The organism is Arthrobacter sp. E70, assembly GCF_058266945.1.
In genome coordinates, this window is sequence record NZ_JBYQFR010000021.1 from 1 (window position 1) to 49,755 (window position 49,755).

The 49,755-nt window shown below is 68.3% G+C and carries 45 protein-coding genes and 1 pseudogene; 29 read left to right on the top strand and 17 right to left on the bottom strand.

The window, feature by feature from the left end; translation table 11 throughout:
• Positions 1-402: pseudogene (locus AC3IMC_RS19245) on the bottom strand (hypothetical protein); the annotation flags it as partial.
• 187 nt (positions 403-589) lie between these two features.
• Between AC3IMC_RS19245 and AC3IMC_RS19250 the strand changes: the two are divergent.
• The gene (locus tag AC3IMC_RS19250; protein ID WP_490920407.1) at positions 590-1,411 is read left to right on the top strand and encodes a hypothetical protein; all 822 of its coding nucleotides are present in this window, start codon (positions 590-592) and stop codon (positions 1,409-1,411) included.
• Positions 1,412-1,485: 74 nt separating this feature from the next.
• Here the strand turns inward: AC3IMC_RS19250 and AC3IMC_RS19255 are convergent, their stop codons facing one another.
• Positions 1,486-2,526 (bottom strand): NAD-dependent epimerase/dehydratase family protein, encoded by a 1,041-nt coding sequence (locus tag AC3IMC_RS19255; RefSeq protein ID WP_490920409.1) that lies wholly within the window; start codon positions 2,524-2,526, stop codon positions 1,486-1,488.
• Between the two features lie 146 nt (positions 2,527-2,672).
• Between AC3IMC_RS19255 and AC3IMC_RS19260 the strand changes: the two genes are divergently transcribed.
• From AC3IMC_RS19260 to AC3IMC_RS19310, 11 genes are all read left to right on the top strand, one after another.
• On the top strand, positions 2,673-3,635 hold the full coding sequence (locus tag AC3IMC_RS19260; RefSeq protein WP_490920410.1) for a sigma-70 family RNA polymerase sigma factor: 963 nt from the start codon (positions 2,673-2,675) through the stop codon (positions 3,633-3,635).
• Positions 3,636-3,756: 121 nt separating this feature from the next.
• Positions 3,757-4,293 (top strand): D-glycero-alpha-D-manno-heptose-1,7-bisphosphate 7-phosphatase, encoded by a 537-nt coding sequence (locus AC3IMC_RS19265; RefSeq protein ID WP_490920412.1) that lies wholly within the window; start codon positions 3,757-3,759, stop codon positions 4,291-4,293.
• Positions 4,293-5,381 carry a glycosyltransferase family 9 protein gene (locus AC3IMC_RS19270; protein WP_490920414.1) on the top strand — a complete coding sequence of 363 codons (1,089 nt, stop codon included), beginning with the start codon at positions 4,293-4,295 and terminating at the stop codon, positions 5,379-5,381. Before AC3IMC_RS19265 ends, AC3IMC_RS19270 begins: the two co-directional genes overlap by 1 nt.
• The gene (locus AC3IMC_RS19275; RefSeq protein WP_490920415.1) at positions 5,378-6,412 is read left to right on the top strand and encodes a glycosyltransferase; all 1,035 of its coding nucleotides are present in this window, start codon (positions 5,378-5,380) and stop codon (positions 6,410-6,412) included. The genes AC3IMC_RS19270 and AC3IMC_RS19275 overlap by 4 nt, the downstream gene beginning before the upstream one ends.
• Positions 6,409-7,662, top strand: a complete 1,254-nt coding sequence (locus AC3IMC_RS19280) for a glycosyltransferase (protein WP_490920416.1) — start codon at positions 6,409-6,411, stop codon at positions 7,660-7,662. The genes AC3IMC_RS19275 and AC3IMC_RS19280 overlap by 4 nt, the downstream gene beginning before the upstream one ends.
• Entirely contained in the window at positions 7,659-8,384 is a 726-nt protein-coding gene (locus AC3IMC_RS19285) for a D-sedoheptulose-7-phosphate isomerase (protein ID WP_490920418.1), read from the top strand. The genes AC3IMC_RS19280 and AC3IMC_RS19285 overlap by 4 nt, the downstream gene beginning before the upstream one ends.
• Positions 8,381-9,811 (top strand): D-glycero-beta-D-manno-heptose 1-phosphate adenylyltransferase, encoded by a 1,431-nt coding sequence (gene rfaE2, locus AC3IMC_RS19290; RefSeq protein WP_490920471.1) that lies wholly within the window; start codon positions 8,381-8,383, stop codon positions 9,809-9,811. Before AC3IMC_RS19285 ends, rfaE2 (AC3IMC_RS19290) begins: the two co-directional genes overlap by 4 nt.
• A gap of 69 nt (positions 9,812-9,880) precedes the next feature.
• Complete coding sequence (locus AC3IMC_RS19295; RefSeq protein ID WP_490920420.1) at positions 9,881-10,597, top strand: SDR family oxidoreductase; 717 nt, start codon at positions 9,881-9,883, stop codon at positions 10,595-10,597.
• 67 nt (positions 10,598-10,664) lie between these two features.
• The gene (locus tag AC3IMC_RS19300) at positions 10,665-12,092 is read left to right on the top strand and encodes an aldehyde dehydrogenase family protein (protein WP_490920422.1); all 1,428 of its coding nucleotides are present in this window, start codon (positions 10,665-10,667) and stop codon (positions 12,090-12,092) included.
• Positions 12,089-13,624 (top strand): D-glycero-beta-D-manno-heptose 1-phosphate adenylyltransferase, encoded by a 1,536-nt coding sequence (gene rfaE2 / locus AC3IMC_RS19305; protein ID WP_490920423.1) that lies wholly within the window; start codon positions 12,089-12,091, stop codon positions 13,622-13,624. The genes AC3IMC_RS19300 and rfaE2 (AC3IMC_RS19305) overlap by 4 nt, the downstream gene beginning before the upstream one ends.
• Before the next feature lie 61 nt (positions 13,625-13,685).
• Positions 13,686-14,612 carry a spermidine synthase gene (locus AC3IMC_RS19310; protein ID WP_490920424.1) on the top strand — a complete coding sequence of 309 codons (927 nt, stop codon included), beginning with the start codon at positions 13,686-13,688 and terminating at the stop codon, positions 14,610-14,612.
• 28 nt (positions 14,613-14,640) lie between these two features.
• On the opposite strand, the gene AC3IMC_RS19315 is transcribed toward AC3IMC_RS19310, so the two are convergent.
• On the bottom strand, positions 14,641-15,558 hold the full coding sequence (locus AC3IMC_RS19315) for a LysR family transcriptional regulator (RefSeq protein ID WP_490920426.1): 918 nt from the start codon (positions 15,556-15,558) through the stop codon (positions 14,641-14,643).
• 127 nt (positions 15,559-15,685) lie between these two features.
• Between AC3IMC_RS19315 and AC3IMC_RS19320 the strand changes: the two genes are divergently transcribed.
• Together AC3IMC_RS19320 and AC3IMC_RS19325 are read left to right on the top strand one after the other, a co-directional pair.
• A complete protein-coding gene (locus tag AC3IMC_RS19320; protein ID WP_454483746.1) occupies positions 15,686-17,062 on the top strand; it encodes an MFS transporter in 1,377 nt (458 codons plus the stop codon).
• Between the two features lie 55 nt (positions 17,063-17,117).
• On the top strand, positions 17,118-17,867 hold the full coding sequence (locus AC3IMC_RS19325; protein ID WP_490920428.1) for a 3-hydroxybutyrate dehydrogenase: 750 nt from the start codon (positions 17,118-17,120) through the stop codon (positions 17,865-17,867).
• Between the two features lie 11 nt (positions 17,868-17,878).
• Here AC3IMC_RS19325 and AC3IMC_RS19330 read toward each other — a convergent pair whose 3' ends face one another.
• Positions 17,879-18,142 carry a hypothetical protein gene (locus tag AC3IMC_RS19330; RefSeq protein WP_490920429.1) on the bottom strand — a complete coding sequence of 88 codons (264 nt, stop codon included), beginning with the start codon at positions 18,140-18,142 and terminating at the stop codon, positions 17,879-17,881.
• Between the two features lie 169 nt (positions 18,143-18,311).
• The gene (locus tag AC3IMC_RS19335) at positions 18,312-18,704 is read right to left on the bottom strand and encodes a winged helix-turn-helix transcriptional regulator (protein WP_490920431.1); all 393 of its coding nucleotides are present in this window, start codon (positions 18,702-18,704) and stop codon (positions 18,312-18,314) included.
• Positions 18,705-18,826: 122 nt separating this feature from the next.
• On the opposite strand from AC3IMC_RS19335, the gene AC3IMC_RS19340 reads away from it, so the two are divergent.
• Complete coding sequence (locus tag AC3IMC_RS19340; RefSeq protein ID WP_490920433.1) at positions 18,827-19,690, top strand: SDR family oxidoreductase; 864 nt, start codon at positions 18,827-18,829, stop codon at positions 19,688-19,690.
• A gap of 75 nt (positions 19,691-19,765) precedes the next feature.
• Here the strand turns inward: AC3IMC_RS19340 and AC3IMC_RS19345 are convergent, their stop codons facing one another.
• The gene (locus tag AC3IMC_RS19345) at positions 19,766-21,247 is read right to left on the bottom strand and encodes an amino acid permease (protein ID WP_490920435.1); all 1,482 of its coding nucleotides are present in this window, start codon (positions 21,245-21,247) and stop codon (positions 19,766-19,768) included.
• 340 nt (positions 21,248-21,587) lie between these two features.
• Between AC3IMC_RS19345 and AC3IMC_RS19350 the strand changes: the two genes are divergently transcribed.
• The 4 genes from AC3IMC_RS19350 (at position 21,588) to AC3IMC_RS19365 (ending at position 26,275) form a co-directional block, all read left to right on the top strand.
• Positions 21,588-22,445, top strand: a complete 858-nt coding sequence (locus tag AC3IMC_RS19350; protein ID WP_490920437.1) for an IclR family transcriptional regulator — start codon at positions 21,588-21,590, stop codon at positions 22,443-22,445.
• Between the two features lie 128 nt (positions 22,446-22,573).
• Positions 22,574-24,271, top strand: a complete 1,698-nt coding sequence (gene hutU / locus AC3IMC_RS19355) for a urocanate hydratase (protein ID WP_490920439.1) — start codon at positions 22,574-22,576, stop codon at positions 24,269-24,271.
• Positions 24,272-24,274: 3 nt separating this feature from the next.
• Positions 24,275-25,867 (top strand): histidine ammonia-lyase, encoded by a 1,593-nt coding sequence (gene hutH, locus AC3IMC_RS19360; RefSeq protein ID WP_490920441.1) that lies wholly within the window; start codon positions 24,275-24,277, stop codon positions 25,865-25,867.
• Positions 25,868-26,029: 162 nt separating this feature from the next.
• Complete coding sequence (locus tag AC3IMC_RS19365; protein ID WP_490920443.1) at positions 26,030-26,275, top strand: hypothetical protein; 246 nt, start codon at positions 26,030-26,032, stop codon at positions 26,273-26,275.
• 114 nt (positions 26,276-26,389) lie between these two features.
• Here the strand turns inward: AC3IMC_RS19365 and AC3IMC_RS19370 are convergent, their stop codons facing one another.
• The gene (locus AC3IMC_RS19370; RefSeq protein WP_490920445.1) at positions 26,390-26,650 is read right to left on the bottom strand and encodes a hypothetical protein; all 261 of its coding nucleotides are present in this window, start codon (positions 26,648-26,650) and stop codon (positions 26,390-26,392) included.
• Positions 26,651-26,843: 193 nt separating this feature from the next.
• Here AC3IMC_RS19370 and AC3IMC_RS19375 point away from each other — a divergent pair, with 193 nt between their 5' ends.
• Positions 26,844-27,722, top strand: coding sequence for a fumarylacetoacetate hydrolase family protein (locus tag AC3IMC_RS19375; RefSeq protein ID WP_490920447.1), 879 nt, complete (start codon positions 26,844-26,846; stop codon positions 27,720-27,722).
• A 25-nt stretch (positions 27,723-27,747) separates the two neighbouring features.
• On the opposite strand, the gene AC3IMC_RS19380 is transcribed toward AC3IMC_RS19375, so the two are convergent.
• The 4 genes from AC3IMC_RS19380 to AC3IMC_RS19395 are packed head-to-tail and all read right to left on the bottom strand — an operon-like array spanning position 27,748 to position 31,281.
• Positions 27,748-28,140: a universal stress protein gene (locus AC3IMC_RS19380; protein ID WP_490920449.1), complete on the bottom strand. Its 393-nt coding sequence runs from the start codon at positions 28,138-28,140 to the stop codon at positions 27,748-27,750.
• Entirely contained in the window at positions 28,137-29,771 is a 1,635-nt protein-coding gene (locus AC3IMC_RS19385; RefSeq protein WP_490920451.1) for a tripartite tricarboxylate transporter permease, read from the bottom strand. Before AC3IMC_RS19385 ends, AC3IMC_RS19380 begins: the two co-directional genes overlap by 4 nt.
• Positions 29,771-30,274, bottom strand: coding sequence for a tripartite tricarboxylate transporter TctB family protein (locus AC3IMC_RS19390; protein WP_490920453.1), 504 nt, complete (start codon positions 30,272-30,274; stop codon positions 29,771-29,773). Before AC3IMC_RS19390 ends, AC3IMC_RS19385 begins: the two co-directional genes overlap by 1 nt.
• Positions 30,271-31,281: a Bug family tripartite tricarboxylate transporter substrate binding protein gene (locus AC3IMC_RS19395; protein WP_490920454.1), complete on the bottom strand. Its 1,011-nt coding sequence runs from the start codon at positions 31,279-31,281 to the stop codon at positions 30,271-30,273. The genes AC3IMC_RS19390 and AC3IMC_RS19395 overlap by 4 nt, the downstream gene beginning before the upstream one ends.
• A gap of 226 nt (positions 31,282-31,507) precedes the next feature.
• Here AC3IMC_RS19395 and AC3IMC_RS19400 point away from each other — a divergent pair, with 226 nt between their 5' ends.
• Together AC3IMC_RS19400 and AC3IMC_RS19405 are read left to right on the top strand one after the other, a co-directional pair.
• Positions 31,508-33,088 carry a sensor histidine kinase gene (locus tag AC3IMC_RS19400; protein ID WP_490920473.1) on the top strand — a complete coding sequence of 527 codons (1,581 nt, stop codon included), beginning with the start codon at positions 31,508-31,510 and terminating at the stop codon, positions 33,086-33,088.
• The gene (locus tag AC3IMC_RS19405) at positions 33,085-33,753 is read left to right on the top strand and encodes a response regulator (protein ID WP_490920456.1); all 669 of its coding nucleotides are present in this window, start codon (positions 33,085-33,087) and stop codon (positions 33,751-33,753) included. The genes AC3IMC_RS19400 and AC3IMC_RS19405 overlap by 4 nt, the downstream gene beginning before the upstream one ends.
• Before the next feature lie 40 nt (positions 33,754-33,793).
• On the opposite strand, the gene hutG is transcribed toward AC3IMC_RS19405, so the two are convergent.
• A complete protein-coding gene (gene hutG / locus AC3IMC_RS19410; RefSeq protein ID WP_490920457.1) occupies positions 33,794-34,747 on the bottom strand; it encodes a formimidoylglutamase in 954 nt (317 codons plus the stop codon).
• Positions 34,748-34,951: 204 nt separating this feature from the next.
• Here hutG and AC3IMC_RS19415 point away from each other — a divergent pair, with 204 nt between their 5' ends.
• On the top strand, positions 34,952-36,256 hold the full coding sequence (locus tag AC3IMC_RS19415; protein WP_490920458.1) for a cation:proton antiporter: 1,305 nt from the start codon (positions 34,952-34,954) through the stop codon (positions 36,254-36,256).
• Positions 36,257-36,322: 66 nt separating this feature from the next.
• Here the strand turns inward: AC3IMC_RS19415 and AC3IMC_RS19420 are convergent, their stop codons facing one another.
• The gene (locus tag AC3IMC_RS19420; protein WP_221385372.1) at positions 36,323-37,762 is read right to left on the bottom strand and encodes an NCS2 family permease; all 1,440 of its coding nucleotides are present in this window, start codon (positions 37,760-37,762) and stop codon (positions 36,323-36,325) included.
• 110 nt (positions 37,763-37,872) lie between these two features.
• Between AC3IMC_RS19420 and AC3IMC_RS19425 the strand changes: the two genes are divergently transcribed.
• On the top strand, positions 37,873-38,511 hold the full coding sequence (locus AC3IMC_RS19425; protein ID WP_490920459.1) for a copper resistance CopC family protein: 639 nt from the start codon (positions 37,873-37,875) through the stop codon (positions 38,509-38,511).
• A gap of 28 nt (positions 38,512-38,539) precedes the next feature.
• Here the strand turns inward: AC3IMC_RS19425 and AC3IMC_RS19430 are convergent, their stop codons facing one another.
• Positions 38,540-39,163: an FAD-dependent monooxygenase gene (locus AC3IMC_RS19430; protein ID WP_490920474.1), complete on the bottom strand. Its 624-nt coding sequence runs from the start codon at positions 39,161-39,163 to the stop codon at positions 38,540-38,542.
• Between the two features lie 426 nt (positions 39,164-39,589).
• Here AC3IMC_RS19430 and AC3IMC_RS19435 point away from each other — a divergent pair, with 426 nt between their 5' ends.
• Genes AC3IMC_RS19435 through AC3IMC_RS19455 form a run of 5 tightly spaced genes read left to right on the top strand, consistent with a single transcriptional unit; the run spans position 39,590 to position 46,681 of the window.
• Complete coding sequence (locus tag AC3IMC_RS19435) at positions 39,590-40,630, top strand: universal stress protein (RefSeq protein WP_490920460.1); 1,041 nt, start codon at positions 39,590-39,592, stop codon at positions 40,628-40,630.
• A 31-nt stretch (positions 40,631-40,661) separates the two neighbouring features.
• The gene (locus tag AC3IMC_RS19440; protein ID WP_490920461.1) at positions 40,662-43,451 is read left to right on the top strand and encodes a PEP/pyruvate-binding domain-containing protein; all 2,790 of its coding nucleotides are present in this window, start codon (positions 40,662-40,664) and stop codon (positions 43,449-43,451) included.
• A gap of 47 nt (positions 43,452-43,498) precedes the next feature.
• Complete coding sequence (locus AC3IMC_RS19445) at positions 43,499-44,692, top strand: LolA family protein (RefSeq protein WP_490920463.1); 1,194 nt, start codon at positions 43,499-43,501, stop codon at positions 44,690-44,692.
• 38 nt (positions 44,693-44,730) lie between these two features.
• Positions 44,731-45,801 carry an ABC transporter ATP-binding protein gene (locus AC3IMC_RS19450; protein WP_490920465.1) on the top strand — a complete coding sequence of 357 codons (1,071 nt, stop codon included), beginning with the start codon at positions 44,731-44,733 and terminating at the stop codon, positions 45,799-45,801.
• Positions 45,791-46,681 carry an ABC transporter permease gene (locus AC3IMC_RS19455; RefSeq protein WP_490920466.1) on the top strand — a complete coding sequence of 297 codons (891 nt, stop codon included), beginning with the start codon at positions 45,791-45,793 and terminating at the stop codon, positions 46,679-46,681. Before AC3IMC_RS19450 ends, AC3IMC_RS19455 begins: the two co-directional genes overlap by 11 nt.
• Before the next feature lie 40 nt (positions 46,682-46,721).
• Here AC3IMC_RS19455 and AC3IMC_RS19460 read toward each other — a convergent pair whose 3' ends face one another.
• From AC3IMC_RS19460 to AC3IMC_RS19470, 3 genes are all read right to left on the bottom strand, one after another.
• On the bottom strand, positions 46,722-48,206 hold the full coding sequence (locus AC3IMC_RS19460) for a C40 family peptidase (protein WP_490920468.1): 1,485 nt from the start codon (positions 48,204-48,206) through the stop codon (positions 46,722-46,724).
• Positions 48,207-48,386: 180 nt separating this feature from the next.
• Positions 48,387-49,307 carry a cation diffusion facilitator family transporter gene (locus AC3IMC_RS19465; RefSeq protein ID WP_490920470.1) on the bottom strand — a complete coding sequence of 307 codons (921 nt, stop codon included), beginning with the start codon at positions 49,305-49,307 and terminating at the stop codon, positions 48,387-48,389.
• 10 nt (positions 49,308-49,317) lie between these two features.
• Entirely contained in the window at positions 49,318-49,746 is a 429-nt protein-coding gene (locus AC3IMC_RS19470; RefSeq protein WP_490920476.1) for a metallopeptidase family protein, read from the bottom strand.
• Positions 49,747-49,755 lie beyond the last annotated feature (9 nt).

The window sequence follows — 49,755 nt, forward strand, 5'->3', positions numbered from 1 at the left end:
GTCCGGGGCGGTGGCCATGCTGTGCAGCTGGGTGGAGATGTTGCGGATGCCTTCCGCTGCCTTCTGCTGCTGGATGCCGGCCTGGCTGGTCAGCCCCGCGCGGGCCTGGTGCAGCAGGTCCTGCGCGCCGGCCTTTGCCTCGGAGGCGACGTTCGCGGCTTCCTCCTTCGCCGTCCGGGCAACGCCCTGGGCGGCGGACGCGGCCTCGCCGGCCACGTTGGAGGCTTCCTCCTTGGCGGCGTCCTTGCGGGAGAGCCCGGGGCCGTCCGTGCCGTAGCCGGCCTCACTGACCCCTGGAGTGGCGGCGGATGGGAAGGTGGCGGCGTTCCGCTCACCAGGAAGTCCTGTGCTGGCCGGGGGAGCCGTGAAAGTCGGGTCCTGGGGCCATTGGTTCTCTGTCATCTTCGCTCTCTCTTTCCAAGAAGGCCGGTTTTTGATCAAGAACCAGCAATACTGGCCGTAAAATAATAAGCATGATTACTAATAAAAGGTAAGTACCCTTGCTAACCGGAATGTAACGTTCCTGAATATGACAGCCGGAATGGCGCGGGCCTGCCCGGTCACAACGAAGTGGAAAGTGGTGGGAAAAATGGATACAGCTCCATGGGTCTGGGCGATTGTTGCCGTCGTCGTACTGGTGCTGATTGTCGTGCTGTTCCTCGCCAGCGGGAGGCGCCGGCGGGCAATGCAGGAAAAGCGCGACCGGGAACACCGGGAAAAGGCCGCTGAAATCCGGCGCGAAGCCGAAAACATGGAAATCGATGCCCGGGAACGGGAAGCCAAGGCCATTAGGGCACGTGCCGATGCTGAGCAGGCGCAGGTCAATGCAGCCCGGTTGCGCCAGGAGGCGGAACAGCAGGCCCGGGAGGCCCAGTCCCTGCGCAGCGATGTTGCCAGCCGTGCCCGCCGGGCCGACGAGCTCGATCCGGACGTCACCGCTGACGGTACCCGGAGCGACCGTACCCGGGGCAGCGCGGCGGAGGACGTCCATCGGAGGCCGGTGGACGCCGTTGCTGACGTACGCGGAACCGGCCATCAGGCCGCGGTCCCAGCCCGTGACGGCGGCCCTGTTGATGCGGAACGCGACCACAGCCGGCACGTCGCCCGCGGGCTGGAAAGCACAGGGGCCGACGGCGGCTATGCCGGCGGTGGTGACGCCGAGGGCGGTCGCCGCGAAGGTTTGGCCGGGGGTGCCTACCCCGAAGCCGGCAGGGATGACCTGCGCGGTGAAACATTGGCCGGCCACCCGCATACGGAGGAGGGGACCACCGGCGCCGCAGCAGAATTGCGGGACGACGAGAAGGCGCGGAGGGATGTGCGGCGTGGTGACGCCGGAGACGCTTCCGCAGCAGACGCCGCGCGCCGCGACGTCCGGGAGGCCAGGGACCGGGACCGGGGCGACGGAATTTAGCGCCGGAATCCGACGCACCGCCCGGCGGACGCCGGGCGGTGCGTCATGTTTAAGGTCGTTTTAAGGCTGGCGGCTCAAGGCCGGCGCGGCCTGAGGACGGGGGACGGATGCACTCCCTTCCCGGTCCCCATGCCGGCGAGCACTTCCTTTACCGCGTCGATTGAGGACACTTTCGGCTCCCAGCCCAGGATTCGCCGCGCCCGGTCCGTATCCATGATGGGCGCCCCTGCCGCCATCTCAACCCAGCCCGCGTCCGTTGGTTGGATCCGAGCCCGCCAGGTGAGGTCAACCAGCGCATGCAGCACTCGCATGGGGATGGGGAGGATCCGCTTGGCGCCAAGGATGCGTGCCAGTTCCTGGGGGTTGAGCACCGGCTCAGCAGCAATGTTGAAGGCACCGCTGGCGCGCTGGTCAACTACGCGCCAGTAAGCCTCCGCAACGTCATCGGCGTGCACCGCCTGAAATATGAGGTTGTCCGGCGCTGGAAGCAACGGGGTCCAGGGCTTCCCTGGAAGGAGCCGCGGAATGACGTGCCCCAGGAAATACCGCCCAATTTCGCTGCCGGCCTTTGCCTGGAAAATCAGCCCCGGCCGGAGCCGGGCCACGGAAATAGCCGGTTCCTTGGCCATGAACTGGTCCAGGAGTTTTTCCTGTTCGGCTTTGTGCCGGCTGTAGTGGGAACCGGGCATCCCCGTGGCCAGCCAGGACTCGTCCCGGCGCTGGTCTTTGCTTGAGCTGCTGTAGGCACCAACGGAGGAGGCGCAGACAACCTGCTTCACGCCCGCCGTCCTGGCTGCCTCCAGGACGTTCGCGGTTCCGGTCACGTTGGTACGGTGCAGCTGCTCAAGGTCGCGGTTCGGCTGGATTTGCCAGGCAAGGTGGACCACGGCGTCCGCTCCGGCGAGTGCCCGTTCCAGCAGCACCCGGTCCTGTTCTGCGCCTACGTCCAGGGTGTGCCACTCAACGCCGGCGTACGGTGGCGCCGAGGTGTCCGGAAGGCGCCGGCTGATGCCAACCAGCTGCAGACTGCCGGGCTTCCGGGAAAGCTGGCCCTGGAGGTTGCGCAGCAGTGCGGTCCCTGCATTTCCACTGGCTCCGGTGATGGCAATGCGCATGACGAGGGCTCCTTGGAGGTCGGGGCGTTTACCGCTTACATGCTGAGCCTACAGCTGGGAAGGATTGAATTATAAGCAACCTTATGATTTGCTGCTTCTAAGTCTTGCCGCAGGCTTTCGGAACCCAGACCGAGGGACAACGATCCATGCCCGAATCCTTTGCCGCACTTGCCGTGGATAGTACGCGAGTCCATGAACAGCATCCAGAACCACAACAAAATCCAGCCCCGTCCTCCTCGTCAGGCCGGCTGCGGGAAACCTTCGAGAATGAGCTGGTCCTGAGGTACCTGGACCTGGCCGAGGCCCTGGCTGCCCGCTTCGAGGCCCGTGGCCGGGAGCGGGCGGACCTGAACCAGGTTGCCTACCTGGGCCTGGTGAAGGCGGCCCGCGGCTTTGACCAGGCCAAGGGCGAGAGCTTCCCCGCCTATGCCGCGCCAACCATCACAGGTGAACTCAAAAGGTACCTGCGTGACAGGACGTGGGTGGTGCGCCCGCCCCGCCATATCCAGGACCTGCGGACCCGGCTCTTCCGGGCAGAGCCGGAGCTGACCCAGTCGCTCGGCAGGAGCCCCAGCGTGGAGGAACTGGCCGGCGAATTGGATACGGACCCCGCAGAGGTGCAGGAAGCCATTTCGGCCTCCAGCAGCATGCAACCGGATTCACTGGACGCCGTGAACCCGAACTCGGACGCACCCTCCATCGGCGAGATGCTGGCCTGCCCGGATGCGCCGCTGGAACGGCTCGAAGAACTGGCATGCCTGCGCGACGCCATGCAGGACCTGGATGACTCGGACCGGGAACTTCTTTACCGCCGCTACTTCTGTGAGGAAACGCAGGTCCAACTGGGCAAACGGCTGGGCATGTCGCAAATGCAGGTATCCCGCCGCCTGGCCAAGGTCCTGGTGGAGCTGCAGCGCCGGCTGGAGGCCAGCGCCCAGACCTGCGGCCGGGAAGCCGATGGCGGCATGGGAACCCAAAGCAGGGCTTCCGGCGCAGGCCAGTCCGCTGGCTCCGGCGCGCCGTTCCGGCACCTGCGGGCCGCCGGAAAGCCGTCCCCTGGGGGTGCCGTAACCCGCCGAAGGTTCGGCGGCGGGACCCGGGGCAACTAGCGCACCAGCACCACCAAATCCCTATCTTGCCTGTTCAGGGGCGGCCCCCGGCCATGGTCCGGAGGCCGAGAAAAGCCCTCGGCGCTGTTTAGGAGCAGGAGGAGGAGGGAACAGTGTGGTTATGGAAAGCTCCGAAACCTCCAACGTCAGGGCTGTCCTGTTCGACCGGGACGGGACCCTGGTGGTCGATGTGCCATACAACGGCGATCCGGACCTGGTCCAGCCAATGCCTGGAGCCAAGGAAGTGCTGGACGGCCTCCGGGCCGCAGGCATCGCCACGGGCGTCGTCAGCAACCAGTCGGGCATCGCCCGGGGGCTGATAACGCCCGGCGACGTGGCCAGGGTCAACGCCAAAGTGGAAGAACTGCTGGGGCCGTTCGATGTGTGGGAAATCTGCCCCCATTCCGACCAGGACGGCTGCGCGTGCCGCAAACCTGCGCCGGGGATGGTGCACAGCGCGTGCCATAAACTCGGGATCAACGCGGCACAGGCGGCCCTGATCGGCGATATCGGAGCCGACGTGGGAGCCGCGGAGGCGGCCGGTGCCATCGGCGTCCTTGTTCCCACTCCCGTCACCCGCGCTGAGGAAGTGAAAGGGGCGCGGCTGGTGGCCGCTGACCTCGCATCCGCCGTGGGCCTGCTCCAGGTGGCGCCCTGATGGGGCGCGTGCTGGTGGCCCGGCTGGACAGCATGGGCGACGTCCTGCTGGCCGGTCCCGCCGTCCGGGCGGTAGCCAACGGAAGGGGGTTTGGCGGCAGCGGGAACAACCACGTGGTGATGCTGTGCGGCCGCCAGGGGGAATCGGCCGCCGCCCTGCTGCCCGGTGTCGCCGAGGTCTACAGCTGGGACAGCCCCTGGATCATGAACCCGGCCCCGAAGATGACGGGCCCGCATGCAGACCGGCTCATCGATTACGTGCGCAACTCAAGGATTACCGAGGCCGTGATCCTGACGTCCTTCCACCAGTCACCGCTGCCGCTGGCACTGCTCTTGCGGCTCGCGGGCGTGGAACGCATCACCGGGGCCTCCACTGACTACGCCGGGTCCCTCCTGGACATCCGGCTCAAGCCCGGGGAAGACTTCCCCGAAGACCAGCCGGAGGCGGAGCGGGCGCTTGGTATTGCCGAGGCCGCCGGATTCCGCCTGCCCGCCGGGGACGACGGAAAGCTGCACGTGAAATCCGTCCCTGACGTCACCGGTCTGGTCGGGGCAGACCCCTACATCGTGGTCCACCCGGGAGCGGCGGTCCCTGCCAGGGCCTGGCCCCCGCTGCACCACGCCGCCGCCGTCGAACTCCTTCAAGGGGCGGGGCACCGTGTGGTGGTCACCGGCGGACCGGGTGAAACCTCGCTCACCGCCACCGTCGCCGGGCCCTCGGCACTGGACCTCGGCGGCCGTACCGACCTCGACACCATGGCCGGCGTCATGGCCGGAGCGGAGGCGGTGGTCACGGGCAACACAGGTCCCGCCCACCTTGCCGCCGCCGTGGGCACCCCGGTGGCCTGCCTGTTTTCCCCCGTGGTCCCCGCCATCCGCTGGGCACCGTACGGGGTTCCGCTGGAACTCCTGGGCGACCAGAACGCGGCCTGCCGGATGACCCGCGCCAGGGTGTGCCCCGTCCCGGGCCACCCCTGCCTGGACTCCGTCTCCCCGGAGGAAGTTGTGGCGGCGGTGGAACGCCTGATCAGCGGAGTGAGCTCCTTCAGCACCCACGTCAGCACCCGTAGAAAGGCCCGCAACAGATGAGAATCCTGCTCTGGCATGTCCACGGATCCTGGACGGACGCCTTCGTCCGCGGCCGTCATGAATACCTGCTGCCCGTCCTGCCCGAAGGCGGGGCCTGGGGCCTGGGGCGGGCGGGCCGGGATTGGCCCGAATCTGCACGGGAGGTGGACCTGGCGACGCTCGACGCAGACGCCGTGGACGCCGTCGTGCTGCAACGGCCCGAAGAGATCGACGAAGTGGCCCGTACGCTGGGCCGCACCCCCGGCGTCGACCTGCCCGCGGTTTTCGTGGAACACAACACGCCCAAGGGAAACTTCCCCAACATCCCCCACCCGCTGTCGGACCAGGACCTCATCCCGGTCGTCCACGTGACCCACTTCAACCGGCTTGCGTGGGACAACGGCTCCGCCCCCACTGCCGTCATCGAGCATGGAATCCCGGACCCCGGCCACCTCTACAGCGGTGAGTTGCCGGAACTCGGCGTCGTCGTTAATGAACCGGTGCGGCGTGGGCGGGTGACAGGAACGGACCTGCTGCCGGCGTTCGCCGGCGTGGCTCCGCTGCAGGTCTTCGGGATGAAGACCGACGGACTTGCCGCCGCCACCGGGATCGACACGTCCCGGCTGACGGCCCGCGGCGACCTGCAAACGAAGGACCTGCACCGGGAACTGGCGCGCTGCCGGGCCTATGTGCATCCCATGCGCTGGACGTCCCTGGGCCTGTCGCTCCTTGAGGCAATGCACCTGGGCATGCCGGTGGTGGTACTTGCCGCTACTGAGGCCCCGCGCGCGGTGCCGCAGGAGGCCGGGGTGGTGTCCGCCGACGTCGACGAGCTGCTCCGCTGCGCGGCGCGGCTGGTTGCCAATCCGGAGGAAGCCCGACGGCGGGGCCTCGCCGCCCGGGAGGCGGCGCTGGAGCGCTACGGCCTGGGCAAGTTCCAGGACCGCTGGGACGAGCTCCTGGCAGACCTGCGCCGCCGGCCCCGCCGATCCGTCAACGAGCGCCGGGACGAGCGGATCCTCGTGCCGGCCGGGGAGAGGAAGATGTCATGAAGATCGCCATGATTTCCGAGCACGCCAGCCCGCTGGCGGCACTGGGCGGAGTGGACGCCGGCGGCCAGAACGTGCACGTCGCCGCGTTGTCCGAGGCACTCGCCAGGCGGGGCCACCACGTCACCGTCTACACGCGCAGGGACGCAACGGAGCTTCCCGAAAGGGTCCGGGTGGGGCGCCGGTTCGAGGTGGTCCATGTCGACGCCGGACCTGCCCGGCACGTGCCCAAGGACGAGCTGCTGCCCTACATGGGTGAGCTGGCGGACGGGGTGGCCAGGGACTGGGGGCAGCGGCCGCCGGACGTGGTGCACGGCCACTTCTGGATGTCCGGGCTCGCCGCCTTGGACGCGGCGAGGCGGGCCGACGCCGGCTACCGCGTACCGGTGGTGCAGACCTTCCACGCCCTGGGCACCGTCAAGCGCAGGCACCAGGGCGCCGAGGACACCAGTCCGGAAGAGCGCCAATGGCTGGAACCCGGGGTGGGGCGGTCCGCGGACCGCATCATCGCCACCTGCTCCGACGAGGTCTTCGAGCTCAAGGCCATGGGCATCGCCACGGGCAAGATCTCCATCGCCCCCTGCGGCGTGGACCTGGACGTCTTCGGAGCCACCGGCCCCGCCGCCCCCAGGACCCGCCGCTACCGCATCCTGTCCGTGGGCCGCCTGGTGCCGCGCAAGGGTGTCGACCTGGTGATCCGTTCCCTGCCGTACTTGAGGGCGGCAGGATTCGACGACGTCGAACTCCTGATCGTCGGCGGCGGCGGGGACAGCAGCAGCCTGCACACCGACCCGGAGATCCGCCGCCTGCTGGGCCTTGCCGCCGAGCTGGGTGTCTCGGAACAGGTCACGCTGCAGGGACAGGTGTCGCGCAGCGAAATGCCGAGCATCTTCCGCAGCGCCGACGCCGTGGTCTGCGCCCCGTGGTACGAACCGTTCGGGATCGTGCCGCTGGAGGCCATGGCCTGCGGTGTGCCGGTGGTGGCCGCCGCCGTCGGCGGCCTGCGCGACACCGTGGTGGACCACGCCACGGGCCTGCACGTGCCGCCGCGCGATCCCGAGGCCATCGGCTCAGCCCTGGCCCTGCTGCTGGAGAACCCCACCCTGCGGGCCAGCCTTGGCCGGGCCGGGGAGCAGCGGGCCCGTACCCGCTACTCCTGGGACCGGGTTGCCGCCGAAACCGAAAAGGCTTACCAGCTTGCCGCCGCCGGAACCCCGGCCGGCGCTATTCCGATGGAAGGAGCGGCCCTGTGACTGCCGAGTGGTCCCTGCGTGAAGCCGACCTTCGCGCCCTGACAACGCCCCCCGCACTGCCGGCGGTCCTGCCCGGTGCCACCTTTGTGGACCCCGACAGTGCCGACGCCGTCCACGCGCACCTGGAGAGCGTGCTGCCCGCCCTGGACTCCCTGCGGAGCCAGTCCGGCCGGCTGGCTGCCTGGGGTGTGGAGCTTGCGCAGCGGCTGCTGCGCGGGCAGCGGCTCCTCGCCGCCGGGAACGGCGGTTCCGCCGCCGAAGCCCAGCACCTGACTGCCGAACTGGTGGGCCGGTTCGACGGCGAGCGGGTGCCGTTCTCCGCCATCTCCCTGCACGCGGAATCGTCCGCGGTGACGGCGATCGCCAACGATTACGGGTACGACGACGTCTTCGCCCGCCAGGTCCGCGCTCATGGCCGTTCCGGCGACGTGCTGATGCTGCTGTCCACCAGCGGCAAGAGTCCCAACCTGCTGCGCGCCGCCGAGGCGGCCGCGCGGCTGAACGTCACCACCTGGGCGCTCACCGGCGTGGGCCCGAACCCGCTGGCGGACGCCTGCGACGAGGCAGTGATGGTTGACGCGCCCAACGCCAACGCCCAGGAAGGGCACCTGATTGCCCTCCACGCCATCTGCCGCGCTTTCGACCTCGAAGTGGGCAGGCGCACTCCGGGTCCCGGGCCAGGGGCGGCCAACGGCGGATGGCTGAACGGCGGCAGGCCATGAGGGTCGTGGTGGTGGGCGATGTGATGCTGGACGTGGACCTCTCCGGCGAGGCCACCCGGCTCAGCCCCGACGCGCCCGTTCCCGTCGTCGACGTTTCCGCTGTCCGCCGCCGCGCCGGCGGTGCCGGCCTCGTGGCGCGGATGCTGGCCCAGGATGGCTGGCCCGTCACCCTGGTGACGGCATTGGGAGAGGACGACGCCGGCAGCCAGCTGCGCTCGCACCTCGCCGGAGTGCGGCTCGTCGCCGGAACGACCGGCTACCCGTCACCGGTGAAGACCCGGGTACGGGCCGGGTCCCATCCCGTGGTCCGCTTCGACCAGGGGTGCGCGAAAACCCCGGTTCCCGACGTCAGCCCTGCGATGCTCCGAGCGGTCGAAAAAGCCGGCGTGATCATTGTGGCGGACTACGGCCGGGGGCTGGCGGCAAACCCCCAGCTGCGGGAGCTCCTGGCCCGCCTGGCACCCGATGTCCCCATCGTCTGGGATCCCCACCCCTCTGGTCCGGATCCGGTACCCGGCGTGGCTGTGGTGACGCCCAACATCTCCGAGGCCACCAGGGCCGCGCAGTCGGTTGCCGCGGCGCAAACCTCCGGGTCCCGGGCCGCCGGGGCGGAACACTCCGCCGCGGACCAGGCCGCGGAGGTGGCTGCGATCCTGCTGAAGCACTGGCAGAGCCGCGCAGTGCTGGTCACCAAAGGCGAGGAAGGGGCCGTCCTGTTGCGCCAGGACGACCCGTCCGCCCGTGCTGTTCCGGCACCCAGGGTGGAAGCGGGCGACCCCTGCGGCGCCGGTGACCGCCTCGCCGCCAGCCTTGCCGTCCACCTCCTGGCCGGCCGCGACCTTCCGGAAGCCGCGGCCCTGGCAGTGCATGACGCAGCCGACTTCCTGGCCGCAGGGGGAGTATCGGCGCTGCCGGACGCCGGCACCGGCGACGCTGCTGCCGGAAAGCCGGGACGCCCCGCCGGCCGGCGCCCCACCGAACCGCTGCTCCTGGCCCGCTCGGTGCGGGAAAGCGGAGGAAAAGTGGTGGCCACCGGCGGCTGCTTCGACCTGCTCCATGCGGGGCACGTCAGGTCCCTCGCCGCGGCACGGGAACTGGGGGACTGCCTGATCGTATGCCTCAACTCCGACGACTCCGTGCGGCGGCTCAAAGGGCCGGAACGGCCCATCATCGGCCAGCACGACCGGGCCGAACTGCTCCTGGCCATGGAATGCGTGGACGCGGTGATGGTCTTCGACGAGGACACTCCCGAAGCCGCGCTGGACCGGCTCCGGCCGGACATCTGGGTCAAGGGCGGCGACTACAAGGGAGCCCGCCTGCCCGAAGCCGACCTGGTGGAGAGCTGGGGCGGCCAATGCCTCACGGTCCCCTTCCACCCGGCCCGTTCCACCACCGGCCTGGCCGACGCGCTCGCCAAGGTCAGCTGACCTGATTCCCGATATTTCGAACTGTCTTGTTTTCCCGCTGAACTTGTTTTCCCCGTTGAAAGGAACACCATGACCGCAGAGTCAACTGTCAACGCCACGCCCACGCCCGGCCGCGTCCTGGTCACCGGAGGAGCCTCCGGGCTGGGGGCCGCCGTCGTCGAAGCCGTCCTGCGCTCCGGCGGCACCCCGGTGGTCCTGGACCGCGACATCAGCACCGTCTCCGGCGTGAAGGCCTTCGAAGTGGACGTCGCCGACCGCACGGCCGTGGAGCACGCCGTCCGGGAAGCCGCCGAAACCCTGGGCGGACTGGACGCCGTGGTCACCGCTGCCGGGATCGACCGGTGCGGCAAGCTCGCCGACGTCGAAGCCACCGAATGGGAGAAGGTCATCGGGGTCAACCTGATGGGCACCGTCTCCGTAGTCCGCGCCGCCCTGCCGTACCTGAAGGAAACCCACGGCCGCGTGGTCACCGTGGCCTCCACCCTGGGCAAGCGCGCCGTAGCCGATGCCACCGCGTACTGCGCCTCCAAGTTCGGTGTAGTGGGATTCAGTCACGCCCTCGCCGCGGAGACCGGCGGGGAAATCGGCGTCACCACCATGATCCCCGGCGGCATGAAGACCAGGTTCTTCGACGACCGTACCGAGCAATACAAGCCGCAGGATGATTCCCGGCTCAACGATCCTGCCAACACCGCGCAGGCCATCCTGTTCGCGTTGAACCAGCCCACGGGTTGCGAGGTGCGCGAAATGCTGATCTGCCACGAGGAAGAGGGCTCCTGGCCCTAAACCGGCCTCAGCAGCACCCATCCATCCAGCACCGACCTATCCAGCATCGAAAGGCGGGAGGAACACCATGCCCACCACAGCCACCGAAACCACCCCGGGCAGTGCAACAGTCGAGGGCGCCGGCGTCACCATCCAGGACCCGCGCACCGGTGAAGAACTCTGGACCGTGCCCCAGGCTTCACCCGGGGAGATTGCCCATGCCGTGGAAGTGGCACGCAGCGCCGCGGCCGGCTGGGCGGCTACCGCCCCGGCCGAACGGGGCGCCGCGTTGCGCACCGCTGCCAAGGCACTCGACGCCGCCGCGCAGGAACTCGCCGGGCTCAACGCCAGCGAAACCGGCCGGCCGGTGGAGGAAGCGCTCGCCGGGATCGCAGCCGCCGTCTCCACCTTGGAACAATATGCCGAGCTTGGTCCGGTACACCGCGGGCACAGCCTGCGCGGCAACCGGCTCGCCTCCGACTACACCATCGCCGAGCCGCGCGGCGTTGCCGTCCTCCTCACCCCCTGGAACGACCCCGTTGCCGTGGCCTGCGGCCTGATCGGCGCCGCCCTGGCCACCGGCAACGCCGTGATCCACAAACCCAGTGAACGGTGTCCGCGGCTGGGCGAGGCGCTGGGTGAAGTCCTGGCACCGGCCTTCCCGGCCGGCGTCTTCCTGACGATCTCGGGCGGAGCGGAGGTGGGAGCCCAGCTCTCGCAGGCTGACGTCGACGTGATCGCCCACGTCGGCTCCAGCGCATCCGGTGCCCGGATCGCCAGGGCCGCGGCCTTGACCGGTGCACACGTCATCCGGGAAAACGGCGGCAACGATCCGCTGGTCGTGGACAGCGACGTGGACCCTGCATGGGCGGCTGAACAGGCGGCCATCGGCGCCTTCAGCAACAGCGGACAGATCTGCACCTCGGTGGAGCGGATCTACGTCCACCGGGAGATCGCGGACGGGTTCTGCAGGGCGCTGCAAGCCGAGGCCGCGCGCCGGAACAGCAACGGCACGGTGGCGCCGCTCGTTGACCGGCGGATGCGCGATGCAGTCCACGCCCACGTTGCCGCGGCCCTGGACCAGGGCGCCACGGCTGCTGAGGGCGGCGCCCTTCCCGACGGACCCGGCTCGTTCTACCCGGCCACCGTCCTGCTCGGCTGCACCGAGGGGATGCAGGTCATGGCAGAGGAGACCTTCGGTCCGGTTGCCCCGGTACAGGTGGTGGACTCGTTCGACGACGGCCTGCGCCTGGCGTGCAGCGGCAAGTACGGGCTGGCCGCCACCGTCCTGAGCGCCAACATTGCCCACATCCAGCAGGCAGTGGCGGCGCTGCCGGTGGGAACCGTGAAGATCAATGAGGTCTTTGGCGGCGCTCCCGGCGGTGCGGCCCAGCCGCGCGGGGAAAGCGGCGCCGGGTTCGGGTACGGGCCGGAACTGCTGGACGAATTCACCCAGGTCAAGGTGGTGCACATCGCTGCGCCGCCGGCCGCCAGCCAAGGGCAGGACCGGCCATGAGCGCATCCCCGGGGTCCATCGACCTCTCCACCCAGCGGGCCTTGTCCGAATGGCTGCCCGGCAGGCTCGCCGAGGAGCGGCCGTCCATCCTGGTGATCGGCGACGTCATGCTCGATGGCTGGTGGAGCGGCAGCATCGAACGGCTCTGCCGGGAAGCCCCGGCCCCCGTCGTGGACATCCAGTCCCGCGAATCGGTGCCCGGCGGGGCCGCCAACACAGCCATGAACCTGGCCGCCCTGGGCGCGAAAGTTTCCGTCGCGGGCATTATCGGCACCGACGACGCCGGTGAGGACCTGCGGCAGCAGCTGTCAGCGGCAGGCATTGACGTCCGGCACCTGCACGCGCACCCCGACATGGTGACCACCACCAAGATCCGGATCAGCAGCGGCGGCCAGGTGATGCTGCGCCTCGACGACTCGGCCAGGACTGTGCCGGCCGATGCCCTGGCCGCGCTCGCCACATCCGTGGGTGCCGCCGTCGAGCGCCAGGACGCCGTGCTGGTGTGCGACTACGGCACCGGGGTGGTGGACGACCCTGTCCGCGCGGCGCTCGCCGGCGTCCTGGCATCCGGCCCTGCCGGCGGGAACCGGCCGCTGGTGGTGGTGGACGCCCACGACCCGCGCCCCTGGGCCGCCCTGCAGCCCGACCTGGTGACCCCCAACGCGCAGGAAACCGCGCGCCTGCTGGACCGGAAGCTTCCGGAAGGGCAGGAACGCGTGGATGCCGTGGGGGCCGCATCGGAAGCTGTGCTGGAAGGCACCGGCGCGCGGGCGGTGGTGGTCACCCTCGACCGGGACGGCACCGTCCTGCTGACGCCCGACGGCGTGCGGCACCGGACCTGGGCACGGCCGGCCGCCGAGAAACAAGCGTCCGGGGCGGGGGACACCTTCGTGGCCGCGCTGACACTGGCCCGTGCCGCAGGCCTGCCACTGACCGCCAGCCTGGACCTGGCCCAGGCGGCGGCCGACGTCGTGGTCCACCAGCCGGGCACCTCCGTCTGCAGCACGGCGCAGCTGAGCCGCTACCTCAAGGCGTTTGCGGACACCGCCCTCGGCGAGGACGAACTGCAGCGCCAGGTGGAGCTCCACCGGGCGCAGGGCCAGCGGATTGTGCTCACCAACGGCTGCTTCGACGTGCTGCACAGCGGCCACACCCGCTACCTCAACCAGGCCAAGCAGTTGGGCGACATCCTGGTGGTGGCACTCAACAGCGATGACTCGGTCAGGCGGCTCAAAGGAGCCGGCAGGCCCATCAACGCCATGGCAGACCGGGCCGCCGTCGTGGCCGCCCTCAGCTGCGTGGACTACGTGACCGTTTTCGACACCCCCACCGCCACCCCGCTGATCCAGCGGCTCCGGCCCGAGGTGTATGCCAAGGGCGGGGACTACACCCCGGAGATGCTGGCCGAGACATCCGCCGTGGAAGAGTACGGCGGCCGCGTGGCGATCCTGGACTACGTCGCGGAGCGGTCCACCACGGCCGTGGTGAAGCGGATCCGCGACGGCGAGGGGGCGGCCAGCCCGGTCAACTGAGGACCGGTCAACTAGGACCGGTCAACTAGGGTTGAGGCATGACTGAAGCGGGGCACAGGTAATGGGCAAACGCGGAAAGTCAGGAGGCCGGGGCCGGCCAACAGCGGCCGCGGTGGACGCGCACACAGGGCCTGGATCCCGCGGTGCTGCGGCCACCGGGCCGGTGGAGGGCGTCTACGCCATCGACACCGGTGACTGCGAGCTGATCGCGGACCAGGACAACAGCACGGGCTGGCTGCTGAAGATCAACGGCGTGATGAGCTCCCACATCGACCTCGCCGACCCCCTGTTCCTGGATTTCGAGTACATGCGCTGGATGGCTGCCTTGGTCGAGTCCCGCTGGCCGCCCGCGGGCTCTTCCCCCCACAAGCTGCGCGGCCTGCACCTGGGCGGGGGCGCCTGCTCCATGGCCCGCTACTTCGCCGCCGCCTACCCGGATGCGCGGCAGGTGGTGGTGGAACTGGACGGGAAGCTCGCCGAGTACGTGCGCGGCTGGTTCGACCTGCCCAAGGCACCGCTGCTCCGGATCCGCGTGGGGGAGGCCCGCGCTGTCACCGAGACCTTGACCGCGCAGACCCGGGACTTCATCATCCGGGACGTCTTTGCCGGTGCCCATACCCCGCGGCCCCTGACCACCGTGGAATTCACGGACCAGGCGAAGCAGGTCCTCGCGCCCGGCGGCCTGTACGTGGTCAATTCCGGCGATGCCCCCGACCTGAAGAATGCCCGAGAGGATGCGGCCACGATTGCGGCTGCCTTCAAGCACACCGTGATCATCGCCGACCCCGCCATGCTGAAGGGCCGGCGCTACGGGAACATGGTGATGGCCGGCAGCGATGAGCCGTTCGGCGATGACCCGCAGCTGCGCCGCCGCCTCCTGGGCGGGGCCGTCCCGGCGCACCTCTGGGACGATGCGCAGGTCCGTGCATTCGCCGCCGGCACGCCAGTCCGCCACGACCCCGTCCCACCCCCATCGACTGCTGAGTAATTGCCGTTTTCAGCGCCCTTAACGGCAGCTACTCAGCAATGGATGATGTGTTGCCCTTGCCCAGGAGCACATCGCGGTGTTCGGCCATCCGTTCCTGCAGGGCTCTGACGACGGCGGCCACGGCTGGGCGGCGCAGCGAGTCCGGGCGGAGGACCAGCCAGTAGGGGAGGAGTTCGCCAATGTCGTCCGGCAGCACCCGGACCAGGTCGTCGTGGAGGTCGGCCATGAAGCACGGCAGGAACCCCACCCCGGCGCCGGCGCGGGTGGCCTCCACGTGGACGAACACATTGGTGGACGTCAGCCCCTCGCGCATGGCGGGAACCAGCCGCCGCGGCGCGTCGAGGTCGTCCACCTGCAGCATGGAATCCACGAAGTAGACCAGCGGATGGCTGCTAAGCTCGGCGACGGAGGCGGGGGTTCCGTACTCGGCCAGGTACTCCCTGGACGCGTACATTCCCAGCCGGTATTCGCCCAGCCGGATAGCCTCGGCCCGGTGCACCTGCGGCACGCCCACCACCACCTCGATGTCCAGGCCGGAGCGCTGCTGCAGGGCGCGCCTGGTCATGGTCACCACCTCCACGCTCAGGCCGGGGTGCTTCCGACGCAGCCGTGCCACCGCCGGTGCGGCGATGTAGGCGCTAAAGCCGTCCGTCGCCGTCATGCGCACGACGCCGGTGATCGGGTCCGGTGCCTGGCCCGACGGTCCCAGCGTGCCCAGCACCGCCTCCACCTGCTCTGCCGCGTGCACTGCCCGCTCGCCGAGTTCCGTCAGTTCCCAGCCGCCGGCCGCCCGGGCGAGGACCCGTCCGCCGAGCGACTTCTCGAGGGCGGCGATCCGGCGCGAGACCGTGGTGTGGTTCAAGCCCAGGGCCTGGGCCGCCGTCGTGAATTTGGCAGAGCGGGATACCGCGAGAAGGACCAGCAGGTCATCTGGGTTCGCTTTCATATCTGCAATTGTGCACACACCGACTGCCTCTTTGGTCATTGAAGAGCAGGGATTGTGCAGCAATACTCATCTGAGTCACGTGTGCTGGAGATCACAGCACGTGTCAATGTGGACACTGAGGAGAACCATGAGCGTTGAGCAACGCCAGGCCAACGAGGCCGGGCATGCACCCAAAGGATCAGGACTGAAGAAGATTGTTGCCGCCTCCATGGTGGGCACTGTGGTGGAGTGGTACGAGTTCTTCCTCTACGCCACCGCCGCCACCCTGGTCTTTGGCAAGTACTTCTTCCCGTCCACCGGCAATGAGCTGGACGGGATCATCCAGGCGTTCCTGACCTACGCCGTGGGCTTCATTGCCAGGCCCCTGGGCGGCATTGTCTTCGGCCAGATCGGCGACAAGCTGGGCCGCAAGCCCACCCTGCAGCTCACCATCATCATTATTGGTGTTTCCACGTTCCTGATGGGCTGCCTCCCCGGCTTCGCCGACATCGGATACCTTGCCCCCGCCCTGCTGGTGGTGCTGCGGTTCATCCAGGGCTTCGCCCTGGGCGGCGAATGGGGCGGCGCGGTCCTCCTGGTGGCCGAGCACAGCCCGAACAAGACGCGCGCCTTCTGGTCCAGCTGGCCGCAGGCCGCCGTCCCGGTGGGCAACCTGCTGGCCACCCTGGTGCTGTACATCATGTCCACCACCCTCAGCAGTGAGGCCTTCCTGGGCTGGGGCTGGCGCGTTGCCTTCTGGCTCTCCGCCGTGATCGTCTTCGTGGGCTACTACATCCGCACCAATGTCAGCGAGTCGCCCATCTTCCTCGAGGCCAAGGAGCTGGTGGAGAAGGAACAGGCCGTCAGCTACGGCGTGTTCGAGGTGCTCCGCAAGTACCCCAAGGGCATCTTCCAGGCCATGGGCCTGCGGTTCGCCGAAAACATCATGTACTACCTGGTGGTCAGCTTCGCGATTGTCTACCTCAAGAGCGTGCACAAGTACGACACCTCGTCGCTGCTGCTCGCGCTGCTGATTGCGCACGTCATCCACTTCGCGATCATTCCGCAGTACGGGCGGCTGGCCGACCGGATCGGCCGCAAGCCGGTGTACCTCGCCGGCGCAATTGCCGGCGCCACCTGGCCCTTCTTTGCCTTCCCGATGTTTGATACCCGCAACCCGGTGGTCATTGTCCTCGCGGTGACGATCGGCCTGTGCCTGCACGGGCTTATGTACGCCGGTCAGCCGGCCATCATGGCCGAAATGTTCCCCACCCGGATGCGGTACTCCGGCGCATCCCTCGGCTCGCAGGTGACGTCAATCTTCGCCGGTTCGCTGGCGCCCCTGCTTGCCACGCAGTGGCTCAAGGACACCGGTTCCTGGGTCCCCACCGCCATCTACCTGGTGGTTGCCTGCGCCATCACCGCCGCAGCGGTGCTGAGCCTGAAGGAAACCAAGGGCATCGCCCTGGAGGACGTGGACAAGGAAGACGCCGCCCGCGAAGGGCTGCTCACCGCCAGCCGCTGACGTTGCCACTGGACACCGGACGTTCTGGACAATTCGGCTACAAAGGAGATTTGCAATGGAAAACACGTTGAACGGACGCAAGGCGCTGGTCACAGGCGGGGCCAGCGGGATCGGCGCGGCCTGCGTCCGCGAGCTCGCCGCGCGGGGTGCAAAGGTGGTGGTGGCCGACGTCGACTCCGCCGCCGCTGCGGCCCTCGCCGACGAGGTGGGCGGCACCGCGTGGACCGTCGACCTGCTGGACGTGGACTCGCTGGCCACCCTGAGCCTGGACTGCGACATCCTGGTGAACAATGCCGGGATCCAGCGCATCAGCCCCATCGAGGAGTTCGACCCCGCGGACTTCCGCCGCCTCATCACTCTGATGCTGGAGGCGCCGTTCCTGCTGGTCCGCGCGGCGCTGCCGCACATGTACGCCAACAAGTTCGGCCGGATCATCAACCTGTCGTCGGTGCACGGCATCCGGGCCTCCCCGTTCAAGAGCGCCTACGTCTCGGCCAAGCACGGACTGGAGGGGCTGAGCAAGGTGACGGCGTTGGAGGGCGGTCCGCACGGAGTCACCTCGAACTGCGTCAACCCTGGGTATGTGCGCACGCCGCTGGTGGAAAGCCAGATCGCGGACCAGGCGCAGGTGCACGGCATCCCCGAGTCCGAAGTGCTGGCCAAGGTGATGCTCACCGAGGCCGCCATCAAGCGCCTGGTTGAGCCGGCGGAGGTGGCGTCCCTCGTGGGCTGGCTGGCCTCCGACAGCGCCGGCATGGTCACGGGCGCCAGCTACACGATGGACGGCGGCTGGTCCGCCCGTTGAAACCCTCCGGCTTAGTCCAGGGGCTTGACCAGCCGGTGGTCGAAAAAGAAGACCCCGTAGGAAGTCTTCACCCCCACTGACCGGCGGTCCTGCCATACGACGACCCCTTCGCGCCTGCCGCTGAAGGGGTCGTCTGCCGTGACGGTGTCCCCGACCCGGTAGGGGCAGCGGGGGCCCAGGGCGCGCGCTGCCCGCCCGCCAATCCGCGCCAGGAAAGAGCCGAGGCTGACCGGACGTCCCATTCCGGACAGGTCCTGTACGTACTCCTTGACCATGGGAACCAACTCCTCGCGGCGGGCAGTACGCCGCCTGCTAACGGTGCTGGCTGGCCGAACGCTCCCAGCGGAGGATGGTCCTCCCATTCCGGCCGCCACCGTACGCCTACGCTAGGCGCTATTCACACCAGTCACACCAGTAACAGGTACCCGATTTTGCGGAGGGCCACTACCTGCCCGGCGCGGAGCCCTGTCCGCCCAGGATGTCCCCGGCGTTGTGGAAGGCCCAGGCCACCAGGGGCACCAGGAGCGCGCTCAATTCGTAGCCCCGCTCCGTCAGGCTGTAATCCACGCGCGGCGGGATGACCGGCTGGGCCGTCCTGCGTACCAGGCCGTCGCGCTCAAGGGTCTTCAGCGTCTGGGCCAGCATCTTTTCGCTGATGCCCTCGGCCCGGCGCCGCAGATCGCTCCACCGTTGCTCGCCCTCGGACAGTGCAACCAGGACCAGGACACCCCACTTGCTGGTGATGTGGTCCAGCACGGTGCGGCTGGGGCACCCGGCCGGGAACACGCCGTCGGCAAAACCCAGAGGGAGGGGAGCGGGGTGCGGGGCTGCTTGCATGCCCCAAGCTTACCTTTTCGTCAGTACCTTACTTTAAGGTGCGTACTCTCTTTCGGGAAGTATCCGCTGGTGCCGCCAGTTGTAACCCCTGAAAGAGCGATACCGAAAGAAAAGGAACCATCATGACCATCGTTGTTACAGGCGCCACCGGACAGCTCGGCGGCCACGTCCTTGAAGCACTGCTGGAACGGGGCGTTTCCGCCCAGGACATTGTCGCTGCCGGGCGGTCGGCTGAAAAGCTCGAAGGCTTCGCCGCGCGCGGACTGCGGACACAGGCCATGGACTACGACGATGCCGGTTCCGTGCAGGCCGCGCTGAAGGGCGCCAAGCGGGTGCTGCTGATCTCAGGCAGCGAAGTGGGCCAGCGTGTCGAACAGCACCGCACCGTGATCGACGCTGCCAAGGCGGAAGGGGTTGAACTGCTCGCCTACACCAGCATCGCCAACGCCGACACGACCGGGATGAAGCTTGCCGACGAGCACAAGGCCACCGAGGCCCTGCTGCGGGAATCGGGCGTCCCCTTCGTGCTGCTGCGCAACGGCTGGTACCTGGAGAACTACACCGAACAGCTTCCGGGAACCCTGGCGCAGGGAGCCGTGGCAGGAAGCGCCGGCAACGGCAGGGTCAGCGGTGCCGCGCGGGTGGACTACGCCCACGCCGCCGCCGCGGTGCTCGTCGCCGACGGCCAGGCCGGCAAGGTCTACGAACTCGGCGGCGACGAAGCCTTCAGCATGGCGGACCTCGCCGCGCAGATCAGCGCCGTAACCGGGAAAGCCGTCAGCTACAACGACCTGCCCGCTGAAGACTACGCCGGCCTGCTCACCTCAGTGGGGGTTCCCGAAGGGTTCGCGGAAATCCTTGCCGATTCAGACCTGGGCATCGCCCGGGGCGATCTGCTGGTCAGCAGCGGAGACCTGCGCAGGCTGATCGGCCGCCCGACGACGTCCCTTGCCGAAGCTGTCAGGTCCGCCGCAGCGTCGGCGTAGCCCTGTAGAACCAGACGGTGCCCGGCCTGTTCCTGGGCCGGGCACCTTTGGTGCGCGCAGGGGCTCCTTTGCCGCCTAGCTGCTCCCGCCTGCCCGGACCACAGGCAGCGGTGATGTTTCGTCCTCAAGGTGGGCCCGCCGTCGTCCGTCACCTTTGATCCACAGCCGGTACGCCAGCACCAGCAGCCCCAGCCAGGCCGCGCCCACGTACAGCGCGATCCGTGTGTCCTCGAAGGCGCCCAGGACGGCGATCACCAGCGCCATGAACGCGATGGTGAGGACGGAGGCAGCCGGCCACCAGGGTGAGGGGAATTCCGACGCCGCCAGGCCCTTCCGCGCGATTTCCCGCTTCATGGCAACGTGCGAGGCCAGGATCATCACCCAGACCCAGGCGGTGGCGAAAGTGGCGATCGAGGCGATCAGCAGGAATACATCCTCGGGAATGACGGCGTTGAGGACCACGCCCACCAGCAGGATCCCCGCCATCATGACAACGGTCATCCAGGGGACGCCGTGCCGGGACACCTTGCCGAAAGCAAGCGGCGCGTGGCCCTGTTTGGAGAGCCCGAAGAGGATGCGTCCTGCGCCGAAGATGTCGCTGTTGATGGCCGAGAGTGCCGCCGTGATCACCACGGCGTTGAGGATGTGCGGGGCGGCCGGGATGCCCAGGCCGCTGAAGATCTGCACGAACGGGCTGCCGTTGCTGCCCACCTCGTCCCAGGGGAAGAGGCTCATGAGAACACCCAGCGTCAGGACGTAGAACAGCAGCACGCGGATGGGGACGGTGTTCACCGCCTTGGGGATGACCTTCTTGGGATCTGCCGCTTCGCCGGCCGTAATGCCGAGGGTCTCAATCCCGCCGAAGGCGAACATCACCACCGCAAAGGATGCCAGGAGGCCTTCGAAACCGTTCGGGAACAGGCCGCCGTGGTCCACCAGGTTGCCAAGCCCCGGCGCCACGGTGGAATCGGCAGCCTGGAAGCCGAACACAATAATGGCAGCGCCGCCGGCGATCATCGCGATGATGGCGGCGACCTTGATCAGCGAGAACCAGAATTCCAGTTCTCCGAAGACCTTGACGCTGAGGAGGTTCAGGGCGGCCAGGAAGCAGATGACGGCGAGGATCCAGATCCAGCGGTCCACCTGCGGGAACCAGAAGCCCATGTAGATGCTGAACGCCGTCACGTCCGCGATGGCCACGATGGCCATTTCGAAGACGTAGGTCCAGCCGGTCATGAAGCCGGCCAGGGGGCCGAGGTACCGGCTCGCGTACTGGCTGAAGGAGCCTGACACGGGGTGCCTGACTGCCATTTCGCCGAGGGCCCGCATCACCATGAAGACGGCGGCGCCGCCAATAATGTAAGCCAGCAGTACGGCGGGGCCTGCCTTTTGGATGGCAGACACGGAGCCGTAGAAGAGGCCGGTGCCGATCGCGGAGCCGAGGGCCATGAAGCGGATGTGCCGGACGTTCAGGCCGCGGTTCAGGACGCTTCCGACGGCGGCCGGCAGCGTTTGCGTTCCGGCCTCGCTTTCGGTCCGGGTTGGGGTGGGTTGCATGGAGTTACCTTCTCGTCTTTGGGGAGGGGAGCCGCTAACCAGCAGACCATTTTCCGCACTGCCGTGATGAGGCTCACGCGCGGTTGGTGTCTTCGGTTCCAGACTGCCCGCGAGGTGGCACTTGGCGGCAGTCCAGGCGTGGAACATTGCCGTTAGATGCCATCTTGCGCGAGGTTGAGTGAAGCATGGGCCGCCTGGCCAGCAAGGGCCGTCCTTGCGGGGAAAGAGTCTGGTATCCCAGATAGCAGGCCGCCGTGGTGGCCAGCTTAAACCGCTATGGAGGGCGCAAGCTTAAGTACGGGATACCGGACACAGCTACCCAGAAGGACCCTTCCAGCCCATGAGCACTGCACTAAGCGCCGAAACACGAGGCACCGAAACGCGCGGAACCGAAACAAAGGCACCCCGCGCTGCGGCCAGGGCGTCCTCGAAGGTTCCGGCCGCGGAGAACACCCTGCGCATCCTCAAGCTGCTTGCTTCGCGGCGCGGTCCGATGGCGGCTTCCCAGATCGCGTCGAGCCTGGGCCTGCCGCGTTCCAGCGTCTACCACCTGCTGGGGGTGATGGAGGCCAACGGCTTCGTCCTCCACCTCCACGAGGAGCAGCGCTACGGGCTCGGGATCAGCGCCTTTGAGCTCAGCTCCGCGTACTCACGGCAGGAGCCGCTGTCCCGCCTGGGCCGGCCGCTGCTGGCCAGCCTCGTGGATGCCATTGGGGAGAGCGCACACCTGGCCGTACTGCACGGACGGGACGTGCTCTACATTGTCGAGGAGCGGGCCAAGAACCGCCCGTCGCTGGTGACCGACGTCGGCGTCCGCCTTCCCAGCCACCTCACCGCCAGCGGACGGGCCATCCTGGCGGCGCTGCCCAAATCCCAGGTCCGCGCCCTGTATCCGAACGCCGCGGCCTTCACGGCCCGGCACGAGGTGGAGGGCGCCATCATGAAGTACTCGTCCCTGTCCTCCCACCTGGACCAGGTGCGGCAGCGCGGCTATGCCACCGAACACGGGGAAGTGACACCCGGATTCGGGTCCATTGCCGCCGCGGTCACGGACCACCTGGGCTGGCCGACGGCCGCCGTTGCCGTCACATTCCTCGAGGACAAGATGCCCGCGGACCAATGGCCCGCGCTCGCCGCGAGGGTCCAGAAAGTAGCCGACGAACTATCCCTCAGACTCCACGGCCGCCCCGGCAAATAGGACCGGTCCGCTTGTCTGCAATCCCGGACAGCAGGCCGGCAAATCCCCTGTGAAGCCATCCTCCAACGGGCTTTAGTTGATACAGAACTTCTTTCCTCCACCAGACAAAACCACGAGAAGGAGCCATCATGGCACCCGCCGATTTCACCACCGGTGCCCGCCCGGTCAAAGCAGCCCGCGGCACTGATCTCACCGCCAAGTCCTGGCAGACCGAGGCACCGCTGCGCATGCTGATGAACAACCTGGACCCAGAGGTCGCCGAACGCCCGGATGACTTGGTGGTCTACGGCGGCACGGGCCGCGCCGTCCGCTCCTGGGCCGCGTTCGACGCCATCACGCGCACCCTGGAAACCATGGAGAAGGACGAGACCCTCCTGGTCCAGTCCGGCAAGCCGGTGGGCGTCTTCCGCACCAACGAGTGGGCACCGCGCGTGCTGCTGGCCAACTCCAACCTCGTGGGCGACTGGGCCACCTGGCCCGAATTCCGCCGCCTCGAGGCCGAGGGCCTGATGATGTACGGCCAGATGACCGCCGGCTCCTGGATCTACATCGGCACCCAGGGCATCCTGCAGGGCACCTTCGAAACCTTCGCGGCGATCGCCCGCAAGCTCTCAGGAGACGAGAACGGCACCCTCGCCGGCACCCTGACGCTGACCGGCGGCTGCGGCGGCATGGGCGGTGCCCAGCCGCTCGCCGTCACCCTGAACGACGGCGCCTGCCTGATCGTCGACGTCGACGAAACGCGCCTGCGCCGCCGCGCCGGCAAGCGGTACCTGGACGAGGTGGAAACGGATCTCGACGCCGCCATCGCCAAGGTGCTCAAGGCCAAGGAAGAGCGCCGCGGCTGGTCCGTGGGTTACGTCGGCAACGCCGCAGAGGTCTTCCCGGAGATCCTGCGGCGCCACAAGGCAGGTGAACTCACCGTGGACATCGTCACCGACCAGACCTCCGCACACGATCCGCTGAGCTACCTGCCCGAAGGCATCTCCGTTAACGAGTGGCACCGCGAAGCCGAGGCCGATCCTGAAGGCTTCACCAAGAAGGCCCAGGCATCGATGGCCCGGCACGTCCAGGCCATGGTGGAATTCCAGGACGCCGGTGCCGAGGTCTTCGACTACGGCAACTCCATCCGCGACGAGGCCCGCAAGGGCGGCTACGAGCGCGCCTTCGAGTTCCCCGGCTTCGTCCCGGCGTACATCCGCCCGCTCTTCTGCGAAGGGCTTGGCCCGTTCCGCTGGGTTGCCCTGTCCGGCGACCCGGAAGACATCCGTGTCACCGACGAAGCCATCAAGGAGCTCTTCCCGGACAACGCGCACCTGCACCGCTGGATCGACGCCGCCCAGGAGCGGGTCGAATTCGAAGGCCTGCCGGCGCGCATCTGCTGGCTCGGCTACGGCGAACGCCACAAGGCCGGCCTGCTCTTCAACCAGCTCGTCAAGGACGGCAAGGTCAAGGCCCCCATCGTGATCGGCCGCGACCACCTGGACTCCGGCTCCGTGGCCTCCCCGTACCGCGAAACCGAGGCCATGGCTGACGGCTCGGACGCCATCGCCGACTGGCCGCTGCTGAACGCCCTGCTCAACACCGCCTCCGGCGCCACCTGGGTATCCCTGCACCACGGCGGCGGCGTCGGCATCGGCCGCTCCATCCACGCCGGCCAGGTCTCCGTCGCCGACGGTACCGACCTCGCCGCCCAGAAGCTGGAACGCCTCCTCACCAACGACCCCGGCATGGGCGTCATCCGCCACGCCGACGCCGGCTACGAACGGGCCCTGGACGTCGCCAAGGAACGCGGCGTCCGCATCCCCATGAATGAGAGCAAGTAAAAGATGACCACGATTACCCACGAACCGCTGACCGTCACCCTTGGTCCCGCAGGCGTCACGCCCGAGGATGTGCTCGCCGTCGCGCGTCACAATGCCAAGGTGTCCATCGCGCCCGAAGCCCTGGAAACCGTCGCCACGGTCCGCGCCCACATCGACGACCTCGCCTCCAGCGACATCCCCGCCTACGGCATCTCCACCGGATTCGGCGCGCTGGCCAACCGCCACATCCCCAACGACCTTCGCACACAGCTGCAGAAGTCCCTGATCCGCAGCCACGCTGCCGGCATGGGTCCGGCCGTGGAGCGCGAGGTGGTCCGCGGAATCATGTTCCTTCGCGCCAAGACCCTGGCTTCCGGCCGCACCGGCGTGCGTCCGGTGGTCCTGCAGACCATGGTGGACGTCCTCAATGCGGGCATCACCCCCGTGGTCCGCGAGTTCGGCTCGCTGGGCTGCTCCGGCGACCTCGCCCCGCTGTCGCACTGCGCCCTGGTGCTCATGGGTGAGGGTGAGGCGGAAGGGCCCGACGGCGTGACGTACGGCGGGCGCGGAGAGCGGCCCGTCGCTGAGCTGCTGGCGGAGCACGGCATAGAGCCGGTCATCCTGGCGGAGAAGGAAGGGCTGGCGCTGGTCAACGGCACGGAGGGCATGCTGGGCATGCTCCTGATGGCCATCGCGGACCTCCGCCGGCTGCTGACGACGGCGGACATCACCGCCGCGCTCAGCGTCGAGGCCCTGCTGGGCACCGACCAGGTGTTCCTGCCGGAACTGCACGCGGCCCTGCGCCCGCACCCGGGCCAGGCAGCCAGCGCGGACAACATGCTCCGCGTGCTCTCGGATTCACCGATCGTGGCTTCCCACAAGGTGGGGGACTCCCGGGTCCAGGACGCCTACTCGCTGCGCTGCGCCCCGCAGGTGGCCGGAGCCGTCCGCGACACCGTCGACCATGCCGAACTGGTGGCCACCCGCGAGCTGGCGGCGGCCATCGACAACCCCGTGGTCCTGCCGGACGGGCGCGTCAGCTCCAACGGCAACTTCCACGGCGCTCCCGTGGCGTACGTCCTGGACTACTTGGCCATCGCCGTCGCGGACCTTAGCTCCATTGCCGAACGCCGCACGGACAGGATGCTGGACCCGGCACGTTCCCATGGGCTGCCCGCGTTCCTCGCGGCCGATCCCGGCGTGGACTCGGGCCTGATGATCGCCCAGTACACCCAGGCGGGGCTGGTCTCGGACAACAAGCGGCTGGCCGTACCGGCATCCGTGGATTCCATCCCCAGCTCGGCCATGCAGGAGGACCACGTGTCCATGGGGTGGCACGCTGCACGGAAGCTGCGCAAGGCAGTGGAGAACCTGCGCCGCGTCCTGGCCATCGAACTGGTGACGGCGGCACGGGCCCTGGACATCCGGGGCCAGCTTTCCGGCGGGAAGCTGGCTCCGGGACCGGCCGGCACCGCTGTGGTGGAAGTGCTGCGGAAGGTCGTCGACGGGCCGGGAACCGACCGGTTCCTTTCGCCCGAACTGGAAGCGGCGGACCGCCTGGTCGCCTCAGGCGAGGTGTGCGCGGCCGCTGAATCCGCCGTCGGCAGTCTCGCCTGACGCCGAAGGATCTTCAGCTGCTGCTTCAGTCCGGTCCAAGGAGTGGAATTTCCTGCGCCGCGGCCCGCCGCGGCGCAGAGAGTGTAGTAGAACTGAAGATGTAGTGAAAGTCACATCAACGAAGCTGTGGCGGCAGAACGATACAAAGGGGTAGAAGTTCAAATGAAAGCACGTGGGGCGGTCCTGTCGAGGCGCAATGCCCATTCCGCTACGGTGTCCGACTGGAAATCCCTCCAGGCCGGGGACCGTGTCGAGATCATCAAGCATGCGCATGTGGTGGCAGCCGGGGAAGTGGAAGAGGTGTCGCAGAGCGGCAACGTCCTGTGGCTTGTGCCGGCCGGACCATCAGGAGCGGCGGACAAGGAGCTCTTCCTGAAGTCCGACGGCGTGCAGGTCCGCCGCGGCTAGCGGTCCCACCAGCACCAACGAGAAATCCCCGTCCAGCCTTCTGGCTGGGCGGGGATTTCTGCTGGCAGCCGCGAGTGCGGCCGGGCGCGGCACTGGCTGGCAGGCGGATGCGGATCAGGCAGCGATGGACTCGTAGGTTTCGCCGAAGGGCACTGATTCGTCCAGGGCGACGGTGTAGCGGCCCGGGTGCAGCCGGGTGACCAGGATGCCGCAGGAGGCATCCTTTGCTGCAACCTCGATCAGCTGGGCGACGGCCTCTTCGAGTCCGGCATGCACCTGGCGGGCGCTGGAAAATTCCAGGCTGATGGACCGCTGGGCGGATCCTTCGGTGGTCTCGGAAGCGGCGGGGACCCGCTCCAAAGTGGCTGTAGTCATGTACTGAACTTTCTGTGTTTCGTGCCAAGATGGCACCACTATTCTACCGATTCCCGCCGATAATGTCAGATGTCTGGCCTTTGGGCAGCGGTCATAAAGCGTATGTTCGCAGGGATCCCAGGGTATGAACGACCATGGAAACGGGCCGTCGCGGGCTCCGAAAGCCCTAAAAAGACCTTAAGGAGAATTCGGTATGAAGATCATGCGCCTTGGCGATATTGGCAGCGAACAACCTGCCGTCCTGGTCCCCTCGGCGGACGGTGACCGGTATTTCAGCCTGCTTCCCCTCACGTCCGACGTGGACGGCGCGTTCCTGGCTGCCGGCGGCCTGGACAAGGCCAGGGACGCCCTGGAAGCGGGGGAGCTGCCGGTCCTGGAGGGTGCTGCTTCGCTTCGGATTGGTTCCCCGGTGGCCCGGCCCGGCTCAGTAGTGGGTATAGGAATGAACTATGCCGCCCATGCTGCGGAATCGGGGGCAGAGCCACCCACCATTCCCGTGGTCTTCCTCAAGCCGAGCAACACGGTTACCGGCCCCTGCGACCCGGCGCCTATGCCGCCGCGCTCCACCCGATACGACTGGGAAGTGGAGCTGGGCATCGTGATCGGCAAAGAAGCCAGCTACCTCGCCTCCACGCAGGAGGCGGCAGGTTGCATTGCCGGCTACGTCACGGCCAACGATTTCTCTGAACGTGAGTACCAGCTGCCCGGGGCCGGCGGACAGTGGACCAAGGGCAAGTCGCTGCCGGGTTCCACGCCCTTGGGTCCGTGGCTGGTTCCGGCAGACGGGATTGACGCCGGCAACCTGCGGCTGCGCAGCTGGGTGAACGGTGAGCCGCGGCAGGACTCTTCGTCGTCCGAACTCATTTTTGATGCCGCCACGCTGGTCCACCACTGCAGCCAGTACATGCGGCTGGAACCGGGGGACGTGATCCTCACGGGAACCCCGCAAGGCGTCGCCCTGAGCGGCCGTTTTCCCTACCTCCAGCCCGGCGACGTGGTGGAGGTAGAAGTGGAGGGCCTGGGCCGCCAGCGCCAGGAGTTGTTCCGGGCGCCGGCGGCCGTAACGGTTTAGCCGGCGTCTACTTAGCCGGTGTGGCCTAGCCGGCCTTGACGGCCAGGACCGGGCAGTCCGCCTCCAGCAGGATGCGCTGGGACGTGCTGCCCATGATCAGCTTGCCCACCGGGGTGCGGCGGCGCAGGCCAATCACGATCAGCTCAGCTTTGTGCTCCTCGGCGGCGTCCAGCACTTCGGCTGCCGCATCATGGCCCCGGACAGGGCGCTTGATGACGTGCTGGATGCCCTGGGTGGCGAGCCGCTGCTCGATGCCTTGGATGTCGTCGTCCTGCGCGAAGCGGTTATCCACTGCGGCTTCGCCCTTGGAGGAGTTGATCACCACCAGGGTGCTGTTGGTCTTGCGGGCCTCGGTGATGGCCTGGGTCAGGGCAGCTTCGCCTTCGGGGGTGGGGACATATCCCACAACGACGGTCATGGTTGCTCCTTATGGTCGGAATAGACGGCATTGTGGTTCGAGTGGACCGTATCTTCGGCTTCCGTGGCAAGGGCCGGTGCCCCGGCGGACTCAGCCCCGGCGGACTCAGCCCCGGCGGACTCAGCCCCGGCGGCAGGAACTGCAGCCGGACGCCTGCGCCGGAACATCCTGAAGGCAAACGGCCACACCAGGATGAGGGCGATGATGACATAGATGCCGACGGCGATCGGCTCACTGAAGAGCCCTGCCGGGTCGCCTGCGCTCAACTGCAGTGTCTTGCGGAGCTGCCCTTCGATGCGCGGACCCAGGATCACGCCGAGGATGAGCGGCAGGACGGGGAGTCCGAAGCGGCGCATCATGAACCCGAGCGCGCCCAGGACCAGCAGGATCACCAGGTCGAACGCCTGCAGGTTCACCGAGTAGGCGCCCAGCGTGGCAAAGAACAGGATGCCTGCGTAGAGGTACGGGCGGGGGAGCTGCAGCAGCTTGGCCCACAGCGGTGCCAGCGGCAGGTTGATCAGGAGCAGCAGCAGGTTGCCGATGAAGAGGCTGGCGATCAGCGCCCACACCAGGGGCCCTTCGCTCGCGAAGAGCTGCGGGCCCGGCTGGATGCCGTAGCTGGTGAACGCGGCGAGCATGACGGCGGCAGTGGCGTTGGTAGGCAGGCCCAGGGCGAGCATGGGGGTCAGGGTGCCGGCGGCCGCAGCGTTGTTCGCGGCTTCCGGACCGGCCACGCCCTCGATGGCGCCCTTGCCGAACTCCTCCGGGTGCTTGGTGAGGCGCTTCTCCGTGACGTAGGACAGGAAGGTGGGGATCTCGGCGCCGCCGGCAGGCAGTGCGCCGAACGGGAACCCGAAGACCGTGCCGCGCAGCCACGGCTTCCAGGAACGCTGCCAGTCCTTCTTGCCCATCCAGGGCTGGCCCACCGGAATGATGTGCATGGGGGTGCGGCGCAGGTGGGCCGCCACCCACAGGGCTTCGCCGACGGCGAAGATGGCAACTGCCACCACCACGATGTCCAGGCCGTCCGCCAGGAGCGGCTGGCCGAAGGTCAGGCGGCGCTGGCCGGTGACGGAGTCCATGCCCACCAGGCCGATTGCCAGGCCGAGGCCCAGGGATGCGAACCCGCGCAGCCGGGAGGAGCCCAGAACGGCGGTGACGGCGAGCAGGGCCAGGACCATGATGGCGAAGTAGCTGGGCGCGCCGAGGCTGACGGCGAACTTCACCACGATCGGTGCGCAGACGGCCAGCAGCGCCGTGCCGATGGTGCCGGCAACGAATGAGCCGATGGCCGCCGTCGCCAGCGCCTGCGCCGCCCGGCCCGCCTTGGCCATCTTGTTGCCTTCGATGGCGGTGACCACCGACGATGACTCGCCGGGCGTGTTAAGGAGGATCGAGGTGGTGGAGCCGCCGTACATGCCGCCGTAGTAGATACCCGCGAACATGATGAAGGCGCTGGTGGGTTCCAGCGCGTAGGTGACCGGCAGCAGCAATGCGACGGTCATGGCGGGGCCGAGGCCGGGGAGGACACCGACGGCGGTGCCCAGGATGACGCCGATCACGGCGTACAGGAAATTCATGGGGGTCAGGGCGGTGGCGAAACCGTCCATCAGGGAGGACCAGACGTCCATTACAGGATTCCTTCCAGGAGGCCGGCCGGCAGTGCGATGCCCAGGCCGAGGTAGAAGCCGTAGAAGGTGAGCAGGGACAGGGCAACGGAGATCAGCCCGTCCCGGATGTAGCGGCGGCTGCCGAGTGCCAGGACGCTGCCCCAGAACAGGACGGTCCCGGAGATGACCCAGCCGGCCCAGTCGATGAGCAGGATGTTGGCAATGAACGCTCCTGCCAGCGGCAGGATCGTCTTCCAGTCGGCGGGGTGGGTGAGGTCGACGTCCTCGCCGCCCTCAGCTTCGCCCTTCCCGCCACGCAGCACGTTGATGGCCAGCAGCACCGCACAGGCCACCAGCATGCCGGCCACGATGAACGGGACGGTCTTGGGCCCCACTGGGTCGGACTTCGAATACGGGGTTACCAGGCCGTTGGCGTCCAGGAAGACCATGACGCCGGCCGCCCCGAGCAGGAGTGCGACTCCCAGCTCGGAGCGGCCTTTCAGGCCTGTGGTCAGGGAGGTCACGCCAACCCAAGCTTGGTCAGGACGTCGGCGACCCGCTTGTCCTGCTCGGTGAGGAACGTCTTGAACTGGTCGCCGGTGATGAAGGCATCGGTCCAGCTGTGGGTCTTCAGCGCTTCCTTCCAGCCGTCAGTCCCGTGCATCTTCTCCAAGGCGGCGATCAGGGCAGCCTTGTCCTTGTCGCTGATGCCCGGAGGGGCCACGATGCCGCGCCAGTTGGTGAACACGAGGTCGATGTTCGATTCCTTCAGCGTGGGTGCGTCCACGCCGTCCAGCCGCTTCTCGCCGCTGGTGGCCAGGACGCGGACTTCGCCGGATTCGATCTGCTTCAGGTATTCACCGGCGCCGGAGGCGGCGAAGCCGAGCTTGTTGCCAAGGATCGCGGGCAGGAGGTCGCCACCGCCGTCGTAGGAGACGAAGTTGACCTTGGTGGCGTCGATGCCCACGGCGCCGGCAAGCTGCATCGGCAGCAGGTGGTCAGGGCCGCCGGGGGAGGAGCCGCCGCCAACGGCAATGGAGCCGGGATCGGCCTTCCATGCCTTCACCAGGTCGTCGATGGTCTTGTAGGGGGAGTCCTTGCTGACCATGATGGCGCCGGGCTCTTCGATGAGGCGGGCCAGCGGGGTGGTGTCCGTGAGCTTGGATTCGGACTTGTTGGTGTAGCTGGCGCCCACGACGCCCAGGCCCATGAGCATGGCCAGGTCGCCGTTGCCCTTTTCGTTGACCACGCGGGCCAGGCCTACGGTGCCGCCGGCGCCCGCGAGGTTGAAGACCTCGGTGTTGGTGGAAATCTTCTCGTCGTCGAGGACCTTCGCGGCGGCGCGGGCGGTGGTGTCGTAGCCGCCGCCGGGGGTGTTGGGGACCATGATCTGCAGGCCGGTGATGGGACCGGCAGCAGCGCCGGTGCTTTCCGAACCAGTGGAGCTCTTGCCGGTGGCACCGCAGCCGGTGGCCATCAGGGCGAGGCCGGCGGCGACGGCGGCGACTCGCAATGCGCGGATCTGGCGCATGGTGTTCCTCTTCTCATCAAAATCTGATCAGCATCGGCTGACTTGTGGTTTCGATGCTAGGGGCGGCGGTGACGGTGATCACTCTTGTGTACGCAGAGAAAGTTGTGTTCATTGCGTTCACGTTTCGTCGGACCCCACCGAAGGCCCTGTCAGCGGGGCTTGGGATATAGTTCCCGGTACCACCCACCCAAACTCCAGGAAGACCATTGTGACTCGACGACGAGGAATGTCCCTCGCGGGGCAGTACCTTCTGCTGCAGTTGCTGATCGTCCTGGCAGTCCTGGTGGGCGTGGTTGCCATCTCGCTGGCCCAGTCCGCGGCAGCCTTTGAACGTATCGAGGGGCGGCGCGCGCTCTCGGCGGCGGAGGCCCTGGGCGGAAACCCCACCGTGCGCGAGCTCCTGCCCGACGCCGGACCGCGGGGCGGCGCCGTCCTACCCGCCGTCGCGGAGTCAGTGCGGATCGTCTCCGGCTCCTCGCAGGTGGCGCTGGCCACCATGGACCGCACCGTGGTGGCGTCCTCGGATCCCAGCCTGCTGGGCCGGCCGCTGGAGCTCGGTGCCAGCAGGGTGATGGAAGGCCGGGCGTGGACCGGAGTGGTGGGCGGGGCGGCCACCCCGCTCCTGTCCGCGCACGTCCCGGTCCTCGACGACACCGGGCACATGATCGGGATCGCCTCCATCAGCCGCAACTACCCCACCGTCCTCGAGCGGCTGGGGGATGCCGTCCCGAACCTGCTTACCTACCTCGGGGTGGCCAGCGTACTCGGCGTCGCGGGCTCTTTCCTGCTCTCGCGCCGCGTCAAGCGCCAGACCCTGGGCATGGAGCCCAGCGAGATCACCGGCCTGGTGGAGAACCGTGAAGCCATGCTGCAGGGCCTGAAGGAAGGCGTTGTGGCCCTGGACCCGCATGAACGGATCACCGTGGCCAACGCCAGCGCCCGTTCCCTGCTCGGGCTCCCGGATGACTGCGTCGGCAAACGGGTGGCCGGCCTCGCCGTCGAACCCGCCCTGAAGGAAGTCCTCACCCGCGAACAGCCCGGGCCGGACCAGCTGGTGCTGGTGGGCGACCGGCTGGTGGTGATGAACCGGGTGCCCATCCAGTCCCGCGGCCGGGTGATCGGCTCGGTGACCACCCTGCGCGACCGCACTGAGCTGTCCGAGCTGGAGCGGGAGCTGGGCACCACCCGCACCGCCACGGACACGCTCCGGGCCCAGGCGCACGAGTTCGCCAACCAGCTGCACGTGATCTCCGGCCTGATCCAGATTGGCGAGTACGATTCCGTGGTCCAATTCGTCAACGGCGCAACGCTGGACAGGACGCGGCTCAACGACGAGGTCACCAGCCGGATCAAGGATCCCGCGCTGGCTGCCCTGCTGATCGCCAAGTCCAGCCTGGCCACGGAGCGCGGCGCGGTCCTGCAGCTGGATCCCGACTCCGCCCTGGAGAAGGTGGACGACGAGCTGTCGCGCGACCTCACCACCGTGGTGGGGAACCTGGTAGACAACGCGTTCGACGCCGTCACCGGACTTCCGCAGGCAGCCGTCACGGTCCGGGTGGAAGGCAAACAAGGCGGAGACGTCGTGGTGACCGTGCGGGACACCGGGCCCGGCATTCCCGGACCGTCCGCCGAGCATATTTTCCGTCAGGGCTTCACCACCAAGGACCCGGGCCCGGCCGGCAGCAGGGGCTTCGGGCTGGCGCTGTCCCGGGTGGTATGCCGCCGCAGCGGCGGGAACCTGACGGTGGCCAACGACCACGGCGCAGTCTTCACCGCCGTCCTGAAAGGAAGCAGTAATAAACCATGATCAAGGTCCTGATAGTCGATGACGACTTCATGGTGGCCAAGGTGCACGCCGGGTTCATCCAGCGCACGCCCGGCTTCACGGTGGTAGGCGCGGCGCACACCGGCGCCCAGGCCGTGGCCGAAACTGAACGGCTCCAGCCGGACCTGGTGCTGCTGGACATCCACCTCCCGGACATCAACGGCCTGGAGCTGATGCAGCGGCTGCGGGCGGTGGCCCCGGAGCTCGATGTGCTCGTCATCAGTGCGGCGCGCGAGGTGGAAACCGTGCGCAAGGCGCTGCGCGGCGGCATTGTCCACTACCTGATCAAGCCCTTCTCCCAGACGGACCTCCAGGAGCGGCTGGAGCATTACCGCAGCGCCTACCAAAGCCTGGCTGCGTCCAAGGACGTGGCTGAGCAGTCGGACGTCAACCGCGTCTTCGGCCTGGACCGCACCGAACGTCCGCTGCCCAAGGGCTGCAGCATCGAAACGCTGAAACTGGTGGAGGCCGCGCTGAATGCTGCCGCCGGCGACCTGTCGGCAGCCGAGGTGGCGGAAGAACTGGGCACCTCCCGCGTCAGCGCCCGCCGGTACCTGGAGTACCTGCACGACGAAGGCCTGGCGGAGGTGCGGCTCAAATACGGTGTGGGACGCCCGGAGCGCCGGTACGTGCTGAAGGGCGCCTGACCCGGCCGGCCTTGCCGGGGTTCCTTGCCGGGGCGCGGGTTCAGCGCAGCAGCGTGTCCAGCAGCCGGGCCGCCGTTTTGGCAGTGCGGCCGTCGACGTCGAAGTCCGGGTTCAGTTCCGCCACGTCGAGGTGCAGCAGCTTTCCGCTCCGGGCCACCTGCCGGCACACCGCCGCAATGACCGGCAGCGGAACCCCGTACGCGGCCGGGGCGCTCACGCCGGGGGCTACAGCCGCGGGCAGCACGTCCAGGTCGATGGTCAGGTAAAGGACGTCGATGTCCGCCAGGAAACCGGCCACGAAGTCCCTGACCCGCTCCGCCGCGCAGTCTTCGTCCAGCAGGTACCGGACGCCCAGCTTGTCCGCGGTGTCGAACAGGACCTTCGTGTTGTTGGGTTCCGAAATTCCGACGACGGCGTAGCGGAATTCGCGCCCGGCGTCCGCTTCGGCGCGGGCCATCTGGAGGAACGGCGTGCCGGAGCTGGGTACGGCTTCGTCCCTGAGGTCGAAGTGCGCATCGAGGTTGAGTACGCCCAGCCGCTGCCCGCCCTGCACCGCGGCGGAAGCACTGGCTCCGAGGTAGCTGGCGTAGGCGGTTTCGTGGCCGCCACCGAGGACAACCGTCAGGTGGCCGGCGTCGAGCAGGGCGGTGACCACATCGCCAAGCCGTTCCTGCCCCGCTTCCAGTGCTTCGCCGGCAACCACCACGTCGCCGGCGTCGCTGACCGTGCGGCCCAGATGGAAGGCCAGGGGGCCGAGCGCCTTGCGGATCGCGGCCGGAGCGGCGGCCGCGCCGGTGCGGCCCTTGTTGCGCCGCACCCCCTCGTCGCTTGCGAAGCCCAGCAGGGCCACGGGCTTGGCACCCGGCCCAGGTGCGGTGGCGGGATTGAACGCGGCCACTGCCTGCCACCAGCGGCAGTGTTCGGGGCCGTCGCCGTCGAACCTTCCGGTCCAGGGCTGTGGCGGGACGTCGACGGCGGGGAGCGTGAAAGCCATGCCTCAAGCTCACCTCACGGTGGCGCTGAAAACCAGCGCCACCGCCGTCGTCCTGTCCGGGATCCAAGAACTCCACGGAACGTCAAGGCTTTGCGGGGAACGGCGGCCGGGATGGGTACGGGGGGATAGGGTGGGACCAGTCCGCCCTAAAGCGGCAGGAGGCTCCTGCGCCGGACCACGCAATAATCCCAGGCTGGAGAGCCCATGTTTGAAGCACCCGACATTCTTTTCGCCGCGGCCGGCGTGGCGGTTTTCGTCGCCGCGGTCCTGCCGAAGCTCCTGCGCGACATGCCGCTGTCCATGCCGATGGTGTTCCTCGGCGCCGGAACGGCCGCGTTCGCACTGATTCCGACGCTCCCCGACCCGAACCCCGTGGAGCACAGCAACTTCGTGATGCACCTGGCGGAGATCTGCGTGATCGTTTCGCTGATGGGTGCGGGACTGGCCCTGGACCGGCCCGTGGGCCGGAAGCGCTGGTCCACCACGTGGCGGCTGCTGGGGATCGCCATGCCGCTGTGCATCATTGCCCTCACCCTGCTGGGGATGTGGTTCCTGGGCCTGGGGCTTGGGGCCGCCCTGCTCGTGGCGTCCAGCCTGGCGCCCACGGATCCGGTCCTGGCCTCCGAAGTGCAGGTGGGTGAGCCGGCGGACCACGACGACAGCGCCGACAAGGAAGACGAGGTGCGGTTCGGCCTCACCTCGGAGGCCGGACTCAACGACGGCCTGGCCTTCCCGTTCGTGTACCTGGCCATCGCCATCAGCGTCGCCGGCGGATCGTCGTCCGGCTGGTTTGCCGGCTGGCTTGGGATGGATGTGCTGTGGCGGCTGGCCTTTGGCCTGCTGGTGGGATTCCTGACCGGGAAGCTGCTGGCCATGCTGTTCTTCTCAGCCCGCCGGGACAGCCTGCGGTTGTCCAACCACTCTGAGGGTTTCGTGGCGCTGTCCGCGACATTCCTGGCATACGGCCTGACGGAAATGGTGGAGGGCTATGGCTTCGTCGCAGTCTTCGTGTGCGCGCTGACCATCCGCGCAGCCGAGCGCACCCACGGCTACCACCGGATTTTGCACTCCTACGTTGAGCAGCTCGAACGGCTCCTGACCGTGGTCATCCTGGTGCTGCTTGGCGGTGCCATTGCCCGCGGCCTGCTGTCCGGGGTCGGCCTCGCGGAGCTGCTGGTGGCGCTGGCTTTCCTGCTGGTGGTCCGGCCGCTGGCGGGCTGGGTGGGGCTGCTGGGCGGCAAGACCGGTCCACGGGAACGGATTGCGCTCTCGTTCTTCGGTATCCGCGGGATCGGGTCCGTGTACTACCTGTCGTTCGCGCTGGACGAGGGCCATTTCGCGGACCAGGGGCAATGGCTCTGGTCCTTCGTGGGGCTGGTGGTGGCGCTGTCCATCGTGATCCATGGCGCGACCACGTCGCCGCTGATGAACCGGCTGGACCGGCTGCGGCAAAAGAAGGCGGTTGCGGTGTCCGGCGACGAGGGGCTGGCGCCGAACACCCCGGTATAGGCACTTCCAGAGACGACGACGGGCTGGTGCGGCCGATGCCGCACCAGCCCGTCGTGCCGGAAAGAGCTACATTCCCAGCGCGGCCTCGATCGGGCCAATGGCGAAGAACAGCGCGAACGCTGCGGCCACGGCCCACATCAGGGGGTGGATGTCCTTGACCCGCCCCTGCACGGTGCGGATCAGGACGTAGGCGATGAAACCGGCGCCCAGGCCGTTGGCGATGGAGTACGTGAAGGGCATCAGGGTGAAGGTCAGGAACGCCGGGATTGCGATGCCCCAGTCCTGCCAGTCGATCTTGCCCACCTGGGAAACCATCATGAAGCCCACCACCACCAGCGCCGGGGCCACTGCCTCGAACGGAACGAGGTTGATCAGCGGGGTGAAGAACATGGCCACCAGGAACAGCAGGCCGGTGACGATCGAGGCGATGCCGGTCCGGGCGCCTTCGCCGATGCCGGCGCCGGCTTCAACGTAGATCTGGTTGGAGGATACGGACGCACCGCCGCCGATGATGGCGCCCAGGGCGTCCACCTGGAGCACACGGTCGACGTCGGGGATGTTGCCGTGCTCGTCCACCGTGCCGGCCTCGTTGGCCAGGCCCACCATGGTGCCCATGGCGTCGAAGAAGATGCTGAGCAGGATGACGAAGGCCAGGAGCGTGGCAGCCACGAAGCCCAGGTGCTCGAAGGCGCCGAAGGGGTTGGCCTTGCCGATCAGGGAAAGGTCGGGCGCGGCCCAGCCGGAGAACGCGGGTGCCACCAGGGACCAGCCCTGCGGGTTGAAGTTCTTGCCGTCGAAGCTGGGGCCGATGTGCAGCGTGGTCTCAAGGATCACGGACAGCACGGTGGAGGTGATGATGCCGATCAGGATGGCACCCTTGACCTTCCGCACCACCAGGGCGATGGTCAGGATCAGGCCGAAAACGAAGACGGCCGTGGGCCAGCCCAGGAGCTTGCCTTCGAAGCCCAGGCCCACGGGCACTGTGGTCCCTGCCACGTCCGGGATACGCCGGACGAACCCGGCGTTCACCAGCCCGATCAGGGCGATGAACAGGCCGATGCCCACCACGATGGCGGTCTTGAGCCCGTCCGGGACGGCCTTGAAGACGGCGGTACGGAAGCCGGTGAGCACCAGGACCAGCATGGTGAGGCCGGAGAGGACCACCAGGCCCATCATGTCCGGCCAGGTCAGTCCGGGGTTGGTGGCCACAGTGACCGCCACGAAGGCATTGACGCCCAGGCCGGTGGCAAGTGCGAACGGATGCCGGCCCCACGCGCCCATGAGGATGGTCAGCAGGCCCGCGACGAAGGCGGTCACCGCTGCCACAGCGGTGAAGCCCAGCGTGGTGCCGCTGGAGTCGGGCCCGGACAGGATCAGGGGGTTCAGCACCACGATGTAGCTCATGGCGAAGAACGTGGCGAACCCGCCGCGGATCTCGCGGGAAAGGTTGGAGCCGCGCTCGGTGACCCTGAAATACCGGTCCAGGGCAGAGCCTTGCTTAAGCATTAGTCCTCCGGGGGAGTGTGTGGGGATACCTGCATCCTAAGGGACCGGCAGCAGTGGGGCGCGCAGATTCGCCTAGTCTGTAAGGAAGCCAACACAAGGAGCAGTCCCGCATGCGTTCCACCCGCCGCCCTTTCCTGAGCCTGCTGCTCGGTCTCCTCATCGTTGCCGCCTCTGCCCTGGGCCTGGCCGGCCCGGCGGCGGCGCACGATGCCGCAGAGTCCACCAGCCCGGCGCAGGGGGCAACGCTCGCGGCCCCGCCGGACGAGGTGTCGGTGACGTTCAGCAACAAGCCCTTGGGTATCGGCGCGTCCTTCTCCGTCAAGGACGCATCCGGCACCGAATGGGCAGACGGGTCCGTGCAGATCGTGGACAACGTGGCCACCCAGAAGCTTCGGCCGGGCGGCCCGGCCGGCGTGTACACGGTTGCATGGCGCGTTGTCAGCTCTGATTCCCACCCCATCGAGGGGACATTTGCTTTCACCGCCGCCGCCGGGGCTGCGGGTTCTTCCGCGCAGCCCACGGCAGGAAGTTCGACGACGGCGGGCACAGTCCCGGGCATGGGCACCGCCCGGCCCGGGGTGACGGAGGAGCCGTCCGCGCCGGCCAGTGCGGGCGAGCCGTTCCAGTGGAGCATCGTGATCTTTGCAGCCGTGGCGGTGGGCCTGCTCGCCGCCCTGGGCATCCTGGCACGGCGGCGGCTCAGCGGCGACGCCGATAACGGCGTCGGGGACAACATGGACGGGGAGTAACCCGCGGCGGCGGGATCCGGCGCGTCCGTCAGCAGCCCAGCATGGCAAGGCTTCCCGTTGCCGGGAAGCCGCCGCCGTGCGGATTTACCCTGGCGGAGATCGCCTGGCCCACGGTCTTGGCCTGGCGGAGAACTTCCTTGGGCGAGGGCGTGATGAGTTCCCCGACCCCTACAAGGTAGATGCCGATGGCCCGCATGGCCGCCGCCACGTTCCGGCCTACCGCCAGGCCGAAGTCGTTGATCATGCGCCGCAGCTGGCTATGGGCGCAACGGGTCAGGACGATATGGTCCGCCACCAGGAGGCCCGTGGGGGTGTGCACCTGCCACTGCGGCGCGCCGGTGCCGTCCGCCGGTCCCAGCATGGTGAGCTGCACGGCGCGCGTCGTGTTCCGGATGTCCACGCTGTGGCTGGCGGCGTAGTTGCGCAGGTGGCGCAGGATCTCGTTGCGTTCACGCAGGGTGTCTGAATCCGCGGCGTCGCAGCGCTGCAGGGAGGTTGTGTTGGCAGGCTGCCCGGCGCCCAGGAGGTCCAGTCCGTCCACCACAATGGAGTCCACACCGTGCCGCCGCAACTCAGCGGCCACGGCCAGCCCTGACAGGCCCGTGCCAATGATGACAGTGGTGGTCTGTTCGGTCCCGGCACTCCCAGGCATGCTTGACACTACAGTTTCCCTCCTTCGAAGCTTCGTCAGGTGCCGGCATCCTCGCCGGCGCGCCTGCCGGTGCCACCCAGGCACGGCCGCAGCGCATGGCCGGGAGCGTGCTGACAGGAAGTGGCAGTCGGCGTCCCGGACCAACAATGTCCTGAAGACTACAGAACAATCGCGCCCGTGGGTAGCCCGAAACGCCAAGATTCTTCCCACGCTGAAGGCGCTTTCCGCGCCGCGGCCCGCGGCCTGTGGATAAGCGGCTTTCAGGGCCCGGCCGCGCGCTTGCTAAGCCGGATGCTACGGAGAATAGTGAGGACTGGGAGGCGGATTTTCCCCGCGGTTGCGGCTCCGGGCCGGGCGCACGGGGCGAAGCCCGTTTTCTGGCAGAATAGCCGCAACATCAGGCAGTTACGCGAGGAGGCGGCCCCCATGGGCGCACATGAGTTGCATCCGGACCCTGCACAGGACGGCCGTGGGGTATCGGCCGCTCCAGAGGGCATCGTGGTGGGCGTTGACGGCTCCGAACACGGCCAGTGCGCCTTGGTGTGGGCTGCGCGGGAAGCCCAGCGCCGCCGTCGTCCCCTGCACATTGTCACCGCCTACTCAGTGCCGATCTTTGCGGCGTCCGGCCTGGACGGCGGCTACGCCACGGTGGATGACTCCGTTATCCGTGAGGGCGCCGAGGCCATCGCCAAGCAGGCCCTTGAGAAAGTTTCCACGTACGACATCGATGCCACTTCGTCGGTGGAAAACGGCGACGCCGCCGGAGTGCTGCTGGAGATGTCCGGAAGCGCCGAACTCCTGGTAGTGGGCACTCGGGGGCGCGGGGGTTTCGTGGGCAGGCTCCTTGGCTCGGTGAGCAGCGCGCTGCCCGCACACGCCAAATGCCCCACCGTCACCGTCCCGTTGTTCTGTTCGGACCGGCTCGGCGAGACCACCGAGGACCGGCGCATCAAGGCCGAGCAGGCCAAAGCCGGGCACCGGCAGGTGGAGAACGTCGTGGTGGTCGGTGTTGACGGCTCCGAGCAGGCACGGGTTGCGGTCCTGGAGGCCGCCGACCAGGCTGGGCGCCTCGGCGCTGCCCTCCGCGTCGTCTGTGCCGTTCCCCAATACAGCGGTTCCCTCGCGTGGGTCCCGGCGCCGATGGACCGGAAGGCCCTGTTCGACGATATCCGGACCACTTTGGACGCCGGCATGGCCTGGCTTCGCAGCCACTACCCCCACCTCCAGGCCGACTACGAGCTCAGGGACGGCTCTCCGGTTGACGTGCTCGTGGAGGAAAGCCGGCACGTCGAGCTGGTGGTAGTGGGCACCCGCGGCCGCGGCGGCTTCACCGGCATGCTGCTTGGCTCGACCTCCGACGGCGTGCTCCATCACGCCAAGGGGCCCGTCATGGTGGTGCCGGACCGCGAGGACCCGCGCCTTGCAGACCGTGCGCGGTTCGGTCCGATGCTCGGAGACGCCGCCTAACCCGCCCCTGTTCCCACACGAGGACACGGACATGCAGCGGCACGGGATACCTGGCGGCGGGCCCGATGGGCTTGTCCGGAACCTGCGCATGGTCGATGCAGGCCTGCTTGCGCTGGTGGGCGGCAAGGCCGCCAACCTTGGGGAACTGCTTGCTGCCGGGTTGCCGGTCCCGGAGGGCTTTTGCCTCACCACCACGGCCTACCGGCAGGTGGTCTCCGGCTCCGGAGCCGTGCTTCCCGGCCTGGCCGCGGTATACGCCGCCCTCCAAACCGCAGGGGATGCGGCCGCCAAGGAACCTCCGGACGTCAGCGGGCTGGCGGGAGCGGCCCGTGCGGCCATCCTGGCCGCGCCCGTTCCGGCCGCGGTGTCCGACGCGGTGGCGCAGGCTTATGCGGCACTCGGGCCTGACGTGCCGGTGGCGGTCCGGTCCTCGGCCACTGCCGAAGACCTGCCGTTCGCAAGCTTCGCCGGCCAGCAGGAGACCTACCTCAACGTGGTGGGGGTGCCTGCGCTCCTCGACGCCGTCCAAAAATGCTGGGCCTCGCTGTGGACCGACCGGGCAACTGCGTACCGGGCCAGCCTGGGAATCGATCCGGCCGGCGTGGCCCTCGCCGTGGTGGTCCAGCGGATGGTGGACGCGGACACGGCGGGCGTCATGTTCACGGCGAATCCCCTCACCGGAAGCCGGCGGCAAACTGTCATCGACGCCAGCCCGGGGCTCGGCGAAGCCGTGGTGTCCGGGGCGGTCAACCCGGACCATTTCGTGGTGGATGCACTGACCGGCAAGGTGCTGGAACGGAAGACCGGCGATAAGGGCATGGAGATCCGGCCCCTTCCCGGCGGCGGAACGGAGGTCCGGCAGTCGCGTGCCGCCAGCGGGACACCGTGCCTGACAGACCCCCAGGTGGCGGGGCTGGTGCGGCTGGGGCAGTTGGCCGAAGCACATTTTGGTGCCCCGCAGGACACCGAATGGGCCATCGACAGTGCGGGCGCCCTCTGGCTCACGCAGTCGAGGCCTATCACCACGCTCTACCCGGTCCCGAAGAGCAACGGCGCAGCGGGGAACGTCCCGGCCGGCAGGAACCCTGTCGGCGGCACCCGGGCCTACCTCTGTTTCAGCCTCGCCCAGGGCCTCACCCGTCCGCTCACGCCCATGGGTCTTGCGGCGGTCCGCCTTATCGCCTCTTCCATCGCCACCGCCGCAGGCTTCCCTGTGCCTGACCCGAGGCGCGGGCCGTCGCCGTACGCCGAGGCCGGGCAGCGGATCTACGTCGACTTCACCACTCCCATTCGCAGCGCCGTGGGCCGCCGGATCGTTCCGCGGGTTTTCGACATCATGGAGGCCCGGACAGCGGCGGTCATGCGCCAACTGTTCGAGGACCCGGCATTTTCGGTGACCACGAGGACGCCCTTCGGGCTGCTGCGCCACGTGGCGCCCGTGGCAGCGCGCGCCAAGGTTCCCTCCACCCTCCTTCGTGCGCTGGTCCGGCCGGAGGCGGCCCTCCGACGGTTGGACCGCTTCACCAGGGAATTCGAGGCCTCCCTGGTGCTCGACGACGCTGCCGGCCCGCTGGCGCGCCTTGATCACGCCGAGTCACTTTTGGGCTCACGCCTGTTCCTGATCGTTCCGACTGTTCTTCCCCTTCCGGCACTGGGGTTCGCGATGCTCGGCGTTGCGGGAAAACTGCTGGGCGGAAACCCGTGGGATGAACTGCAGCCGGTGATCCGCGGCCTGCCGAACAACATCACCACCCAGATGGACCTGGAACTGTGGCACCTTGCGGAAGCAATCCGCGACGACCCCGAGTCACGCAGCGCCCTCATGGCCGGGGACAACGCCGTCCTGGCGGAAGCTTTCCACACCGGGCAGCTGCCGGCCCGCCTGGAGGCCGGGCTGACCCGGTTCCTGGACAGGTACGGGCACCGGGCCGTGGCCGAAATCGACGTGGGACAGCCGCGCTGGTCCGAGGAACCGGCGCACATCCTGGGCATCCTGGCCAACTATCTGCGGCTGGACAACCCTGCCCTCGCGCCGGACGTGCAGTTCAGCAGGGCAGCCGAGGAAGCGGAAGCGCAAGTGGAGCAGCTCGCCACCCGCGCCGCCGCCCGTGGCAGGATCCGGGGAATGCTGGTCCGGGCCGCGCTGCGGAGGGCGCGGCTGTTCGCCGGCCTGCGGGAGCTGCCCAAATACCAGCTTGTGGTGGGCCTGGGGGAGGTCCGCCGGCAGCTGCTGCTGGTGGGGTCGGAACTGGCGGGCACAGGCAGGCTCGAACGGCCGGATGACGTGTTCTTCCTGGCCTTCGACGAAGTCCGGCAGGCGCTTACAGGGACGGGAGGAACGCCGGTCCCGGACCTGCGGCCACTCGTGGCGGCGCGGCGCGGGGACTACGACCGTGAGCTCGCGCGCCGCCACATCCCCAGGGTGCTGCTCTCGGACGGGACGGAACCCGAGGCGGTGCGGACCGCCGTCGGGAATGCCGCCGAAGGAACCCTCTCGGGCAGCCCGGCCTCGGCAGGGACGGTGACCGCATGTGCACGCGTCGTCCTGGACCCCGTGGGTGCGCGCCTCGAGCCGGGGGAGATCCTGGTGGCCCCGTCCACGGACCCCGGGTGGACACCGCTGTTCCTCACGGCGGGCGGCTTGGTGATGGAGATGGGCGGCCCCAATTCGCACGGTGCGGTGGTTGCGAGGGAATACGGCATTCCTGCCGTCGTGGGGGTTCCGGAGGCCACCCGTGTGATAGCTACCGGACAAAGAATAACGGTCGACGGCGGATCGGGCACCGTGGTGCCGGAGCGCGCGGCAGCGCTGCAGGATTAGGGCGTTCCCACGCGTATGGACTGCCTGCACCGGCGTACGCTTGACCTATGGGCTCCAACGGACCGGGTTCCAGTCAACAGCTCCAGCGAGGGAACAGGCTAGGCCGCCGGGCATGGCTGCGGTGGCTACCGGCCGTCGCGGCGCCTGCGGTGATCGCCGCGGGGGTCCTGGCCGGGTCCATCCCCGCACGTGCCGGTGACCCCCTTCCCGCCAAAACGCCGGCGCAGGTGCTTGAGCTGCTGGCCAGCCACCAGGTGCAGTCCTTCTCCGGAACCGTGGAGCAGTCCTCGGAGCTGGGACTGCCCGAACTGCCCCCCGCAGGGAAGCCCACCGGGCCGGCGTCCGCCAGCGGTGCGGCCCCGGTGATCGAATTGCTGTCCGGAGACCACACCGCCCGCATCTACGTGGACGGCAAAGACAATGCCCGTCTGCAGGTGGTGGACCAACTGGCCGAGCGGGACGTGATACACCATGGCAACGACGTCTGGTTCTACTCATCGAAAGACAACAGTGCCGCGCACCTGACTCTCCCTGCGCACACCGGGGACACCGCCGTCCCGGATGAGGGGCGGCTCATGCACGCCATCCCCACTCCCGGCGACCTGGCCCAGAAGTTCCTGGCGAAGGTTGAGCCCACCACGTCCGTTACTGTCGGCCCGGACGTAGCCGTCGCCGGCCGGGCAGCCTACAACCTGGTCCTTGAACCGCGGACGGATGCAACCCTGGTAGGCCGCGTCACCGTCGCCGTTGACGGCAGGAACGGGATGCCCCTCTCCGTCCAGGTGACCGCCCGCGGAGCCGACAAGCCCGCCTTCCGTTCCGGCTTCACCAGCCTGTCCCTTGGCGCGCCGGACCCGTCGCTGTTCAGCTTTGCCCCGCCGCCGGGCAGCACTGTCAAGGAGATCCAGGTCCCGGAAAAGTCCCACCTGCCCGGCAGCTTCCACGAGCCCGGCATCGCCATCACGCCCGACCAGTTCTTCGCGCAGATGGCCAAGGGCCACCCCTCCGTGACGGGCAAGTCCTGGGATGCGGTGGTGGGCCTGCCCGCCCAGGCCTCCTCCGGCTCGCCCGCCGAGTCGCTGTTGCGCGATCCGCTCCTGTCCCAGGCCGCCGTCGTCGTTCCCGGTGGGCACCTGCTCTCCACCGCACTGCTGAACGTGCTCATCATGGACGACGGGCGCGTCTTTGCCGGGATGGTGCCGCCGGAAAGGCTCCAGGCCGTGGCAGCTGCGGGCCAGTGAGAACGGCCCAGTGAGCATGGCACAGTGAGAACGGCCCAGTGAGCACGGCCTTGGGGTCCGCCGGCCTGGCGGTCGAAACACACGGCCTGAGCAAGCGGTTTGGCCAGCAGCTCGCCGTGGACGGCGTGGACCTGGCCGTCCCGCATGGATCCGTGTTCGGATTCCTGGGCCCCAACGGATCCGGCAAGACAACCACCATCCGGATGCTGCTTGGCCTTGCGGCCGCCTCTGCCGGCACGGTGAGCCTGCTCGGCCTGGAGATGCCGGGCAGGCTCCATGAGGTACTGCCGCGAGTCGGTGCCCTGGTGGAGGGCCCCGCCTTCTATCCCTTTCTCTCGGGCGCGGCGAACCTCCACCGGCTCGATTCCGCCAGCCCCCACACTGTCCCTGCCACGCGCAAGGCGCGGGTGGAGCGCGCCTTGGAACGGGTCGGGCTGGGGCATGCAGCGGGCAAGCGCGTCCACGCCTATTCCCTGGGGATGAAGCAGCGCCTGGGGATAGCCAACGCACTGCTTTCGCCGCGCGACTTGCTGGTGCTGGACGAGCCCACCAACGGACTGGACCCGCAGGGGACCCGCGAGGTACGCCACCTGGTGCGGTCATTGGCCAACGAGGGAACCACCGTTTTCGTGTCCAGCCACCTGCTGGCCGAGGTGGACCAGATCTGTACCCACGCTGCCGTGATGAGTGCCGGCAGGCTGGTGGCCCAAGGGCCGCTGGCTGAGCTGCGGCAGGCAGGAAACACCCTGATCCGGCTTGTTACCCCCGACGGCGGCCAGGCACGGCAGGTGCTGGCAGGGCTTGGGCTGGACGCGGAGCCGGCGCCGGGACAGGGGCTTTCAGGACCGGGGCTTTCAGGACAGGAGTTTCCGGGACGGGCAGCGGCATCGGCGCAGTGGCAGGTACTGGGGCAGGGGCAGGCACTGGGGCAGGCGGACGGCGAAAGCATCGTTGCGGGGCTGGACGGGCGGTCTGCTCTCCTCCCGGAGGAAGTGGTGGCGCAGCTTGTCCGCGCCGGCGTCCGGGTCCGGGGCTTCGCCGTCGAGCGTGAAAGCCTGGAGGACCGCTTTGTTGCCCTCACGGGGGAAGGATTCGACGTTGCCCAGTAGCGTACCCGCGGACACGCCGGACGCGGCCGCGGCAGTCAGGCCCGCACAGGTACCCGCGCCGCGAAGCTCCGGGCTCTCCCTGCTGGGCTCGGAACTGAAGGTATTGTTCGGGCGGCGTCGGACCTGGGCGCTGCTGCTGGCGCTGGCTGCCATCCCGGTGCTCATCGCCGTCGCCGTGCGGGTTTCTTCCGCGGTCCCGCCCGGACGCGGGCCCGCTTTCCTGGACCGGATCACCCAGAACGGCCTGTTCGTGGCCTTCACGGCCATGTTGGTGTCAGTCCCCCTGTTCATGCCACTCGCGGTGGGGGTGGTGGCGGGGGACACCATCGCGGGGGAGGCGAACCTGGGCACCTTGCGGTACTTGCTCGTGGCACCGGCCGGGAGGGTGCGGCTGCTCCTGGTCAAGTACGCCGGCGCGCTCGCCTTCTGCGTGGTAGCACCCCTGACCGTGGGGCTTGCCGGGGCGGCCATCGGGGCGGCACTCTTCCCCGTGGGCCCGGTGACGTTGCTGTCCGGGGGCGTGGTCCAGCCGCCCGAAGCCGCCCTCCGCATTGTGCTGATCGCTGCATACCTTGCGGTGTCCCTGGCGGGTCTCTCCGCGATAGGGCTCTTCTTGTCCACCCTGACCGTGGTTCCGGTCGGTGCCATGGCGGCCACCGTGGTGGTGTCGGTGGTCTCGCAGGTACTGGACCAGCTTCCCCAGCTGGAGTGGCTGCACCCCTGGCTGTTCAGCCACTACTGGCTGGGGTTCGGCGACATGCTGCGCCAGCCGCTGCTGTGGGACTCATTTGCCAGCAACGCCCTGCTCCAGGCCGGGTACATCGTGGTGTTCGGCGCACTCGCCTACGGCCGCTTCGTCAGCAAAGACATCCTGAGCTGAGGGGCGGGTACCTGGAGGGGCCGGCTTCCCGGGGACCTGTTCAGTACCGGGCCGCGTACGGGTAGAGGTCCATCCCCACCATGGAGCTGATGGACGACACCGTGATGCCCTCCTGCGGATTCAGCGCCTGAACCACCTGTCCGTTCCCCAGGTAGATGGCCACGTGGTAGAAGTTGCCCGCCGAACCCCACACCACCAGGTCGCCACGGCGGGCCTGGGAGATGGGAACGTGGACCGGGGCTGCGGCGTACTGCTGGGTGGCCGTGCGCGGAAGGTAGGTCCCGGCCGCCGCGAAGGCGTTCTGCACCAGTCCTGAACAGTCAAAGCCGTACAGGCCCGTGCCGCCCCACTGGTAGTAGTACGGAGCGCCGACCTTTCCAAGCGCTACGGAAATGGCCACTTCGTACGAGCCTGTCCCGCTCGACGGAGCGGGAGCTGGCGCCGGCGCGGGCGCGGGTGCCGGTGCGGGTGCAACGGGGGCCGGAGCGGGAGCAAGAGGCGCAGGTGCAACCGGCGCGGGAACAGCAGGGGCCGGTGCCGGGGCGGGAGGCGCAGGAGCAGCCGGAACCGGGGCAGGCGCGGCGGGAGCTGGAGCGGCCGGGGCCGCATCCCGCGCAGGGGAGTTCCGCGGCGCTGCAGTGTCCGTGGCTGCAGCATCCTTCGCTGCCTGGTCCTGCGCCAGCTTGTCGGCAGCCGCCTTGTCGGCAGCCGCCTTGTCGGCCTCAGCCGAGAGCGCTGCGAGCCGGGCTTCTTCACGCTGCCGGTCCAGCGCGTCCACCCGGGCCGACTCCAGCGCCACTGTAGTGTTGCGAAGCTGTGCCAGTTGGTCCACCAGGACCGTCCGCTGCGCCTTCGCATCGGCCACGGCCTTGGCCTGCGCGGTGTTTGCCTGCTCCGCCTGGGTTTTGCGCTGCTCCGCAGTCCTGGCCGCGTCATCCGCGGCCTTGCCGGCGTCCTCGGCGGCTGCGGTCAGGGAGCGGTACGCGGTGGCGGCCGCGTCTGCAGCGTCAAAGGCCCGGCTGCGGCTGGCCGAAAGTGCTTCGAGCGTGGCCGCCTGCTGCAGGGTCTCGCCGCCGCTGGCCAGGGTTCCGAGGGTGGGGTTCAGCCCGCCATTGCGGTACAGGTCCCCAGCGAGCTGGCCTACCTGCTTCCGGGTTTTGTCCTGCTGCTCCCGCGCGGCGGAAGCGCGCGCGGCGGCAAGCGAGGCGGCGGCCGTCCTCTGTTGCAGTTCCACGAGCGCTTCGCTGTAGGCGTTGTTGGCCTGCATGGCTACCGCGAACGAGGCTTGCTGGGCCGCTGCCGCCTCAGCGAGGATGCCTTCGATCGCCGTCACCTGGTCTGCGGTGGCAGCCTCGCTGGCCTTCGCCGCGGCGATGTCCTCCGGCGAGGGAATCTCCCGTGAAGCCGGGACAGCCAAGGACGGTGCAAGCGCCGGCACAGCGGCTGCGGGCGTTGTAGTGGACGCCAAAAGTACGACGCCGGCGCATAGCACGGCCGTCCTGCGTCCCAAGCCGGGTAAAGCCATCTGCAAAGACCTCGCAACGGTAAGGCTGGGAGGTCCTGGATGTGGCACGTGTGTGCCCCTCAGCTGCCCGCCAGCAGTCCGAGGTTACGCCAGCGTTTGCACTTTAGCAACAGCAGTCACATCAGTAACATAAACCACAGCTGTGTCATTCGTGCGGACGTTCCACCCCGCGTGTCGCGGTCACGCGTGCTGGTGCGCCTCGTGCTCGGAGTGGCTGGCGGGTTCCAACTGGAACGTGCAGTGGTCCGTATCGAAGTGCGATCCCAGGCAGCTGATCAGCTTGTCCAGGAGCTGGTCGGCGCCCCGGGCGTTAAGGACCCCGTCCTCCACCACCACGTGGGCCGAGAAGACCGGAACGCCGGACGTGATGGTCCAGATATGGATGTCATGCACGTCGGTGACGCCGTCGACGGACAGGATGTGTTCCCGGATCATCTGGACCTCCACCCCTTTGGGGCTGGCCTCGAGGAGGACGTCCACCACGTCCCGCAGCAAACTCCAGGCCCGTGGCAGGATCAGCAGCGCGATCAGGACGGACGCAATGGTGTCCGCCGCCTCGAAACCAGTGACCATGATGACCAGCGCCGCAACGATGACCGCGACTGATCCCAGCAGGTCACCCAGCACTTCGAGGTAGGCGCCCCGGACATTCAGGCTTTCCTCCTGTGCCCCGCGCAGGATCACCAACGACACCAGGTTGGCTACGGCACCCAGGATGGCGGCAAACAGCATGATGTCCGTCTGCACCTCCGGCGGCGCCCCGAACCGCCTGACCGCCTCCGTGAAAATGACCACTGCGATCACGATCAGGATGAGTGCATTGGCCAGTGCGGCGAGCACTTCGGCGCGTTGGTAGCCGTAGGTCCGTTGGTCGCTCGCCGGTCGTCCCGCGATCCACGTCGCCAGCAGGGCGATGGTGACGCCCGCCGCATCGGAGAGCATGTGGCCGGCGTCCGCCAGCAGGGAGAGCGACCCGGACAGGACGGAACCAACGATTTGGATGACGACGACGCCCAGCGTGACACCCAGGACGGCCAGCAGGCGCTTTCGGTGCCTGCCAGTGGCGGTGATGCCGTGCGCGTGGCTGTGGTCGTGTCCCATGCTTACAAGGCTAGCCCCAGCCCAGCTCGTGGAGCCGTTCGTCGGAAATGCCAAAGTGGTGTGCGATTTCGTGGACCACGGTCACGGCCACTTCATGAATGACATCCTCGCGTGAGCTGCAGATGTCCATGATGGGTTCGCGGAAGATGGTGATGCGGTCGGGGAGGGAACCGGCATCCCACCAGGAATCGCGTTCAGTCAGCGGAACCCCTTCGTACAGTCCCAGCAGCACGGTTTCGGGGTCTTCGCCAGGTCCTGGGACGTAGTCGTCCTCGATGAACACGGCTACGTTGTCCATGGCGCGGGCGAGCTTCTCCGGGATGCTCTGCAGGGCATCCTCGACGGCTGCTTCGAACTCGTCCGCCGACATGTTGAACCCGGAAGGCTCGTGCGGGCCGCCGGGAACGATGGGCAGGCCCGGCGGGAGATTGGCTGGCATATCCCGACT

What these genes read in the sequence shown, in the direction of transcription:
- AC3IMC_RS19420 (WP_221385372.1), bottom strand. Translation starts at nt 37,762, where the DNA reads ATGCTTAAGCAAGGCTCTGCCCTGGACCGGTATTTCAGGGTCACCGAG.
- AC3IMC_RS19445 (WP_490920463.1), top strand. Translation starts at nt 43,499, where the DNA reads ATGGGCTCCAACGGACCGGGTTCCAGTCAACAGCTCCAGCGAGGGAAC.
- AC3IMC_RS19435 (WP_490920460.1), top strand. Translation starts at nt 39,590, where the DNA reads ATGGGCGCACATGAGTTGCATCCGGACCCTGCACAGGACGGCCGTGGG.
- AC3IMC_RS19350 (WP_490920437.1), top strand. Translation starts at nt 21,588, where the DNA reads ATGAGCACTGCACTAAGCGCCGAAACACGAGGCACCGAAACGCGCGGA.
- AC3IMC_RS19255 (WP_490920409.1), bottom strand. Translation starts at nt 2,526, where the DNA reads ATGCGCATTGCCATCACCGGAGCCAGTGGAAATGCAGGGACCGCACTG.
- AC3IMC_RS19440 (WP_490920461.1), top strand. Translation starts at nt 40,662, where the DNA reads ATGCAGCGGCACGGGATACCTGGCGGCGGGCCCGATGGGCTTGTCCGG.
- AC3IMC_RS19470 (WP_490920476.1), bottom strand. Translation starts at nt 49,746, where the DNA reads ATGCCAGCCAATCTCCCGCCGGGCCTGCCCATCGTTCCCGGCGGCCCG.
- AC3IMC_RS19250 (WP_490920407.1), top strand. Translation starts at nt 590, where the DNA reads ATGGATACAGCTCCATGGGTCTGGGCGATTGTTGCCGTCGTCGTACTG.
- AC3IMC_RS19275 (WP_490920415.1), top strand. Translation starts at nt 5,378, where the DNA reads ATGAGAATCCTGCTCTGGCATGTCCACGGATCCTGGACGGACGCCTTC.
- rfaE2 (WP_490920423.1), top strand. Translation starts at nt 12,089, where the DNA reads ATGAGCGCATCCCCGGGGTCCATCGACCTCTCCACCCAGCGGGCCTTG.
- AC3IMC_RS19300 (WP_490920422.1), top strand. Translation starts at nt 10,665, where the DNA reads ATGCCCACCACAGCCACCGAAACCACCCCGGGCAGTGCAACAGTCGAG.
- AC3IMC_RS19460 (WP_490920468.1), bottom strand. Translation starts at nt 48,206, where the DNA reads ATGGCTTTACCCGGCTTGGGACGCAGGACGGCCGTGCTATGCGCCGGC.
- AC3IMC_RS19395 (WP_490920454.1), bottom strand. Translation starts at nt 31,281, where the DNA reads ATGCGCCAGATCCGCGCATTGCGAGTCGCCGCCGTCGCCGCCGGCCTC.
- hutU (WP_490920439.1), top strand. Translation starts at nt 22,574, where the DNA reads ATGGCACCCGCCGATTTCACCACCGGTGCCCGCCCGGTCAAAGCAGCC.
- AC3IMC_RS19425 (WP_490920459.1), top strand. Translation starts at nt 37,873, where the DNA reads ATGCGTTCCACCCGCCGCCCTTTCCTGAGCCTGCTGCTCGGTCTCCTC.
- AC3IMC_RS19380 (WP_490920449.1), bottom strand. Translation starts at nt 28,140, where the DNA reads ATGACCGTCGTTGTGGGATATGTCCCCACCCCCGAAGGCGAAGCTGCC.
- AC3IMC_RS19335 (WP_490920431.1), bottom strand. Translation starts at nt 18,704, where the DNA reads ATGCAAGCAGCCCCGCACCCCGCTCCCCTCCCTCTGGGTTTTGCCGAC.
- AC3IMC_RS19375 (WP_490920447.1), top strand. Translation starts at nt 26,844, where the DNA reads ATGAAGATCATGCGCCTTGGCGATATTGGCAGCGAACAACCTGCCGTC.
- AC3IMC_RS19405 (WP_490920456.1), top strand. Translation starts at nt 33,085, where the DNA reads ATGATCAAGGTCCTGATAGTCGATGACGACTTCATGGTGGCCAAGGTG.
- AC3IMC_RS19320 (WP_454483746.1), top strand. Translation starts at nt 15,686, where the DNA reads ATGAGCGTTGAGCAACGCCAGGCCAACGAGGCCGGGCATGCACCCAAA.
- AC3IMC_RS19365 (WP_490920443.1), top strand. Translation starts at nt 26,030, where the DNA reads ATGAAAGCACGTGGGGCGGTCCTGTCGAGGCGCAATGCCCATTCCGCT.
- AC3IMC_RS19325 (WP_490920428.1), top strand. Translation starts at nt 17,118, where the DNA reads ATGGAAAACACGTTGAACGGACGCAAGGCGCTGGTCACAGGCGGGGCC.
- AC3IMC_RS19465 (WP_490920470.1), bottom strand. Translation starts at nt 49,307, where the DNA reads ATGGGACACGACCACAGCCACGCGCACGGCATCACCGCCACTGGCAGG.
- AC3IMC_RS19385 (WP_490920451.1), bottom strand. Translation starts at nt 29,771, where the DNA reads ATGGACGTCTGGTCCTCCCTGATGGACGGTTTCGCCACCGCCCTGACC.
- AC3IMC_RS19330 (WP_490920429.1), bottom strand. Translation starts at nt 18,142, where the DNA reads ATGGTCAAGGAGTACGTACAGGACCTGTCCGGAATGGGACGTCCGGTC.
- AC3IMC_RS19315 (WP_490920426.1), bottom strand. Translation starts at nt 15,558, where the DNA reads ATGAAAGCGAACCCAGATGACCTGCTGGTCCTTCTCGCGGTATCCCGC.
- AC3IMC_RS19280 (WP_490920416.1), top strand. Translation starts at nt 6,409, where the DNA reads ATGAAGATCGCCATGATTTCCGAGCACGCCAGCCCGCTGGCGGCACTG.
- AC3IMC_RS19270 (WP_490920414.1), top strand. Translation starts at nt 4,293, where the DNA reads ATGGGGCGCGTGCTGGTGGCCCGGCTGGACAGCATGGGCGACGTCCTG.
- AC3IMC_RS19340 (WP_490920433.1), top strand. Translation starts at nt 18,827, where the DNA reads ATGACCATCGTTGTTACAGGCGCCACCGGACAGCTCGGCGGCCACGTC.
- AC3IMC_RS19260 (WP_490920410.1), top strand. Translation starts at nt 2,673, where the DNA reads ATGCCCGAATCCTTTGCCGCACTTGCCGTGGATAGTACGCGAGTCCAT.
- hutH (WP_490920441.1), top strand. Translation starts at nt 24,275, where the DNA reads ATGACCACGATTACCCACGAACCGCTGACCGTCACCCTTGGTCCCGCA.
- hutG (WP_490920457.1), bottom strand. Translation starts at nt 34,747, where the DNA reads ATGGCTTTCACGCTCCCCGCCGTCGACGTCCCGCCACAGCCCTGGACC.
- AC3IMC_RS19415 (WP_490920458.1), top strand. Translation starts at nt 34,952, where the DNA reads ATGTTTGAAGCACCCGACATTCTTTTCGCCGCGGCCGGCGTGGCGGTT.
- rfaE2 (WP_490920471.1), top strand. Translation starts at nt 8,381, where the DNA reads ATGAGGGTCGTGGTGGTGGGCGATGTGATGCTGGACGTGGACCTCTCC.
- AC3IMC_RS19370 (WP_490920445.1), bottom strand. Translation starts at nt 26,650, where the DNA reads ATGACTACAGCCACTTTGGAGCGGGTCCCCGCCGCTTCCGAGACCACC.
- AC3IMC_RS19295 (WP_490920420.1), top strand. Translation starts at nt 9,881, where the DNA reads ATGACCGCAGAGTCAACTGTCAACGCCACGCCCACGCCCGGCCGCGTC.
- AC3IMC_RS19400 (WP_490920473.1), top strand. Translation starts at nt 31,508, where the DNA reads ATGTCCCTCGCGGGGCAGTACCTTCTGCTGCAGTTGCTGATCGTCCTG.
- AC3IMC_RS19310 (WP_490920424.1), top strand. Translation starts at nt 13,686, where the DNA reads ATGGGCAAACGCGGAAAGTCAGGAGGCCGGGGCCGGCCAACAGCGGCC.
- AC3IMC_RS19345 (WP_490920435.1), bottom strand. Translation starts at nt 21,247, where the DNA reads ATGCAACCCACCCCAACCCGGACCGAAAGCGAGGCCGGAACGCAAACG.
- AC3IMC_RS19265 (WP_490920412.1), top strand. Translation starts at nt 3,757, where the DNA reads ATGGAAAGCTCCGAAACCTCCAACGTCAGGGCTGTCCTGTTCGACCGG.
- AC3IMC_RS19430 (WP_490920474.1), bottom strand. Translation starts at nt 39,163, where the DNA reads ATGCCTGGGAGTGCCGGGACCGAACAGACCACCACTGTCATCATTGGC.